This window comes from Burkholderia sp. BCC1996 (assembly GCF_905339955.1).
GTDB lineage: Bacteria > Pseudomonadota > Gammaproteobacteria > Burkholderiales > Burkholderiaceae > Burkholderia.
The window spans coordinates 112,696-163,856 of record NZ_CAJPHM010000020.1 but is presented as its reverse complement, the minus strand read 5'-3'; the positions used below and the strand labels follow the sequence as shown (position 1 = coordinate 163,856).

54 protein-coding genes and 2 tRNA genes (1 of these 56 running past the window's edge) are annotated in these 51,161 nt (G+C 68.0%); 25 read left to right on the top strand and 31 right to left on the bottom strand.

Annotation, left to right across the window (positions count from 1 at the left end):
* The coding region (locus U4Z64_RS26985; protein ID WP_321821548.1) for an electron transfer flavoprotein subunit alpha/FixB family protein at positions 1-283 on the top strand (283 nt) is incomplete at its 5' end.
* 324 nt (positions 284-607) lie between these two features.
* Here the strand turns inward: U4Z64_RS26985 and U4Z64_RS26980 are convergent.
* Positions 608-1,894, bottom strand: coding sequence for a D-amino acid dehydrogenase (locus U4Z64_RS26980; protein WP_321821547.1), 1,287 nt, complete (start codon positions 1,892-1,894; stop codon positions 608-610).
* 145 nt (positions 1,895-2,039) lie between these two features.
* Between U4Z64_RS26980 and U4Z64_RS26975 the strand changes: the two genes are divergently transcribed.
* Together U4Z64_RS26975 and U4Z64_RS26970 are read left to right on the top strand one after the other, a co-directional pair.
* Positions 2,040-2,528, top strand: coding sequence for an Lrp/AsnC ligand binding domain-containing protein (locus tag U4Z64_RS26975; RefSeq protein ID WP_321821546.1), 489 nt, complete (start codon positions 2,040-2,042; stop codon positions 2,526-2,528).
* 91 nt (positions 2,529-2,619) lie between these two features.
* A complete protein-coding gene (locus U4Z64_RS26970; protein ID WP_321821545.1) occupies positions 2,620-3,798 on the top strand; it encodes a PA0069 family radical SAM protein in 1,179 nt (392 codons plus the stop codon).
* Between the two features lie 18 nt (positions 3,799-3,816).
* Here U4Z64_RS26970 and U4Z64_RS26965 read toward each other — a convergent pair whose 3' ends face one another.
* Together U4Z64_RS26965 and U4Z64_RS26960 are read right to left on the bottom strand one after the other, a co-directional pair.
* The gene (locus U4Z64_RS26965) at positions 3,817-4,284 is read right to left on the bottom strand and encodes a TM2 domain-containing protein (protein WP_321821544.1); all 468 of its coding nucleotides are present in this window, start codon (positions 4,282-4,284) and stop codon (positions 3,817-3,819) included.
* A 111-nt stretch (positions 4,285-4,395) separates the two neighbouring features.
* On the bottom strand, positions 4,396-5,535 hold the full coding sequence (locus U4Z64_RS26960; protein ID WP_321821551.1) for a PQQ-dependent sugar dehydrogenase: 1,140 nt from the start codon (positions 5,533-5,535) through the stop codon (positions 4,396-4,398).
* A 153-nt stretch (positions 5,536-5,688) separates the two neighbouring features.
* On the opposite strand from U4Z64_RS26960, the gene rpsP reads away from it, so the two are divergent.
* From rpsP to U4Z64_RS26930, 6 genes are all read left to right on the top strand, one after another.
* Positions 5,689-5,943, top strand: a complete 255-nt coding sequence (gene rpsP, locus U4Z64_RS26955; RefSeq protein ID WP_006476550.1) for a 30S ribosomal protein S16 — start codon at positions 5,689-5,691, stop codon at positions 5,941-5,943.
* 42 nt (positions 5,944-5,985) lie between these two features.
* Positions 5,986-6,663 (top strand): ribosome maturation factor RimM, encoded by a 678-nt coding sequence (gene rimM / locus U4Z64_RS26950; protein WP_124487489.1) that lies wholly within the window; start codon positions 5,986-5,988, stop codon positions 6,661-6,663.
* The gene (gene trmD, locus U4Z64_RS26945) at positions 6,663-7,457 is read left to right on the top strand and encodes a tRNA (guanosine(37)-N1)-methyltransferase TrmD (RefSeq protein ID WP_124487488.1); all 795 of its coding nucleotides are present in this window, start codon (positions 6,663-6,665) and stop codon (positions 7,455-7,457) included. Before rimM ends, trmD begins: the two co-directional genes overlap by 1 nt.
* Positions 7,458-7,590: 133 nt before the next feature.
* Positions 7,591-7,983, top strand: coding sequence for a 50S ribosomal protein L19 (gene rplS / locus U4Z64_RS26940; RefSeq protein ID WP_006486838.1), 393 nt, complete (start codon positions 7,591-7,593; stop codon positions 7,981-7,983).
* An 87-nt stretch (positions 7,984-8,070) separates the two neighbouring features.
* Positions 8,071-8,757, top strand: coding sequence for a CoA pyrophosphatase (locus tag U4Z64_RS26935; protein WP_044844814.1), 687 nt, complete (start codon positions 8,071-8,073; stop codon positions 8,755-8,757).
* 119 nt (positions 8,758-8,876) lie between these two features.
* A complete protein-coding gene (locus tag U4Z64_RS26930; RefSeq protein WP_044844813.1) occupies positions 8,877-9,815 on the top strand; it encodes a CobD/CbiB family protein in 939 nt (312 codons plus the stop codon).
* A 75-nt stretch (positions 9,816-9,890) separates the two neighbouring features.
* Here U4Z64_RS26930 and U4Z64_RS26925 read toward each other — a convergent pair whose 3' ends face one another.
* From U4Z64_RS26925 to U4Z64_RS26915, 3 genes are read right to left on the bottom strand one after another with little or no spacing between them, the layout of a single operon-like run.
* Positions 9,891-10,208 carry a putative signal transducing protein gene (locus tag U4Z64_RS26925; RefSeq protein ID WP_044844812.1) on the bottom strand — a complete coding sequence of 106 codons (318 nt, stop codon included), beginning with the start codon at positions 10,206-10,208 and terminating at the stop codon, positions 9,891-9,893.
* Positions 10,209-10,265: 57 nt separating this feature from the next.
* Positions 10,266-11,207, bottom strand: a complete 942-nt coding sequence (rsgA, locus tag U4Z64_RS26920) for a ribosome small subunit-dependent GTPase A (RefSeq protein WP_040143718.1) — start codon at positions 11,205-11,207, stop codon at positions 10,266-10,268.
* Complete coding sequence (locus tag U4Z64_RS26915; protein WP_124521924.1) at positions 11,204-12,463, bottom strand: M48 family metallopeptidase; 1,260 nt, start codon at positions 12,461-12,463, stop codon at positions 11,204-11,206. The genes rsgA and U4Z64_RS26915 overlap by 4 nt, the downstream gene beginning before the upstream one ends.
* A gap of 117 nt (positions 12,464-12,580) precedes the next feature.
* Here U4Z64_RS26915 and orn point away from each other — a divergent pair, with 117 nt between their 5' ends.
* Positions 12,581-13,201 (top strand): oligoribonuclease, encoded by a 621-nt coding sequence (orn, locus tag U4Z64_RS26910; protein ID WP_044844810.1) that lies wholly within the window; start codon positions 12,581-12,583, stop codon positions 13,199-13,201.
* A 16-nt stretch (positions 13,202-13,217) separates the two neighbouring features.
* Here the strand turns inward: orn and mog are convergent, their stop codons facing one another.
* Positions 13,218-13,835 carry a molybdopterin adenylyltransferase gene (mog, locus tag U4Z64_RS26905; RefSeq protein ID WP_124487483.1) on the bottom strand — a complete coding sequence of 206 codons (618 nt, stop codon included), beginning with the start codon at positions 13,833-13,835 and terminating at the stop codon, positions 13,218-13,220.
* Positions 13,819-14,424, bottom strand: a complete 606-nt coding sequence (yjgA, locus tag U4Z64_RS26900; RefSeq protein WP_311766332.1) for a ribosome biogenesis factor YjgA — start codon at positions 14,422-14,424, stop codon at positions 13,819-13,821. The genes mog and yjgA overlap by 17 nt, the downstream gene beginning before the upstream one ends.
* A gap of 128 nt (positions 14,425-14,552) precedes the next feature.
* On the opposite strand from yjgA, the gene pmbA reads away from it, so the two are divergent.
* On the top strand, positions 14,553-15,923 hold the full coding sequence (gene pmbA, locus U4Z64_RS26895) for a metalloprotease PmbA (protein WP_044844808.1): 1,371 nt from the start codon (positions 14,553-14,555) through the stop codon (positions 15,921-15,923).
* A 90-nt stretch (positions 15,924-16,013) separates the two neighbouring features.
* Here pmbA and U4Z64_RS26890 read toward each other — a convergent pair whose 3' ends face one another.
* The 3 genes from U4Z64_RS26890 to U4Z64_RS26880 form a co-directional block, all read right to left on the bottom strand.
* Positions 16,014-16,514, bottom strand: a complete 501-nt coding sequence (locus tag U4Z64_RS26890) for a dihydrofolate reductase (protein ID WP_321821543.1) — start codon at positions 16,512-16,514, stop codon at positions 16,014-16,016.
* Between the two features lie 255 nt (positions 16,515-16,769).
* The gene (locus U4Z64_RS26885) at positions 16,770-17,096 is read right to left on the bottom strand and encodes a hypothetical protein (RefSeq protein WP_321821542.1); all 327 of its coding nucleotides are present in this window, start codon (positions 17,094-17,096) and stop codon (positions 16,770-16,772) included.
* A 123-nt stretch (positions 17,097-17,219) separates the two neighbouring features.
* The gene (locus tag U4Z64_RS26880) at positions 17,220-17,618 is read right to left on the bottom strand and encodes a hypothetical protein (RefSeq protein WP_321821541.1); all 399 of its coding nucleotides are present in this window, start codon (positions 17,616-17,618) and stop codon (positions 17,220-17,222) included.
* Here U4Z64_RS26880 and U4Z64_RS26875 point away from each other — a divergent pair.
* Together U4Z64_RS26875 and U4Z64_RS26870 are read left to right on the top strand one after the other, a co-directional pair.
* Positions 17,598-18,995 carry a sigma-54 dependent transcriptional regulator gene (locus tag U4Z64_RS26875; protein ID WP_044844805.1) on the top strand — a complete coding sequence of 466 codons (1,398 nt, stop codon included), beginning with the start codon at positions 17,598-17,600 and terminating at the stop codon, positions 18,993-18,995. The two genes, U4Z64_RS26880 and U4Z64_RS26875, sit on opposite strands and share 21 nt — an antisense overlap.
* Before the next feature lie 42 nt (positions 18,996-19,037).
* A complete protein-coding gene (locus U4Z64_RS26870; RefSeq protein WP_044844804.1) occupies positions 19,038-20,009 on the top strand; it encodes a thymidylate synthase in 972 nt (323 codons plus the stop codon).
* A gap of 103 nt (positions 20,010-20,112) precedes the next feature.
* On the opposite strand, the gene U4Z64_RS26865 is transcribed toward U4Z64_RS26870, so the two are convergent.
* Both U4Z64_RS26865 and U4Z64_RS26860 read right to left on the bottom strand, forming a co-directional pair.
* Positions 20,113-22,638 carry a DUF6600 domain-containing protein gene (locus U4Z64_RS26865; protein ID WP_321821540.1) on the bottom strand — a complete coding sequence of 842 codons (2,526 nt, stop codon included), beginning with the start codon at positions 22,636-22,638 and terminating at the stop codon, positions 20,113-20,115.
* 162 nt (positions 22,639-22,800) lie between these two features.
* Complete coding sequence (locus U4Z64_RS26860) at positions 22,801-23,508, bottom strand: ArsR/SmtB family transcription factor (protein ID WP_124892576.1); 708 nt, start codon at positions 23,506-23,508, stop codon at positions 22,801-22,803.
* A gap of 178 nt (positions 23,509-23,686) precedes the next feature.
* On the opposite strand from U4Z64_RS26860, the gene U4Z64_RS26855 reads away from it, so the two are divergent.
* On the top strand, positions 23,687-23,827 hold the full coding sequence (locus U4Z64_RS26855; RefSeq protein ID WP_321821539.1) for a hypothetical protein: 141 nt from the start codon (positions 23,687-23,689) through the stop codon (positions 23,825-23,827).
* Positions 23,828-23,969: 142 nt separating this feature from the next.
* On the top strand, positions 23,970-24,482 hold the full coding sequence (locus U4Z64_RS26850; RefSeq protein ID WP_014897688.1) for an acyl-CoA thioesterase: 513 nt from the start codon (positions 23,970-23,972) through the stop codon (positions 24,480-24,482).
* Positions 24,483-24,539: 57 nt separating this feature from the next.
* On the opposite strand, the gene fumC is transcribed toward U4Z64_RS26850, so the two are convergent.
* The 3 genes from fumC to U4Z64_RS26835 all read right to left on the bottom strand — a co-directional run bounded on the left by fumC (position 24,540) and on the right by U4Z64_RS26835 (position 27,815).
* Positions 24,540-25,934 carry a class II fumarate hydratase gene (gene fumC, locus U4Z64_RS26845; protein WP_044844800.1) on the bottom strand — a complete coding sequence of 465 codons (1,395 nt, stop codon included), beginning with the start codon at positions 25,932-25,934 and terminating at the stop codon, positions 24,540-24,542.
* A 144-nt stretch (positions 25,935-26,078) separates the two neighbouring features.
* On the bottom strand, positions 26,079-27,467 hold the full coding sequence (norM, locus tag U4Z64_RS26840; protein WP_321821538.1) for a multidrug efflux MATE transporter NorM: 1,389 nt from the start codon (positions 27,465-27,467) through the stop codon (positions 26,079-26,081).
* Positions 27,468-27,596: 129 nt separating this feature from the next.
* Positions 27,597-27,815, bottom strand: a complete 219-nt coding sequence (locus U4Z64_RS26835; RefSeq protein ID WP_006753074.1) for an RNA-binding S4 domain-containing protein — start codon at positions 27,813-27,815, stop codon at positions 27,597-27,599.
* 280 nt (positions 27,816-28,095) lie between these two features.
* On the opposite strand from U4Z64_RS26835, the gene U4Z64_RS26830 reads away from it, so the two are divergent.
* Positions 28,096-28,506 (top strand): hypothetical protein, encoded by a 411-nt coding sequence (locus tag U4Z64_RS26830; protein ID WP_124487477.1) that lies wholly within the window; start codon positions 28,096-28,098, stop codon positions 28,504-28,506.
* Positions 28,507-28,623: 117 nt separating this feature from the next.
* Here U4Z64_RS26830 and U4Z64_RS26825 read toward each other — a convergent pair whose 3' ends face one another.
* From U4Z64_RS26825 to fdxA, 8 genes are all read right to left on the bottom strand, one after another.
* Positions 28,624-29,400 carry a DUF4088 family protein gene (locus U4Z64_RS26825; protein WP_044844797.1) on the bottom strand — a complete coding sequence of 259 codons (777 nt, stop codon included), beginning with the start codon at positions 29,398-29,400 and terminating at the stop codon, positions 28,624-28,626.
* A gap of 159 nt (positions 29,401-29,559) precedes the next feature.
* On the bottom strand, positions 29,560-29,898 hold the full coding sequence (locus tag U4Z64_RS26820; RefSeq protein WP_044844796.1) for an AzlD domain-containing protein: 339 nt from the start codon (positions 29,896-29,898) through the stop codon (positions 29,560-29,562).
* The gene (locus U4Z64_RS26815) at positions 29,895-30,668 is read right to left on the bottom strand and encodes an AzlC family ABC transporter permease (protein WP_044844795.1); all 774 of its coding nucleotides are present in this window, start codon (positions 30,666-30,668) and stop codon (positions 29,895-29,897) included. Before U4Z64_RS26815 ends, U4Z64_RS26820 begins: the two co-directional genes overlap by 4 nt.
* Before the next feature lie 117 nt (positions 30,669-30,785).
* Positions 30,786-31,691, bottom strand: a complete 906-nt coding sequence (locus U4Z64_RS26810) for an AraC family transcriptional regulator (protein ID WP_321821537.1) — start codon at positions 31,689-31,691, stop codon at positions 30,786-30,788.
* A gap of 61 nt (positions 31,692-31,752) precedes the next feature.
* Positions 31,753-32,238, bottom strand: coding sequence for a CreA family protein (locus tag U4Z64_RS26805; protein ID WP_044844793.1), 486 nt, complete (start codon positions 32,236-32,238; stop codon positions 31,753-31,755).
* Between the two features lie 107 nt (positions 32,239-32,345).
* Positions 32,346-32,421 (bottom strand) — tRNA-Asn (locus tag U4Z64_RS26800).
* 74 nt (positions 32,422-32,495) lie between these two features.
* A tRNA-Asn gene (locus tag U4Z64_RS26795) sits at positions 32,496-32,571 on the bottom strand.
* A gap of 105 nt (positions 32,572-32,676) precedes the next feature.
* Complete coding sequence (gene fdxA / locus U4Z64_RS26790) at positions 32,677-33,000, bottom strand: ferredoxin FdxA (protein ID WP_011351384.1); 324 nt, start codon at positions 32,998-33,000, stop codon at positions 32,677-32,679.
* A gap of 281 nt (positions 33,001-33,281) precedes the next feature.
* Between fdxA and pncB the strand changes: the two genes are divergently transcribed.
* The 5 genes from pncB to U4Z64_RS26765 all read left to right on the top strand — a co-directional run bounded on the left by pncB (position 33,282) and on the right by U4Z64_RS26765 (position 39,256).
* Positions 33,282-34,478: a nicotinate phosphoribosyltransferase gene (gene pncB, locus U4Z64_RS26785; protein WP_044844792.1), complete on the top strand. Its 1,197-nt coding sequence runs from the start codon at positions 33,282-33,284 to the stop codon at positions 34,476-34,478.
* Positions 34,479-34,564: 86 nt separating this feature from the next.
* Positions 34,565-35,227 (top strand): lactate utilization protein C, encoded by a 663-nt coding sequence (locus U4Z64_RS26780; RefSeq protein WP_321821536.1) that lies wholly within the window; start codon positions 34,565-34,567, stop codon positions 35,225-35,227.
* A 52-nt stretch (positions 35,228-35,279) separates the two neighbouring features.
* Positions 35,280-36,710: a sodium:proton antiporter gene (locus tag U4Z64_RS26775; RefSeq protein ID WP_321821535.1), complete on the top strand. Its 1,431-nt coding sequence runs from the start codon at positions 35,280-35,282 to the stop codon at positions 36,708-36,710.
* 81 nt (positions 36,711-36,791) lie between these two features.
* Positions 36,792-37,781 carry a 2-hydroxyacid dehydrogenase gene (locus U4Z64_RS26770; protein ID WP_124521900.1) on the top strand — a complete coding sequence of 330 codons (990 nt, stop codon included), beginning with the start codon at positions 36,792-36,794 and terminating at the stop codon, positions 37,779-37,781.
* Positions 37,778-39,256 carry a DNA recombination protein RmuC gene (locus U4Z64_RS26765; RefSeq protein WP_044844789.1) on the top strand — a complete coding sequence of 493 codons (1,479 nt, stop codon included), beginning with the start codon at positions 37,778-37,780 and terminating at the stop codon, positions 39,254-39,256. The genes U4Z64_RS26770 and U4Z64_RS26765 overlap by 4 nt, the downstream gene beginning before the upstream one ends.
* A gap of 102 nt (positions 39,257-39,358) precedes the next feature.
* Here U4Z64_RS26765 and U4Z64_RS26760 read toward each other — a convergent pair whose 3' ends face one another.
* The 6 genes from U4Z64_RS26760 to U4Z64_RS26735 all read right to left on the bottom strand — a co-directional run bounded on the left by U4Z64_RS26760 (position 39,359) and on the right by U4Z64_RS26735 (position 46,606).
* A complete protein-coding gene (locus U4Z64_RS26760) occupies positions 39,359-39,844 on the bottom strand; it encodes a GNAT family N-acetyltransferase (RefSeq protein WP_321821534.1) in 486 nt (161 codons plus the stop codon).
* Positions 39,841-40,116 carry a hypothetical protein gene (locus tag U4Z64_RS26755; RefSeq protein ID WP_006476519.1) on the bottom strand — a complete coding sequence of 92 codons (276 nt, stop codon included), beginning with the start codon at positions 40,114-40,116 and terminating at the stop codon, positions 39,841-39,843. The genes U4Z64_RS26760 and U4Z64_RS26755 overlap by 4 nt, the downstream gene beginning before the upstream one ends.
* Before the next feature lie 37 nt (positions 40,117-40,153).
* Positions 40,154-41,443 (bottom strand): gephyrin-like molybdotransferase Glp, encoded by a 1,290-nt coding sequence (gene glp / locus U4Z64_RS26750; protein ID WP_321821533.1) that lies wholly within the window; start codon positions 41,441-41,443, stop codon positions 40,154-40,156.
* A 105-nt stretch (positions 41,444-41,548) separates the two neighbouring features.
* A complete protein-coding gene (gene mobA / locus U4Z64_RS26745) occupies positions 41,549-42,166 on the bottom strand; it encodes a molybdenum cofactor guanylyltransferase MobA (protein ID WP_321821532.1) in 618 nt (205 codons plus the stop codon).
* Between the two features lie 28 nt (positions 42,167-42,194).
* The gene (moaA, locus tag U4Z64_RS26740; protein WP_044844785.1) at positions 42,195-43,307 is read right to left on the bottom strand and encodes a GTP 3',8-cyclase MoaA; all 1,113 of its coding nucleotides are present in this window, start codon (positions 43,305-43,307) and stop codon (positions 42,195-42,197) included.
* 131 nt (positions 43,308-43,438) lie between these two features.
* Positions 43,439-46,606: an Rne/Rng family ribonuclease gene (locus tag U4Z64_RS26735; protein WP_321821531.1), complete on the bottom strand. Its 3,168-nt coding sequence runs from the start codon at positions 46,604-46,606 to the stop codon at positions 43,439-43,441.
* A gap of 724 nt (positions 46,607-47,330) precedes the next feature.
* Here U4Z64_RS26735 and U4Z64_RS26730 point away from each other — a divergent pair.
* Genes U4Z64_RS26730 through U4Z64_RS26715 form a run of 4 tightly spaced genes read left to right on the top strand, consistent with a single transcriptional unit; the run spans position 47,331 to position 50,412 of the window.
* Complete coding sequence (locus tag U4Z64_RS26730; protein ID WP_044844783.1) at positions 47,331-48,335, top strand: RluA family pseudouridine synthase; 1,005 nt, start codon at positions 47,331-47,333, stop codon at positions 48,333-48,335.
* A gap of 5 nt (positions 48,336-48,340) precedes the next feature.
* The gene (locus U4Z64_RS26725; protein WP_044844782.1) at positions 48,341-49,000 is read left to right on the top strand and encodes an HAD-IA family hydrolase; all 660 of its coding nucleotides are present in this window, start codon (positions 48,341-48,343) and stop codon (positions 48,998-49,000) included.
* Positions 48,997-49,407 (top strand): Rieske (2Fe-2S) protein, encoded by a 411-nt coding sequence (locus tag U4Z64_RS26720; protein WP_321821530.1) that lies wholly within the window; start codon positions 48,997-48,999, stop codon positions 49,405-49,407. Before U4Z64_RS26725 ends, U4Z64_RS26720 begins: the two co-directional genes overlap by 4 nt.
* 12 nt (positions 49,408-49,419) lie before the next feature.
* Positions 49,420-50,412, top strand: coding sequence for a S49 family peptidase (locus U4Z64_RS26715; RefSeq protein ID WP_321821529.1), 993 nt, complete (start codon positions 49,420-49,422; stop codon positions 50,410-50,412).
* 63 nt (positions 50,413-50,475) lie between these two features.
* On the opposite strand, the gene U4Z64_RS26710 is transcribed toward U4Z64_RS26715, so the two are convergent.
* Positions 50,476-51,161: the 3' portion of an SAM-dependent methyltransferase gene (locus U4Z64_RS26710; protein ID WP_257767826.1), read on the bottom strand. It continues 37 nt past the right edge of the window; only the last 686 of its 723 coding nucleotides appear in the window; the start codon falls outside the window, past its right edge — the gene reads right to left on this strand; its stop codon occupies positions 50,476-50,478.

Here is a 51,161-nt window from a genome sequence, read left to right as displayed (position 1 = left end):
AGACAAGCTGAGCGCCGCACTCGGCGCATCGCGCGCGGCAGTCGATGCCGGCTACGTGCCGAACGACTATCAAGTCGGCCAGACCGGCAAGATCGTCGCACCGCAGCTGTACATCGCGGTCGGCATCTCGGGTGCGATCCAGCATCTGGCCGGCATGAAGGATTCGAAGGTGATCGTCGCGATCAACAAGGATCCGGAAGCGCCGATCTTCAGCGTGGCCGACTACGGCCTCGTCGGCGATCTGTTCGCGCTCGTGCCGGAGCTCGTGAACGAGCTGGGCTGACGCTGCGTGACTTGATGCTTCGGCGGCAAGTCGTACGAAAGGGGCGCGATGAGCGCCCCTTTTTTTGTGCAATGGCAGAAGGGGCGGGGACGCATCTGTCTTCGATGCAGCGCATCGCCATCGCACCATGCCGTACGGAACAGTTTTTGTGCGAGCAGATGGGACCGAAGCATCGATCGCCGGAGCGAAGGGGCAACGCGCGTGCGCGTTGACGCAAGCCCCCTTTCCGAGCCGGTATCGCATGCGCTGAAACGAAAAAGGCGCCCTGACGGGCGCCTTCTCCATTGATACCGACCGGCCTGCGTCGCCGCGGGCCGTCCCGACTTATGCGTATGCCGGGCGCGTCTGGCCGGCCACGTCCTTCAGGTAGCGATGCACCGACAGGTCGTCGGCCTGGATCGCCGGCTTCTTGCCCGAGATCAGGTCGGCGAGCAACTGGCCCGATCCGCACGACATCGTCCAGCCGAGCGTGCCGTGGCCGGTGTTCAGGAACAGGTTCGAGACCGGCGTGCGGCCGACGATCGGCGTGCCGTCCGGCGTCATCGGGCGCAGGCCCGTCCAGAAGGTTGCCTTCGACGTGTCGCCGCCGCCCGGGAACAGGTCGTTCACGCACATTTCCAGCGTTTCGCGGCGCGCTGCGCGCAGGTTCTTGTCGAAGCCGACGATTTCCGCCATGCCGCCGACACGGATGCGCTTGTCGAAACGCGTGATCGCGATCTTGTAGGTTTCGTCGAGCACCGTCGACACGGGGGCGGCCGCCTCGTCGACGATCGGCGCGGTGATCGAATAGCCCTTCAGCGGATAGACCGGAATCTTCATCAGGTTCGAGACGAAGCGGGTCGAGTACGAGCCGAGCGCGACGACGTACGCATCCGCGCGCACCGTCTCGCTGCCGCACTGCACGCCGGCGATCTTGCCGCCCGCGATCGCGAGCGCGTCGATCGGCGTGTTGTAGCGGAACTTCACGCCGAGCGATTCCGCGAGCGCCGCGAGGCGCGTCGTGAACAGCTGGCAGTCGCCCGTTTCGTCGCCGGGCAGGCGCAGGCCGCCGGTCAGCTTGTGCGACACGGCGGCGAGCGCCGGTTCGGCATTTTTCAGTTCGGCCGGCGACAGCAGTTCGAACGGCACGTTCGCTTCCTGCAGCACCGCGATGTCCTTCGCCGCGCCGTCGAGTTGCTGTTGCGTGCGGAACAGTTGCAGCGTGCCGCCCGTGCGCCCTTCGTACTCGATGCCCGTGTCGGCGCGCAGCGCCTGCAGGCAATCGCGGCTGTATTCGGCGAGGCGGACCATGCGGCCCTTGTTGACCGCATAGCGCTCGGCCGTGCAGTTGCGCAGCATCTGCCACATCCACTGGAGCTGGAAGCGCGTGCCGTCGAGGCGGATCGCGAGCGGCGCGTGCTTCTCGAACATCCACTTGACGGCCTTCAGCGGCACGCCGGGCGCGGCCCACGGCGCCGCATAGCCGGGCGAGATCTGACCTGCGTTTGCGAAGCTCGTCTCGAGCGCCGGGCCGGCTTCCCGGTCGATCACCGTGACTTCATGACCGGCGCGCGCGAGGTAATACGCGCTTGCCACGCCCACCACACCGCTGCCCAGAATGACGACTCGCATAGCTGCTCCAGATGGAAGGGATCAGGTCGAGGCCGGGCGCACCTGCGTCTCCGTGTAACCTCTAGCTGATCTAGTTTTTTGCGCTATGGTATTGTCGAATGTGTAGGTTTTGTTATCGTATTTTTCAGGTTTTCAGCATAAACAAATGAGAACGCAACGCCAGCCAGTACGCTCGCTCGACAAGCTCGACCGGCGCATCCTGAAACTGCTCCAGGAGGACGGCCGGATGGCGATGAAGGACCTCGCGGAACAGGTCGGACTGACCGTGACGCCGTGCATCGAGCGCGTGCGGCGCATGGAGCGCGACGGCGTGATCACCGGCTACCACGCGCGTGTCGATCCTCACCAGCTGGATGCCGCGCTGCTGGTGTTCGTCGAGATCACACTTGGCCACAAGGGCGGCAACATGTTCGAGCAGTTCCGCCGCGAAGTGATGAAGATCGACGAGGTGCTCGAATGTCATCTCGTGTCCGGCGACTTCGACTACCTGATCAAGGCGCGGATCGGCGAAATGGCCGACTATCGCAAGCTGCTCGGCGACATCCTGCTGCAACTTCCCGGCGCGGTGCAGTCGAAGAGCTATGTCGTGATGGAGGAAATCAAGGAGACGCTGACGATTTCGGTCGGCGAATGAGCGCGGCGGGGGCCTGCTGCCGGCCCCGCTATCTCGCCCTTGGCATGCTGCACCCAATACTGTATAAATATACAGTATTGGGTGCAGGCGAATGGGTGAGCACATGGACGGTCGGTCCGACAACGAATTTCCGATAGCGCCGCCGGCGCCCCGCAAGGGGCGCGGTGCGGTCGACAATCTCCAGGGGCGGTACGAAACGGCACTGCGCGAAGCGGTCGACGACGGCTGGACGCACGAATCGGACGACGCCGATCTGCCTGCTCCGCTGCGCACCCAGGTGTTCGAGGAGCGCGCGAAGAGCATCCTGACGCACAACCAGTCGCCGGACATTCCGTTCAGCGTGTCGCTCAATCCGTATCGCGGCTGCGAGCATGGCTGCATCTACTGCTTCGCACGGCCGACCCATAGCTATCTCGGCCTGTCGCCGGGGCTCGATTTCGAGAGTCGCATCTACGCGAAGGTCAACGCGGCCGAACTGCTCGAGCGCGAGATTTCGCGCAAGCGCTACGTGCCGGAGCCGATCGCGCTAGGCGTCAACACCGATGCATACCAGCCGGTCGAGCGCGATCTGCGCATCACGCGCAGCGTGATCCAGGTGATGCACGATCACGGGCTGCCGTTCGCCGCGATCACGAAATCGTCGCTGATCGAGCGCGATCTGGATCTGCTGGCCCCGATGGCCGAGCGCGGGCAGGTGATGGCCGCAGTCACGATCACGACGCTCGACGCCGATCTCGCGCGCACGCTCGAGCCGCGTGCGGCGACACCGGCGCGACGGCTGCGTACGATCCGCGCACTGCGCGACGCGGGCGTGCCGGTGGGTGTGAGCATTGCACCGATGATCCCGTTCGTCACCGAGCCGGACATGGAGCGTGTGCTGGAAGCCTGTGCGGAAGCCGGCGCGACGCACGCGAGCTACATCATCCTGCGGCTGCCGTGGGAGGTCGCGCCACTGTTCAAGAACTGGCTCTCCGCGCATTTCCCCGATCGAGCGGAGCGCGTGATGAATCGCGTGCGCGACATGCGCGGCGGGAAGGACTACGACTCGGATTTCTCGAAACGGATGAAGGGCGAGGGGATCTGGGCCGACCTGTTGCGGCAGCGTTTCCGTCAGGCCGTGAAGCGGCTCGGGTTGAACGAGCGCAGGAACGGCATTCTGGATCTGTCGCAGTTTCGCGGTGCGCCGGCGGCCGGGGCGGCCGCGCCGCGCACGGTGAAGGGCGCAACTGGCGCGAAATCGCGCGACGACTTGCAGATGAGCCTGTTCTGACCGACCCGCGTCGGCAGCTTACTGCGAGATTTGCTTCGCCGCTTCGACTTGCGACTCGAAATACGTCTGGAACGACAGCGCGAGCGCGGTCATCAGCAGGAACGCGCCAATCAGCAGCGAGAAGATCACGATGAAGATCACCGTCCAGCCTGACCGGCTGTGCTTGCCCGTGTCGGCATTGAATTGCGCGTCCCATTTCTCGTCGGGGCGCAGGCCGTAGACGAGCGCGGCGAGGAACGCGCCCAGCAGCGAGATTGCACCCGGCACGGCGAGCCACCAGCCGAGGCCGGCACTGCGCTGGCTCGCGGCGAGCAGCAGGAAACCCGGGATCCCGACGATCGTCGCGAGCAGGTGCGCCCAGCCGTACACGTCGCGCAAGCCGTACAGGTAGAAGCGGTGCGCGCCGAGCGAACCGAACAGGAACGCGAGGGCGGCGGTGAGCGTCTTGGAGCGGAAGCGGCGGGGCGATGCGGTGCTGCTGGACATGGGTGGCGGCGGATTATCGGTGGCATGGGCGGCCGGCAGGCCGGCGCGGGGCGCTCGGGCCCGGCACGCATTCTACGATGCCCGGTCGGGCCCGGTCACCCCTCGGCTGCGTCAAGGTGCCGCATAGGTGACACGGTAGATGGCGCCCGCGTAGTCGTCGCTGACGAGCAGCGAGCCGTCCGGTAGCGGCAGTACGTCGGCCGGGCGTCCCCACACGCTGCCGTCCGCGCGCAGCCAGCCCGTGATGAACGGCGTCTGGCGCGTATGACTGCCGTCGGCCGACACGACAGCGCGCATCACGCGGTAGCCGACCTTCGTGCTGCGATTCCACGAACCGTGCTCGGCAATGAAGATGTTGTTGCGATACGACGCCGGAAACATCGGCCCCGTATAGAAGCGCATGCCGAGCGCCGCGACGTGCGCGCCGAGTTTCAGCGCGGGCGGCGCGTAGCGCCGGCACACGTCGGGGCTCCCGAATTCGGGGTCGGGCGTGTCGCCGCCATGGCAGTACGGAAAGCCGAAATCGAGGCCCGCGCGCGGCGCACGGTTCAGCTTGTCGTCGGGCACGTCGTCGCCCATCATGTCGCGCCCGTTGTCGGTGAACCATAGCTCGCCCGAATCGGGGTGCCACGCGAAGCCGACGGTATTGCGCACGCCGCGGGCAAATACTTCGCGGTTGCTGCCGTCGGCGTGCATGCGTGCGATGATCGCGTATCGGCTGCGATCGGCGAGGCAGACGTTGCACGGTGCGCCGACCGGCACGTAGAGCTTGCCGTCGGGGCCGAACGCGATGAATTTCCAGCCGTGATGATGATCGGTCGGCAGCGCGTCCGTCACGACCGCCGGCGCGGGCGGCCTGGCGAGCCGGTCGTCGATGTGGTCGAGGCGCAGGATGCGCGACACGGCGGAGATATAGAGGGCGCCATCGCGATATGCGACGCCGACGGGCGTGTCGAGCCCCGACGCGATTACATGGCGGGCAGTGATCCGGCCCTCCTGCATCACGAAGGCATGTACGCGGCCTTCCTGCGAGCCGACATACAGGATGCCGCGCGGCGACCACGCCATTTCACGGGCGGTCGGCACGGCGTTGGTCAGCACGTCGACATGGAAGCCGGGTGGCACGACGAGTTCGTCCACCGGTGGTGCGGCGTAAGCCGCGGCGGATGCGAGACAGGTGACGAGGCCGGTCAGCAAGCCTGCGAGGCGGTGCTGCGCGCGGCGCGCCGGGGTGACGCGAAATAGCGGCATGGCGGCGGGGAGCGTCGTGGACACGACGATTGTATGCCCGGCGCACAGGGTGTCTGCGGAATTTTTGCGCGTAAGTGTTTGTTGTGGCTTTGGTTTCCGGCTATAATCGCACGTTTCAGTAGTTTCGAACCCGGTTTTCCCGAAGGATTTCATATGGTTATCATCCGTCTGGCTCGCGGCGGCTCGAAGAAGCGCCCGTTCTACAACATCGTTGCTACCGATTCGCGCAACCGTCGTGACGGCCGCTTCATCGAGCGCGTCGGCTTCTACAACCCGGTCGCCACGAAGGGCGAATCGCTGCGTATCGCTCAGGACCGCCTGACGTACTGGCAAGGCGTTGGCGCGCAACTGTCGCCGACCGTCCAGCGTCTCGTGAAGGAAGCGCAAAAGGCGCAACCGGCTGCCTAACATGGCGCGGTGTGCCGGTCGTGCCGGCTGCAAGGAGCATTGATGTCCGGTCACGATTCCGGTAACGCAAGGCGCGGGCGAGCGTCGTTTGGCGCATTCGTCCGCAAGCCGGTCGAGCGCGACACTGTCGCGAGCGCCGGTACGGCTGCCGAGCAGGGCAGTCTCGAAGCGGTGCAAGCCTGGCCCGACGATGCTGTCGAGGTCGGTGCAGTAGTCGACGCCTACGGCCTGAAAGGCTGGGTCAAGGTGGCGACGCATGCCGACGCCGGTCGCGGTGGCGATGCGCTGCTCACGGCGCGCCGCTGGTGGCTGGAACGGGGTGGGGAGCGGTTGTCCGCCCGCATCCTGCAGTCGAAGACGCACGGCGACACGGTCGTCGCGCATACCGCGGGTGTCAGCGACCGCGATGCCGCACTGGCTTTGCGCGGCTTTCGCGTGTTCGTGCGCCGGGAAGATTTCCCGGCATTGGCCGCGGACGAATTCTATTGGGTCGACCTGATCGGCCTCGAGGTCGTCAACGAGCAATCGGTGGCGCTCGGGACGGTGAGCGGGATGATCGACAACGGCGTGCATTCGATCATGCGCGTCGAGTATCCGGCAGTCGGCAAGGATGGTCGGCCGACCACCGACGAGCGGCTGATTCCGTTCGTCGGCGTCTACGTCAAGACGGTGGATCAGGCGGCACGTCGCATCGTCGTCGACTGGGAAGCCGATTACTAATGAACCAGGTTACGGAGAGCGCGGTGCAGTTCGACGTCGTCACGCTCTTTCCCGAAATGTTCCGCGCGCTGACCGACTGGGGAATCACCAGCCGGGCCGTGAAGCAGGAGCGCTTCGGGCTGCGCACCTGGAATCCGCGTGATTTCACGACGGACAACTACCGCACGGTCGACGATCGTCCGTACGGCGGCGGTCCGGGCATGGTGATGCTGGCCAGGCCGCTCGAGGCCGCGATCGGTGCTGCGAAAGCCGCGCAGGCGGAGCAGGGCGTCGCGAGCACGCGGGTGGTGATGATGTCGCCGCAAGGTGCTCCGTTCACGCACGAACGTGCGGTGCGGATGGCGCAGGAGCCCGGTGTCATCGTGCTGTGCGGTCGCTACGAGGCGATCGATCAGCGTCTGCTCGACCGTTGTGTCGACGAGGAAATCAGCCTCGGCGATTTCGTTCTGTCCGGCGGCGAACTGCCGGCGATGGCGATGATGGATGCCGTCGTGCGCCTGTTGCCCGGCGTGCTGAACGATGCGCAGTCGGCCGTGCAGGACAGCTTCGCCGACGGGCTGCTCGATTGCCCGCACTACACGCGCCCCGAGGAATACGAGGGAATGCGTGTGCCGGACGTGCTGCTCGGCGGGCATCATGCCGAGATCGAGAAGTGGCGGCGGCAGGAAGCATTGAAGAATACGTTGCGGAAGCGGCCGGACCTGATCGTCCGGGCGCGCCGCGAGAAGTTGCTGAGCCGTGCCGACGAGGCGTGGCTTGCGAACCTCGCACGCGAAGCGAAGAACGCCTCCTGAGGCGGCGTCGCGGACGGGAAATGGCGGTGCCGTGCATGTGTGTGCGGTGCCTGATGTGAATCCATCCTCTATCGGGGCCAGGCCTGGAAACGGGCGGGTGCAAACGCCGACAAGATGGCATAAGGAGTCAGTAATGAATCTGATCGCAAAACTTGAGCAGGAAGAGATCGAGCGCGCGCTCGCCGGCAAGACGATCCCCGATTTCGCCCCGGGCGACACGGTGATCGTGAACGTGAACGTGGTTGAAGGTAACCGCAAGCGCGTTCAGGCTTACGAAGGCGTCGTGATCGCGATTCGCAACCGCGGCCTGAACTCGAACTTCATCGTCCGCAAGATCTCGTCGGGCGAAGGCGTCGAGCGTACGTTCCAGACGTACTCGCCGCTGCTGGCGAGCATCGTCGTGAAGCGTCGCGGTGATGTGCGTCGTGCGAAGCTGTACTACCTGCGCGAGCGTTCGGGCAAGTCGGCTCGTATCAAGGAAAAGCTGGTGTCGAAGGATCGCGCCGCAGCAGCTTCCCAAGAGTAAGAGCTGTAAGGAAAAAGCACCCACCCGGGTGCTTTTTTCATTCTGGCGCGACAATATGCTCGTTATGTCACGAACACGAGAGCCCCATTGAATCGCCGCCCCATCATCGATCCCGAAGTGCTGCCGGTTGAAGGCACCGGCGCGGGCCTGCCGTCCATCGAGTCCCGCCTGATGACGCCGCCCGGGCTGCGCGAGCGTTTTGCGCGCACGCTCGAATGGAGCGTCGAGCCCGGCGAGGCGCGGCTGCAGGAGGGCGTCGACCCGCGCAGCGCCGCCGTCCTCATCCCGCTCGTCGTTCGCGAGAGCGGCCTCACCGTGCTGCTGACCCAGCGCGCCGATCACCTGAACGACCATGCCGGGCAGATCAGCTTCCCCGGCGGCCGTCGCGAGCCGTTCGATCGCGATGCGACGGCAACCGCGTTGCGCGAGGCGAAGGAAGAAATCGGACTGGCCGCCGAGCCGGTGGAGATTCTCGGTGCGCTGCCCGACTACCTGACGGGGACCGGTTTCTGCGTGACGCCCGTCGTGGCGCTCGTGCATCCGCCGTTCACCGTGCAGGCCGACACGTTCGAAGTCGCCGAGATTTTCGAGGTGCCGCTCGCGTTCCTGATGAGCCCCGCGAACCACCAGGTGCGCGTGTTCCGCTGGGAAGGCGGCGAGCGTCGTTTTTTTGCGATGCCCTATCCCAGTGGCGAATCAGCCGGGCATTACTTCATCTGGGGCGCAACTGCCGGCATGTTGCGCAATCTCTACCGCTTCTTGGCAGCCGGCTGACTTCCCGCGCTGTGCGGCGCGCGCGGCCGGCCGCCGGGCGATCGCATCGTCAGCCATGCGTCGCTTACGCTGTGCTATCGTTATGCAAAAAATGACATAACTCCGAAGACGGCGCACGCATGACTTTCTTTTCGGTTCTCCTCGCTCTCATCATCGAACAGGTCCGCGCGTTGTCGCCGAGCAATCCGGTGTTTGCGCTGTTCCAGTTTCACGCGGAAACCGTCGCGCATGGCCTCGACGCCGGCAAGCAAAAGCATGGCGTGCTCGCATGGCTCGCGGTCGTGCTGCCGTGGGTGCTGATCGTCGCGCTGATCTACTTCCTGCTGTACAAGGTGAGCTTCGTGCTGGCGTTCATCTGGAACGTCGCCGTCGTGTATTTCACGCTCGGTTTTCGCCAGTTCAGCCACTACTTCACCGATATCCATCTCGCGCTCAACAACGACGACGTGCCGCGCGCGCGTGAAATCCTGCATGAGTGGACGGGCCTCGACACGGTCGACATGCCGGTCGGCGAAATCGTCCGTCATACGCTGATTCATGCGGTCGTTGCGTCGCATCGTCACGTGTTCGGCGTGTTCTTCTGGTACGTGCTGCCGATCGGTCCGGCCGGCGCGGTGCTGTACCGCATCTCCGAATATCTCGCGCGCAGCTGGTCGACGCCGGGCGACGATCGCACGGCCGCGTTCTCGACGTTCGCGCAGCGCGCGTTCTTCGTGATCGACTGGATTCCGTCGCGGCTGACCGCGCTCGGTTTCGCGATCGTCGGCAACTTCGAGGATGCAATCTACGCGTGGCGCAATCACACGCGCCAGTGGCCCGACCCGAACGACGGCGTGCTGCTCGCGGCCGGCAGCGGCGCGCTCGGCGCGCGTCTCGCGGGGCCGCTCGCGGAACCATCGAGCCTCGACGCACTGGCGGTCGGCGACAGCGGTCCGTTGACGGTCGGTGACGATTGCACGCCGCGCACGCTGCAGTCGGCAGTCGGCCTGGTGTGGCGCGCCGTGATCCTGTGGATGATCCTGCTGTTGATGCTGACGCTGGCCGTCTGGGTATCGTGACGCGGCAGCGCAGTGCGCGATGAAACGAAAAGGCCGGCTTCATGCCGGCCTTTTTGCTGTGCGTGACCCATTCGCTCAATCGTCGAGCGGATCGCGTATGGCGCCACATTGCCAGCAGGCGGTGAACTGGGCCTCGAGCGCCTCGCCGCACTGACGGCAGCGCCACGGCGCGGCGCCGGCCGACGGGCCGTGCGACGCGGCATCGAGAAGCCGCCGCGCGAGCGCATCGTCGCGCTCGTCGTCGAGCCACAGCTCGGGCGTGCACGCGTCGGCGGGCAGGCCGCCGAGCGCACCGGTCGCGTAGCAGTTGTGCAACTCGCAGCCGATGCCGGCCACCTGCAGCACGTTCGCCCAATGCTGCGCGGTGGCGAGATCGGGGGCCTTGAAACGCATCGCGGCTCCTGTCGGTGAAGGCCGGGCGGGGCGCCGGCCGCCTTCTGCCCGCCGCGGTCAGCGGACGATCTGGCTTGCCTCGTGCACGAGCTGCGCGTAAAGCGCATGCCGCGACGGTGCAATGCGGCCGTCGGCGACGGCCTCGAGAATCGCGCAGCCCGGCTCGTGCAGATGATGGCAATTATAGAAACGGCAGTCCGCGAGCAGCGGGCGGAATTCCGGGAACGCGCGCTCGAGGCGGCCTTCCGTCAGGTGGTAGAGGCCGAATTCCTGGAAACCCGGCGAATCGATCAGCGCGCCGCCGCCGTCGAGCGGGTAGAGGCGCGTGAACGTCGTCGTGTGGCGGCCGCTGTTGAGCGCGGCCGAGATTTCGCGGGTCGCGGCCTCGGCATCGGGCACGAGCAGGTTCACGAGCGTCGACTTGCCCATTCCGGACTGGCCGAGCAGGATGGTCGAATGGCCGGCCAGATGCGGCATCAGCTGCGCACGCGCATCGTCGGGCGCGCCCTTCACCGACAGCTCGAGCACGTCGTAGCCGAGCGCGCGGTAGGGCGCGAGGCGCTCGCGGGCGACCGGCAGCGCGGCCTCGACGTCGATCTTGTTCAGCACGACGAGCGGCTTCAGTTCGTTCGCTTCGGCCGCGATCAGTGCGCGACCGAGCAGGTCCTCGCTGAAATAGGGCTCGGTCGCGAGCACGATCAGCAGCTGGTCGAGGTTGGCCGCGAACAGCTTCGACTTGAACTGGTCGGAGCGGTACAGCAGGTTGCGCCGCTCGCCGATCTCGACGATCACGCCCTGGTCGGCCGACGCCTGCTCGTACACGACGCGGTCGCCGACCGCGATCTCGCTTTTTTTGCCGCGCGGGAAGCACTGCAGCATCGGGCCGCCGTCGTCGGGCGCGACGATGTAGTGGCGGCCGTGCGCCGCGATCACGCGGCCTTCGACACGCGGCGCGCCCGACGCGCGCGGGGCCGGCTTGCGGGAGGTCGGCCGGCTCATGCGTGCTGCATCAGGCGGTCGATCCGCTGCGACGCGGGCGGATGCGAGTAGTAGAAGGCCGTGTAGACGGGGTCCGGCGTGAGCGTCGACGCGTTGTCCTCATAAAGCTTCACGAGCGCGCTGACGAGATCCTGCGCGTCGGTCTGGCTGGCCGCGAACGCGTCGGCCTCGAATTCGTGCTTGCGCGACGTCAGGCTGCTGAACGGAGTTGCAAAGAACAGGAACACGGGGATCGCGAGGAAGAACAGCACGAGCGCGGCGCCCGCGTTGCTCGTGTCGAGCGACGGCGTGACGCCAAGGCCCGTATAGAACCAGGTGCGCTGTGCGAGCCAGCCGAGGAGCGCGAGCAGCACGAGGCTCAGCACGAACGACACGAGCATCCGCTTCATCACGTGGCGGCGCTTGAAGTGGCCGAGCTCGTGGGCGAGCACGGCCTCGATTTCCTGGCCCGTCAGCCGCGCGAGCAGCGTGTCGAAGAACACGATCCGCTTCGATGCGCCGAAGCCCGTGAAGTACGCGTTGCCGTGCGCGGAACGGCGGCTGCCGTCCATCACGAACAGGCCCTTCGCCGCGAAGCCGCACCGTTTCATCAGCAACTCGATGCGCGTGCGCAGCGCTTCGTCCTTCAGCGGTTCGAACTTGTTGAAGATCGGTGCGATGAAGGTCGGATAGATCAGCAGCACGAGCATCTGGAACGCGACCCAGACGATCCAGGTCCACAGCCACCACAGGCTGCCGGCCTGGTTCATCAGCCACAGCACGACGAACAGCAGCGGCAGGCCGAGCACGGCGCCGAGCAGCGTGTTCTTCAGCATGTCGGTGAAGAACAGGCGCTTGGTCATCCGGTTGAAGCCGAACCGCTGCTCGATCCCGAACTGGCGGTAATACTCGAACGGCACGTCGATCACGCTCGTGATCGCGAGCACGGCGGCGACGAGCGCGACCTGCTGCCCGTAGCCGCGGCCGAACCAGCCCGTCAGCAGCGTGTCGAGGGCGCCGACGCCACCCAGCAGCGTGAGGCCGACCAGCACGGCCGCGCTGACGACGATCTCGAACATCGCCAGCCGGGTGCGCTCGACCGTGTAGTCGGCCGCACGCTGGTGGGCGGTCAATGGAATGGTGGCGCTGAACTGCGCGGGCACGCTGTTGCGATGTGCGGCGACGAAGCGGATCTGCCGCGACGCGAGCCACAGCTTGGTGACGACCATCGCGAGCACGGCGATCGCGAACAGCAGGGTGAACGAAAAGGGTGACATCGAAGGCGCCAAAGGGTTCTATGCGAGAATTATATGTTCTTGCGGACCGGGCCCGCTCACGCGATGCCGGCCGCCCGGGCGGCGCCATGCGCCGTCCGCCATTTTCCAGGATGACTCATGACCGATACCGCCGCTTCCGCCAGCCAGCCCGCGCTCGTGCGCAACGAGTTGAACCTCGTCTGGCTCGACATGGAGATGACCGGCCTCGACCCGGATAACGACCGCATCATCGAAATCGCGGTCGTCGTGACCAACTCGACGCTCGACATCGCGGTGGAAGGCCCCGTGTTCGCGATCCACCAGAGCGACGAAACGCTCGCGAAGATGGACGACTGGAACAAGTCGACGCACGGCCGTTCCGGGCTGATCGACCGCGTGCGCGCGTCGACCGTGACCGAGGCGGACGCCGCCGCGCAGTTGCAGGCGTTCCTCTCGCAGTACGTGTCGCCCGGCAAGTCGCCGATGTGCGGCAACTCGATCTGCCAGGATCGCCGCTTCATGGCGCGCTGGATGCCGGAATTCGAACGATTCTTCCACTACCGCAACCTGGACGTCAGCACGCTCAAGGAGCTGTGCCGCCGCTGGCAGCCGGCGATCTACAAGGGCTTCCAGAAGCGTGCGATGCACACGGCGCTCGCGGACATCCACGAGTCGATCGACGAACTGAAGTACTACCGCGAGCATTTCCTGATTCCGGCCGCGTCGGCGCCGGCAGGCGAGTCCGCGCCGGCCGCCTGAGCGGGCCGGCACGCGCTCAGCGTGGCGCGCGCTGCGCGCTCTTCGGCCGGAACGCCGCGACCACCGCGGCGTCGGTTTCGATGTACGGGCCGCCGATCAGGTCGATGCAGTAGGGCACCGCCGCGAAGATGCCGGGCACGGTCGACTTGCCGTCGGCGTCGCGCAGCCCTTCGAGCGTTTCCCGGATCGACTTCGGCTGGCCGGGCAAGTTGATGATCAGCGCCGCGTGGTCGGCCGTCTCGCGAATCACCGCGACCTGCCGCGACAGGATCGCGGTCGGCACGAAATTCAGGCTGATCTGCCGCATCTGTTCGCCGAATCCCGGCATTTCCTTCGTCGCCACGGCCAGCGTGGCTTCCGGCGTCACGTCGCGCCGCGCCGGGCCGGTGCCGCCCGTCGTCAGCACCAGATCGCAGCCGGCGACGTCGACGAGTTCGGCCAGCGTGGCGGAGATCGTCGGCGCGTCGTCCTGGATCAGCCGGGTTTCGGCGCGCCATGGCGAGCGCAGCGCGCCGGCGAGCCATTCCTGCAGTGCCGGGATGCCCTTGTCCTCGTAGATGCCCGTGCTGGCGCGGTCGCTGATCGACACGAGGCCGACCACGAGTTCGTCCGGGTGGTTACGCTTCGTCGTCATGGTCGTCTCCGGCGTCGTCCGGCGCTTCGTCTGCCTCCGCCTCGTCGGTACCGCTCGCGGTCTTGATCCACTGGAACAGCTCGCGGAAGTAGCGCGGCGGCTTGCCTTGCTGCGCTTCCTTGCGCGCGTTGCGGATCAGCGTGCGGCCTTCCTGGATGTCGGCTTCGGGGTGCTGGCGGAGGAACTCGGTCAGCGCGTCGTCGTTCGCGAGCAGCTGTTCTCGCGTGCGCTCGATCCAGTGCAGGCGGGCGGTCGCGGCCTTGTTCACGCCTCGCTGGGCGTCGAGCGCGGTGCGCAGCGCGGCCGTTTCGTCGTCGGTCAGCGAGCGCATCACGCGGCCGACGTACTGGAGCTGGCGGCGCTTGCCTTCGTGGTCGGTGATCCGGCGTGCCTCGCGCACGGCGTCCGCGAGGTCCTCGGGCATCGGCATGCGCTTGAGCGCGTCCTTCGGCAGGTCGACCAGGGCCTGGCCGAGCTCCTGCAGCGCGTGCATCTCGCGTTTCAACTGGGATTTGCTGGGGCGATCGTAGCCATTGCCGGCGTCGTCGTCGGCGTGCTCGATCGGCTGGATTCGGGTTTTGCGTGTCATGGGCGGCATTGTATCGCGGCGCGGACGCCCCAAGCTTGTCGGTATATGGCCCCGGACCTTGCTATGATCGCGGGATACGCAACATTTTGACCATGCGGGCGGATCGCCCGCCACCGGATAACACGACGATGGCAGCCAATCTCGACGTACAAGCGCGCTATTTCCCGCACACGCAGGACCAGCTCAAAGAAATTGCCTCGGACATCCTTCGCCATGCGAAGGCGCTCGGCGCGACGGACGCCGCGACCGAAATCTCCGAAGGCGACGGCCTGTCGGTGTCGGTGCGCCGCGGCGAGGTCGAGACGATCGAACACAACCGCGACAAGATGGTCGGCGTGACGGTGTTCATCGGCAAGAAGCGCGGCAACGCGAGCACGTCGGATTTCTCGCCGGCCGCGATCAAGGATACCGTCGCCGCCGCGTACAACATCGCGCGCTTCACGGCCGAGGACGACGCGGCCGGCCTCGCCGAGGCCGAACTGCTCGAAACCGACCCGCGCGACCTCGACCTCTATCACCCGTGGGCGCTGACGGCCGACGAGGCCGTCGAGCTCGCCCGCCGCGCGGAGGACGCCGCGTTCGCGGTCAGCCCGCAGATCCGCAACTCGGAAGGCGCGAGCGTGTCGGCGCAGCATTCGCAGTTCGTGCTCGCGACGTCGCGCGGTTTCCTCGCCGGCTACCCGTACTCGCGCCACTACATCGCGTGCGCGCCGATCGCGGGCACCGGCCGCCACATGCAGCGCGACGACTGGTATTCGTCGAAGCGCAGCGCGGTCGATCTCGCGGCGCCGGAAGCCGTCGGGCGCTATGCGGCCGAGCGTGCGCTGGCGCGGATGGGCGCGCGCCGTCTCGACACCCGCAAGGTGCCCGTGCTGTTCGAGGCACCGCTCGCGGCCGGCCTGCTCGGCGCGTTCGTGCAGGCCGTCAGCGGCGGCGCGCTGTACCGCAAGACGTCGTTCCTCGTCGACAGCCTCGGCAAGCCGGTGTTCGCACCGCACGTGCAGGTCGTCGAGGATCCGCACGTGCCGCGCGCGATGGGCAGCGCGCCGTTCGACGAGGAAGGCGTGCGCACGCGTGCGCGCAGCGTCGTCAACGACGGTGTCGTCGAAGGCTACTTCCTGTCGACCTATTCGGCACGCAAGCTCGGCACGCAGACCACCGGCAACGCGGGCGGCTCGCACAACCTCGCGCTGCGCAGCTCGAACACGCAGCCGGGCGACGATTTCGACGCGATGCTGAAGAAGCTCGGCACGGGCCTGCTGCTGACCGAGCTGATGGGGCAGGGCGTGAACTACGTGACCGGCGACTATTCGCGCGGCGCGGCCGGCTTCTGGGTCGAGAACGGCGTGATCCAGTATCCGGTCGAGGAAATCACCGTCGCGAGCACGCTGCAGGAGATGTTCCGGCATATCGTCGCGATCGGCGCGGATTCGATCGTGCGCGGTACGAAGGAAACGGGCTCGGTGCTGATCGAGCAGATGACGATCGCCGGGCAGTAAGCGGCGCGGCATCGGCCGCCAGGAAACGAAAAGCCCGACCGGTGTTCATGAGCCGGTCGGGCTTTTTTGTCGCGTGCCGCGTGCCGAGTGTCAGCCGCGCTTGCGCTCGTACACGACGAACGCATAGCCGAACGTATTGGGCGTGGCGGCCTGGTGCGGGTCGCGCGAGACTTCGCGCCAGTGCGCGGGATCGGGCGCCGGGAACGACGCATCGCCGTCGAAATCGGCATCGATCTCGGTGACGACCAGCTTGTCGGCGAGCGCGAGGCCTTCCGCATAGAGTTGTGCGCCGCCGATCAGGAATGCTTCGGGCGCGCCGTCGCGCGCGGCGAGCGTGAGCGCGTCGGCGAGCGACGTGACCGTGTCGCAGCCGTCGAAGCGGCGCGCTGCGTCGCGCGTGACGACGATATTGCGGCGGCCCGGCAACGGCCGGCCGATCGACTCGTGGGTCTTGCGGCCCATCACGATCGGCGCGCCCATCGTCGTGCGCTTGAAGAACGCGAGGTCCTCGGGAAGTTTCCAGGGCAACTGGTTGTCGCGGCCGATGATGCCGTTGCGGGCGCGCGCGACGATCAGGGTCAACGTCGTCATGAAGATCGGGGGAAGAGGAGAACCGGAATGGCGCCGATTCTACCGGAATGGCGGCACGCGACCGCGCCGGGGCGGATGCGCGGGCGTAGGTGCGGCGTTTGCTCCGTGATGTCCTGAATAAAAAGAGTGCCCGCCGGGGGACGGACGCAAAAAACGGTTCGCGTCGCGAAGTCGACGCTGCAGGAAACGACCTGCGCCGTTCATTTTATTCTGCAATCCTCATCGATCAAGCGGCATGATGGAGTCGTGTGCGGATTATTGATGCATGCGGTTCCCTGCGTGTCCTTCCATAGCATGCTGCACGTTGCCGGGGAGCGCCACAGGAATCGGTATCGGCAGCCGGGCCGGCGGGACGAGTTCGTCCCACAGCGTCACCGACGACTTGTCTGACGAACGCGCTCGCGGCGCGGCGACGGGCACGATGCGGAAGCTGTGGTCCTGTTGCATGCGCGGCGCGTTACCGGCAAGCGGCATCGCGCGTTCGGGCCTCGTGCTTTCTTCCGAGCGTGCCGGCGTGAAGTGGCAGGCGAGTGCGAATGCAATCGTCATCTGCACACAAGACTGCAAAAAAATTGTTCGCATGGCCACCTTCTCCCGATCCGTTACGCGTTCAGCGAAATGCATGCCATCGGGCGAAGCGCATTGCCGCGTCTGCGATTTGCGGGGAAGCGTCGTGACTTGCGATCGAAAACGCCGGGAAATGTTTCAGGCGTGAAACGAGGGGGCTCGGGAATACTGCGGATTCAATCGATACGCTTCAAGGATGAAAATTTGCGCGTGTGTCGATGCAGGTACGCGTCGCTGCGCGTTTCTATTTGCAGACGATTGATCAACGTCGACCACTGAGCGATTCGACCGTTCGCTCATCCGCGCTGCAATCGGTTTGTCGTATTCGGCGCCTATAACTAAGCTGTCTTGATCAAAAAAATAACTGGACGCGAGATGAGCGCCATCATGCGAGGCCTGTCGTCGCCGCGTATCGGCATGGCGAATCGAGCCGCTTCGGCTGACCCGGTTCGATCCTTTTGCACGCGACTTGGCGTGTACGGCAATCGTTAGACGGTTGATGAACGGGGTGAGCATATGGGAGCCGAGCAGCGGCATGTGATCTACTTCTCGCGCGAGCCGAACGACGCGTTGCGCGGGCATTTCGACGAATGCGGGTGGCGCGTCGATCTTGCGGAAAGCGCACGCGACGTGCGGCGTGTCGTGCAGCACGGCGTGGCAACGGCCGGCCTGCTCGATTTCTCGCCGGGTTTTCGACCCGCGGATCTGCGCGAACTCGAAGCGTGTCTGAGCATCCAGCACATCGGCTGGATCGCGGCGACCCGGCGCGGCCAGCTGCAGGACGCCACGCTGCGGCATCTCATTCGTGACTATTGCTTCGACTACGTCACGATGCCGTACGAGGCGGCGCGCATCGTCGAGACCATCGGGCATGCGCACGGCATGATCGCGCTGACCGAGCCGGTAGCCGCACCCGTCGGTGCCGGACGCGCCGAAGGCGAGATGGTCGGCACCTGCGACGCGATACTCGGGCTGTTCAGGACGATCCGGCGCGTGGCGACGACCGATGCGCCGGTGTTCATCTCCGGCGAATCGGGTACCGGCAAGGAACTGACGGCCGTGGCGATCCACGAGCGCTCGGCGCGCGCGCAAGCGCCGTTCGTCGCGATCAATTGCGGTGCGATTCCGTCGACGCTGCTCCAGGCCGAACTGTTCGGCTATGAGCGCGGCGCGTTTACGGGCGCGAACCAGCGCAAGATCGGCAGGGTCGAGGCCGCGAACGGCGGCACGCTGTTTCTCGACGAGATCGGCGACCTGCCGCTCGAGAGCCAGGCGAGCCTGCTGCGGTTCCTGCAGGAAGGCAAGATCGAGCGGCTCGGCGCGCATGTATCGGTGCCGGTCGACGTGCGCGTGATCTGTGCGACGCACGTGGACATGGAAGCGGCGCTGCGCGAAGGGCGGTTCCGCGAGGACCTGTTTCATCGGCTGTGCGTGTTGAAGATCGAGGAGCCGCCGCTGCGCGCACGCGGCAAGGATATCGAACTGCTGGCGCGCCACATGCTCGAGCGTTTCAAGGGGGATGCGCATCGCCGCCTGCGCGGCTTCTCGCCGGACGCGATCGCCGCGCTGTACGGCTATTCGTGGCCGGGCAACGTGCGCGAGCTGATCAATCGCGTGCGCCGCGCGATCGTGATGTCGGAGGGCCGGATGATTACCGCGGCCGATCTCGAACTCAACGAATTCGCGGTGCTGGCGCCCGTCTCGCTCACCGAGGCGCGCGAAGCGGCCGAACGGCAGGTGATCGAGCAGGCGCTGCTGCGTCACCGCGGCCGGTTTGCCGACGCGGCGCGCGAACTCGGCGTGTCGCGCGTCACGCTGTACCGGCTGATGTGCGCGCATGGCATGCGCGATCGCGGCGACCCGCTGGGCGGGTTTTCGGCGCCGTTGCCGGAGGTTCGGCATCACGCTTGCTAGAATTGGCGGGTAACGGTCGCCCTCGCGGCCGAAGGAACCCGCATGAAACAGTACCTCGACCTCGTTCGCACCATCCTCGACACCGGCACCTGGCAGGAGAACCGCACGGGCATCCGCACCATCAGCATGCCCGGTGCGATGCTGCGGTTCGACCTGCAGCAAGGTTTCCCGGCGGTCACGACCAAGAAGCTCGCGTTCAAGTCCGCGATCGGCGAACTGGTCGGTTTCCTGCGCGCATCGCGCAGCGCGGCCGATTTCCGCGCGCTCGGCTGCAAGGTGTGGGACGCGAACGCGAACGACAACGCGCAGTGGCTCGCGAACCCGTACCGCCAGGGCGTCGACGACCTGGGTGACGTGTACGGCGTGCAATGGCGCCAGTGGCCCGGCTACAAGGTGCTCGACGCGGGCGCCGAGGCGCAGATCGCCGACGCGACGCGCCGCGGTTTCCGGATCGTCACGCGTTTCGACGAGGACGGGGTGCCGAAGGTGCTGCTGTACAAGGCAATCGACCAGCTGCGCCAGTGTCTCGACACGATCATGGAGAACCCGGCGGACCGCCGCATCCTGTTTCACGCATGGAATCCGGCCGTACTCGACCAGATCGCGCTGCCCGCCTGCCATCTGCTGTACCAGTTCCTGCCGAACGTCACGAAGCGCGAGATTTCGCTGTGCCTGTACATCCGCAGCAACGATGTCGGGCTCGGCACGCCGTTCAACCTGACGGAAGGGGCCGCGCTGCTGTCGCTCGTCGGCCGGCTGACGGGCTACACGCCGCGCTGGTTCACGTACTTCATCGGTGACGCGCACATCTACGAGAACCAGCTCGACATGCTGCAGCAGCAGCTCACGCGCGAGCCGTACGACAGCCCGCGGCTCGAAATTGCCGAGCGCGTGCCGGACTACGCGAAGACCGGCGTTTATGCGCCCGAATGGCTCGAGCAGATCGAGCCGTCGGATTTCTCGCTTGTCGGCTACCGTCACCATGAGCCGCTGACCGCGCCGATGGCGGTCTGAGCCCGGCCTGCGACGGCGGCGGGTGACGCGATCCGCGCCAGGCAGCATGAAGAAGGCCCGACCGGCACTCGCCGGGTCGGGCCTTGCCGTTTCAACGGTCGGATTATTGGTGGCGCCGCTCGTCGTGGCCGCCGGGCGGCGGATTGCCCGGGTGCGGCGCCTCGACGTGCGGCGCCGGTTGCGGCCGCGGTTCCATGCGCGGCGCGGGCATGGACGGCCGCGGTTCCATGTGCGGCGCGGGCATCGACGGCCGCGGCTCCATGCGCGGGGCCTGCGGCTGCGGTCGCGGCATGTCATGCACGGCGGGCGCGGGCGGACGGTACTCGTTCACGTGCGCCGGCGCGACTTCGCGGCGCGGTGCCGGTTGCGCGAATTCGGGGCGCGGTTGCGGTGCCGGAGCGGTCCGCTCGGGCCGCGGCTGCGCATGCCGGGCCGGTGCCGCGAAATCGGGGCGCGGACGCTGCTGCGGAATCTGCGCGGTCATGTCGAGTCGCGGTTGCGGCAACGCGCGCGGCGTTTCCTGCCGACGGGCGGGCTGCGCACCGGGCGTGGCTTCCGGATGCGGGACGGGCGCCGCGCTGCGCACGGGCGGCAGCGCGTTCTGTCCGGCTGCGTGGAGTGCCGTCGGCGGCGTCGGGCGCTGACGCTCCATCGGCGTGTGCGGCTGCATCCACGCGGGCGCCGCGGCCGCATGCGTGTTGTCGCGCCCGGCCGGCTCGTTGGCGGCCGCCGGCGGATGCGGGACGCCATTTCCGGGGCTCAACGCCTGATGCGGAGCCGGATTGCCCGGCGCCTGGGGCATCGCCCCGTTGGCGAAGCGCGGCGCATTGGGGGCTTCGCCGTTCGTCGGTCGTGCGCCGTCCGCCACGACCGGCATCGGCGCACCAGGCCGTGCGGCCTGTGCCGGCTGGCCGTCGCGTACTGTGTGCGCCGGTTGCACGACCGGACCGTGCGGATTCACGAGCTGCACGTTGCGCATCGCCCACGCACCGGCTTTCGGGTTGCCCGGAACGCGGACCGGGCGCGCCTGGTAGTCGGCCGGCACGCTCGTCCTCGCGACCGGTGCGCCTGCACCCGGCACGTGCTGGCCCTGCCGGGCGAGATGCGCGGCCGCCTGGTCACGATAGGCGGCCGGCACGGCCGGATTGCGCGTCGCGACGAACGTGTGCTGTCCGAGCGCCGCCGGCGGACGGTAGCTGGCCGTGCGCAGTCCGCCGGTCAAGCTCTGGCGTACCGGCGCAATGCCGGGCGTTCCCGGCATCACGTGCGCGTTGCGCCACTGCTGCGGATCGACGCGTTGCGCGAAGTGCGCGACGGGCTGGCCGTGCACGAACGCGGACGCCGGCACGGCCGTGATCGCATGCGGCGCGCGGAAATTCACGTACGTCTTGTTGATGTTCGTGATGTTGGTGATGTTCGTCACGTTCACGGTCTTGTTGACCGTCACGTTGTTGACCACGATGTTCCGGTTCACGCGATCGTAGTAATGCGGGCTCCAGCCACCCCAGCCGGGATGCCAGGGTTCGCCCGGGCCGAGTGCGAACCATGCGCAGCCGGCCGCCGCGACGCCGCCGACCGTCAGCGCGACGCTCCAGTCGGGACCGCCGCCGCCGCCCACGAAGGCGACGAGCGCCGGCGCGTAGACGGGCGGCTGGCTGACGACCATCGGGCCGGGCACCCACGCCCAGCTGTCGTCGACATAGGCCCAGCGGCCGTAGTGATACGGCGCGAAGCCCCACGGCGCATCGTCGACCCAGGTCCAGCCCCACGGCGCCTGCCAGATCCAGTGACCGTCGTGATACGGCGCCCAGTCGGCGGGCGTGTCGTTCGGCACCCAGACCTCGCCGTAATTCGGGGTATCGCGCCACGTGCCGTTCGCGTCGAGATCCTGATAGCCGGGCACGTCGCGCGATACGTAGCGGGCCGACACCGAGCGCTGCTCGGCCGCATCGCGGCCGGCGGCCCACTGGTCGAGCGCATCGGGGGCCGGCGCGGCCGATTGCTGCGCGACCTGCAGGTCGGTGCCGGTGAACACGACCTGCTGTCCGGGCGACAGCGGATACTGCCCGTTGCTGCCGTAGACGGTCGCGCTGCCGCTGCGCACGGTGACCGTCGTGCTTGCGCCATTCGGCGCGACGTCGACGCGATAGTCGCCCGGGCCCGAGATGCCGAGCGCGAGATTGGGCGTGTCGATTTCGTACGACCCGCCGGACGGCAGATCGCGCACGTGCGTCGATACGGTGCCGAGCCCGACCTTCAATTGCGTCGTGGTGTCGTCGAGGTTCAGCACCGACAGGCTCGTCGATTCGCCGAGTCGCACCGCGGTCGAGCCGATGTGCAGTTCCGAGCGCGCGCCGGCATCGTTCCACAACTGGTCGCCGGTGGTCAGCGGGCGGTTCACGGCGGCGTACGACCACGTATCGGTGCCGGCGGGCTCCGTCGTCACGGCACCCGACTTGTAGTTGAGCCGGGCGACGCGGCTCGGCGGATCGCCGCCCGGTTGCCGGGCGGCGGCCGCATACGCGGCGGCCTCGGTCGTTTGCGCGAATGCGGTGGGCACGGTCGCCAGCGCAGCGAACGCGAGCAGCGTGCAGCGGGCGGTTCGCTTGAGCGTGAACAGGGAAGCCATGGTGAGCGTCTTCGTCGTTATCGCGGCGCGTCGATTCGTGCCGTTGAATTCACGATATCCGCTCGGCCTGTTTCAGTGCTCGGTGTTTTGTAAGTCGGATGGCACGCGATGTAACAAAACCTGTCCATCGCGCGCCGTTGTCGTCCCGTCGCAATGTATGCGTCAAGCGGACGTAAGCCAGTCGTCGAAAACCTGCTGTCCGGGCACGGTGACGCGCAGCACGCGCGGCCGTGCGGTGCGCTCGATCCAGCCGTGGGCGCAGAAGCTGTCGAGCAGTGCCGCGCCGAGCGCGCCGCCGAGATGGGGGCGGCGCTCGCTCCAGTCGAGGCAGCCGCATGCGAAGCGGCGGCGGCGCGTGCGCTGCTGCGCGACGTCGATGCCCCAGCGCGCGAGCGCCTGGGTGCCGAGTTCGGTGGCTTCGATCGCGTCGCCGTCCGCCTGCAGCCAGCCGCGTGCGGTGAGCCCGTCGAAGATGCGGACCGCCAGTTCGCCGGCCATGTGGTCGTAGCAGGTGCGCGCGTAGCGCAGTTCGGCCGGCACCGCGCGCGACGGCGGCGGCACCGGACGGTTCGGCGCGGCCGCGCGGGCCACGTTCGCGAGCGCCTCGAGCGACGCCGCGATGTCAGCCGACGCGAGCCGGTAGTAGCGGTGCCGGCCGCGCACGTCGAGCGCGAGCAGGCCGCCTTCGGTCAGGCGCGCGAGGTGCGCGCTCGCCGCGGACGGCGACAGCCCAGCGATCATCGTCAGTTCGCCGGCCGGCCGCGCGCTGCCGTCCATCAGCACCCACAGCATCGCGGCGCGCCCCGGATCGGCGATCAGTGCGCCGATCCGGCTCAGGCCCGGAAAGTGGTGGTCGTCTTGATCGGTCATCGTCGTGTCTCGTCAGGCGGAATGACTGCAGTGTAGGTGCTGCGCACATTCGATGTTTCGGGTTCGGGTGAAATGTCGGATGCGGCGGGGCGGTGCGCGACCCGCGGTCGCCGGCCGCGCACGCGTAGAATGGCCGGACGCGGCGGCAGTGGGCCGCCGGATGCGACACAATGCAACGATGAAGACGATTTTCTGCCTGTTGGTCGCCGCGTTCCTTTGCGCGGCCTGTGCGCAGGGCGGTGCGGGCGCCGCCGGCGAGCGGGGCGGCAGCCTCGAGATGTACGGGACGATCGATCAGGGCATCACGGTGCGCCGCTGACGGACGTCGATTGCCGGTGCCGGTGCCGGTTCGGCGCACGGCCGCGGCCGCGGCCGGCCGTGCGGCGGGCGCTGCGACGTGTTGCCGCAGTGCAACGTATAATGCGCCGATTGCCGTACCCCCGCCGCCTGGAGCTACCACGATGTCCCAACCATCCCCCGTACCGGCCGCCCTCGACCGCACCGAAACCGTATTCCGCTTCCTCGCCGAGCCGTCGTCCGTGAACTTCGGCGGCAAGGTGCATGGCGGCGCGCTGATGAAGTGGATCGACGAGGTCGCGTATGCGTGCGCGGCGGTCTGGTCGAGCCGCTATTGCGTGACGGTCAGCGTCGGCAACATCCGCTTCCAGCGTCCGATCCTCGTCGGCAACCTGGTCGAGCTGAAGGCGCGCGTCGTCGCGACGGGCCGCACCAGCATGCACATCCATGTGTCCGTGCACGCCGGCGATCCGAAGGGCGGCGTGCTGCGCCAGACGACCGACTGCCTCGTCGTGTTCGTCGCGGTCGACGAGAACGGCAACCCGGTGCCGGTGCCGCCGTTCGTGCCCGAGACCGACGAGCAGAAGGTGCTCGCGAAGTATGCGGCCGACGTGCGCGCCGCGCTCGACAAGATCGTCGAGATGAAGCCCGAGGAAGTGGCGAAGGGCACCGTCTGACGACAACGGGCGCGGCGTTCGCGCCGCGCCCGTCGCATCATCGCGTCGCCCCCGCGATTACCGCGATCCGATCATTTCCTCGGGGCGCACCCACGCGTCGAATTCCGCCTCGGTCAGGTAGCCGAGCGCAAGCGCGGCGGCCTTCAGCGTCGTGCCTTCCTTGTGCGCCTTCTTCGCGATCTGCGCGGCCTTGTCGTAGCCGATATGCGGGTTGAGCGCCGTCACGAGCATCAGCGATTCGTTCAGCAGCAGATCGATGCGCGCGCGGTTCGGCTCGATGCCCGCCGCGCAGTGGTCGTTGAAGCTCTGCGCGCCGTCGGCGAGCAGCCGCACCGATTGCAGCACGTTGTGCGCGATCATCGGCCGGAACACGTTCAACTCGAAATTGCCGCTCGCGCCGCCGACGTTCACCGCGACGTCGTTGCCGAACACCTGGCAGCACAGCATCGTCACGGCTTCCGACTGCGTCGGGTTCACCTTGCCCGGCATGATCGAGCTGCCCGGCTCGTTTTCCGGAATCGACAGTTCGCCGAGCCCGCAGCGCGGCCCGCTCGCGAGCCAGCGGACGTCGTTGGCGATCTTCATCAGGCCGGCCGCGACCGTCTTCAGCGCGCCGTGCGCGAACACCAGCGCGTCGGCGGCCGCCATCACCTCGAACTTGCTCGGCGCGGTCACGAACGGCAGCGTCGTCAGCCGGCCGATCTCGTCGGCGACGCGCACCGCGAACTCCGGATGCGCGTTCAGCCCGGTGCCGACGGCAGTGCCGCCGAGCGCGAGTTCGTACAGGTGCGGCAGCGCCGATTCGACGTGCCGAATGCCCTGGTCGAGCTGCGCGACGTAACCGGAAAATTCCTGCCCGAGCGTGAGCGGCGTCGCGTCCTGCAGGTGCGTGCGGCCGATCTTCACGATATCGGCGAAGGCCTTCGACTTCGCGTCGAGCGTCGCGCGCAGCGTGCGCAGCGCGGGCAGCAGATGGTTGACGATCGCGTACGCGGCCGCGACGTGCATCGCGGTCGGGAACACGTCGTTCGACGACTGGCCGCGGTTCACGTCGTCGTTCGGGTGGACCTTGCGTGCTTCGCCGCGCTCGCCGCCGAGCAGTTCGCTCGCCCGGTTCGCGATCACCTCGTTGAGGTTCATGTTGGTCTGCGTGCCGGAGCCCGTCTGCCACACGGCGAGCGGGAATTCGCGCGGATGCTTGCCCGCGATGATCTCGTCGGCCGCGTCGATGATCGCGCGCGCCTTGTCGTCGGCCAGCACGCCGAGCGACTGGTTCACGGCGGCCGCGGCGCGCTTGACGATCGCGAGCGCGTGGATCAGCTCGGGCGACTGCTTCTCCGTCGAGATCCGGAAATTCTGCAGCGAGCGTTCCGTCTGCGCGCCCCAGAGCCGGTTGGCCGGCACGGCGATCTCGCCGAACGTGTCGCGTTCCATCCGAACTGCTTCGTTCATGATGCACTCCTCTTGGGAAGGGGAAAGGCCGCGCGTCGCGCGGCGTCTGGCGTATCGTGAGGCAGTCGCGCCGCTGGCGCGACGTGTTGGGTCTTCAACCGACAAGCATAGCGCCGGCCGCGATTTTGCGTCGTGTCGTCGCGCTCAGCGGCTCGATGCGACGAGCGATGCGCTCTTCATATGGAAGCGCCAGGCCATCAGCGCGGCGACGCTCGCGAGGCCGGCCGCGAGCCCCCACCACAGGCCGCGTGCGCCGAGGCCTGCATGGAATGCCAGCCAGTAACCGGTCGGGAAGCCGATGCCCCAGTAGCCGAGGGTCGCCGCGAGCATCGGGATGCGCGTATCGCGCAGTCCGCGCAACGCGCCCGAGCCGACGGTCTGCATGCCGTCGACGATCTGGAACACCGCGGCAATGCCGAGGAGCGATGCGGCCAGCGACACGGTCGCCGCGTTGGCCGGATCGTCGAGCTGGAGGTACAGGCCGACGATCGCATGCGGCACGACGATCAGCACGAGCCCCGACAGCGACATGAACGCGACGCCGAGGCCGAGCGCGACGAAGCCCGCATGCCGCGCGGCGACCGGCTGGCCGGCGCCGACCCAGTAGCCGACCCGCACGTTGGCGGCCTGGCCGATCGCGAGCGGCACCATGAACGCCACCGACGCGACGTTCAGCGCGATCTGGTGCGCGGCAAGCGACGTCGCGCCGAGCACGCCGATGGTCAGGCCCGTGGCGAGAAACAGCGTCGATTCGACCCCGTACGTGATCGCCACCGGCCAGCCGATGCCGATCAGCTCGCCCATCATCGGCAGTTTCGGGCGGGCGGCGGTCACGAAATGGCGGAACCGCTGGCGGCCGTGCAGCAGCCAGATCAGCGCGAGCGCGGTGAGCCAGATGGTGATGGTCGTCGCGACCGCCGAGCCGAGGAAGCCGAGCCGCGGCAAGCCGAAGGCGCCGTGGATCAGCCCGTAGTTCAGCACGCCGTTCACGCCGACCCCGCCGATCGACACCCACAGCAGCCGCCGTGCGGCGCCGATCGCGGGCAGGAAGGCGCGCATCAGCCCGACGCCGATCAGGCTGCCGAGCGCCGCGAACCGCAGGATGCCGGTGTACTCGCCGACGTGACGCGCGAGCGTGGGCGGCTCGTGGAACATCAGCAGGATCGGTTCGGACAGCGACAGCGCGACGATCGCCGGAATCGCGAGCAGCACGGACAGCACGAAGCCGGTCCAGTAGATGTGCGGCACGCGGTGTTCCGCCTGTGCGCCGCGCGCATGCGCGACGCTCACGCTGACCGACGACAGCACACCCTGCAGCACGGTCACGATGACGAAGAAGAAGTTCGCGCCGAGGCCGCCGGCCGCGAGCGAATCGGGGCCGAGCGAGCCGAGCAGCACCGTGTCGGTGACGCTCATCGCCATTTGCGAGAGTTGTGCGATCGCGAGCGGCGCGGCGAGGCGCGCGGTATCGGCGGCATGACTGGACAGCGACGGCGGCGCGGCGGCCGTCCGCGTAAGACCGGAATGCGACATGGAATGGGCGCTCGCGCGGGTGCGGGCCCGCGCTGTCTGTATTTATTTTGAGAGACGGCTAGCTTACGGCTTTATTCGAACGGTGTCGAACGCGCGCGCCGATGGCCATGTCACGGTCAGGGGGAACCGCTATGCGTCGTGAACCGCGATCCGCGTATCGCCGAACAGCACGACCTGGCCCGCGCGGATCTTGCAGGTCTTGCGCAGTTCGACCACGCCGTCGACTTTCACCGCGCCGGACGCGACGAACATCTTCGCGGTGCCGCCACTGTCGGCGAGGCCGGTGATCTTGAGAAGGTTGTGCAGCTCGACGTATTCGCCGGTCAGCGTGAAATCCAGGTTGGGCATGACGAAGGAGGCGCGCGAGGCGCGGGAGGAATCGCCCCGCATCATACGGCACCGCGGGCCCGCGCGCGAGTGCGGCCGCGCGCGCATGTTTGCGCCCCGTAGCTGTTAAGGACTGTGAGCGATTCGTCAGCAAATGAAACGGTGGGTAACAGTCTGAGAGATTCGAGAACCGGCCGTGCCGCCCGCGGGTCTTTCATCGTACCTGCTGCGTGTCGCGGCAGGGGACGCGACGGAGCGTATCGATGCGCTCCGCGCCCACAACTTCTTGAGGAGGATTGTCATGTCCAAGATTCGTACGATGCTGATCGGTGCCGCGCTGACGGCGTTCGCCACTTCGGCCGCATTCGCGCAGACCGGCGTCGCGGCGCAGGGCACCGCAGGCGCGGGCGTGCAGACGCAGGCGCCGGCAGCGGGGGCAGGCGCAGACGCGGGTATGCAGGGTGGTGCCGGCGCGAATGCGTCGGGCAACGCGGTCGGCGGCGCAACCGATGCGGTTGGCGCGGCAGCGGACGGCGCGAAGGATACGGCGGCGTCGTCGGTCCACTCGACCAAGAAGCACGCGAAGCATGCGGCGAAGTCGGCCAAGCATCACGCCGGCTCGGCGAAGTCGAAGGTGGGCGACGAGGCGGTCGAAGGCAGTGCGTCGGCCGGCGTGCAGGGCGGTGCATCGGCCTCGGGCGCCGCGCAGTAAGCGGCACCCCGACGTCGCACGACGCTCGCCCCGGACGGCGCGTCGTGACGGCGATCGACCGGCGGCCCGGTTCGTTTCGCACGAACCGGGCCGTTCTTCATGCGCGGACGCGGGCCGTCACGGCCGGCGCTGCTCCGGCCCCGGTCCGTGCGCCGGTCGTGCCGCGGACGGGGTAAATACGCTGCGCAGCCACGCGGCGAGCCGCGTGAATACGTCGTATGGCTCGTCGACGAAGATCTCGGGCTTCAGCAGCCGCAGATATTCCATGATCTGCTGCGCTTCCTGTTTCTGGAACGAGCCGTGCGCGAGCCCGAGCCGCAGCAGGCCGCGCAGTTCGCCGAGCTTGTCGCGCGCGGCGCTGCCGACGCTCATCTCGCACGCGAGCTTCGCCTCGTAGATGCGCTGGCGCAGCGATTCCGCGAGCCGCCACGCGGGCGTCTGCATCGATTCCTCGAGCGCCTGGATGTCGTGGACCGCGCTCTTGATCTGCGCCGCGAGCGGATCGACCAGCGACGCATCGCCCTGCGCTTCGGCGACGATCGCCTTGGCCCAGTCGCGGCACGCCTTCGCTAGCTCGTCGGGCGTCCATTCGGAGCGCGACGCGAAGCCGAAGCCGAATTCGCCGGCCTGCCGCATCAGGATCGCGACGACGTCCGGGAATTCCTTGTCGAGCGTGCGCTTCGCCCACGCGTACTGGCCGCCCTCGAGCATCCGCTGCACGGCGTGCTCGGTCAGCGGCACCATGTTGTCGAGCAGCTTGGCGCGCAGGAAATCCTCGAACGACGGCGTCGCGAACTGCGGGTCGAGTTTCAGCGACACGCGCACGAACGCGTCGTAGTCCTTGCGCAGGGACGCAAGCGTGTCGTCCTTGAGGGAAAGGGTGATCTGGCCCATGAATCGTCTCGATGGCGGCCCGCGCGGGCCGGCGGCCGACATCGCGCACCGGTGCGGGCGCGGCGTCGACGGACCGGTTCGCGCCGAGGCCGATGGCGGGTCTTCACTTCCTATATCGGCGCGCCGGACGGAAACTTGAGCGCGGCCGGCGAGGTCCGCTCAGGCCGGCAGCCAGTGCGGCATCACGACCCCTTGCCAGAAGAAGAACACCGCGAGCCCGACCGCGATCGTCACGAGCGGCCGGCGTGTCGTCGCCGACACGAGCACGGCGGCGAGCGCGCCGACCAGCTGCGGATTGCGCCAGGTCAGCTCGGCCGTGCCGCCGTGCGGCGAGACGGTCATCGGCACGATGATCGCGGTCAGCACGGTGACGGGCACGAAGCCGAGCGCGGTCCGCACGAGCGGCGGGAAGGTCAGCCGCTCGCCGAACAGGAACAGCGTCGTCCGGATCGCATAGGTGATCACGGCCATCCCGAGGATCAGCAGCGCGTAGCTCACGATGCGGCCTCCGTACGTGAAGCGGTGCGCGAACGCTCGTGCAGCAGCGTGAGCGCGACGCCGACCACGACGCCGGCGGCGACCGCGCCCAGCAGCCCGAGCTTGTACGGCCAGCCCTGCCAGAAGTACGCGAGCGTGCCGGCCGTCGCGGCGGCCGCCAGATAGCGCAGCGTGCCGAGCTGCGGGACGACGATCGCGATGAAGGTGGCCGCCATCGCGAAATCGAGGCCGAGCGACTGGAGGCCCGGAAAGGCCGCGCCGAAGCCGATGCCCGCGAGCGTCCAGACCTGCCAGTTCAGGTACATCGCGAGGCCCGAGCCGAAGAAGTAGTGGGGGCCGATCGCGCCGGGCGGGAAGTGGCGGTAGTGCGCGTAGGCGACCGCGAACACCTCGTCGGTCATCAGCGCGCCGAGCGTCGCGCGCCAGCGCAGCGGCAGGTGCGCGACGTACGGCGCGAGCGTCGCGCTGTACAGCAGGTGACGCAGGTTCACGATCAGCGTCGTCGCGAGCACGACGACGAAGCTCGCGCTGCCCGCGATCAGGCCGAGCGCGATGAATTGCGCGGAGCCCGCGAACACCGCGAGCGACATCAGCGCGCCGTGCCATGCGGCGAGCGGGCCGCCGCCGACGAGCGTGCCGAAGATCACGCCGAACGGTGCCGCGCCGATCATCATCGGGATCGTGTCGCGTGCGCCGTCGAGCCATTCGTTGAGCGGGCGGCGAGGCGGGGGCGTAGGTGTGGGTGTGGGGTTCAAGGGGCGCGTCTCCATGAAATGGAGGATAGCGGGGCGATGCAGCGGCGGCTTGTATGTTCTTGCGCCCGCACGGGTGCCGACGGCGCTGCGTGCGTGCGGGTTGCCGTCCGTCGTCGAATGCAGGGAGCGGCGTCAGCGCGCCTGCCAGCGTCCGGGCGGTACGCCGAACATTCGTTTGAAATGCCGCGTGAAGTGACTCTGGTCGACGAAGCCGCTGGCCGCGGCGACATCGGCGATCGGCACGCCCGCGCGCAACGGCGCAAGCGCGCGCTGCAGCCGCAGCTGGTTGCGCCACGCATGCGGCGGCATCCCGGTCGTGCGCGTGAACAGGCGCGCCGCGTGAAACGGCGACAGGCCGGCGGCCTGCGCGACGTCGTCGAGCGTGACCGTGCCCGTGAGATCGGCGGCGAGCCGCTCGCGCATCGCGTCGACGCGCGGTTCGTCGGCCGCGAGCGCCGCCGGTTGCAGCCGCGCGTCGGCATGGCGCGCGATCAGTGTCGACAGCGCATCGAGCATCGCCGTTTCGGCGGCGAGCGGATCGTAGACGCGCAGTGCCGCGGCGGCCGGATCATTGGCGGCCGGCTGCTCGTGGGGGTGGAACGGCGGCATGCGTTCGCTGCCGGCCTCCATCATCCGGTGGGCCAGCGCGAGCCGTGCCGCGAGATCGGTGTCGCGGATCACGTCGGACGGGAACCATGGCGCATCCTGCGGCCGCCCCGCGATCGCGCTCGCGAGCGCACGAATGTAGTCGACCGGCACGTAGCTCACGCGATAGCACCAGCCTTCGTCGGTCGCGCGCGAGCCGGTGTGCACTTCGCCGGGATTGATCACGGGCACGGTGCCCGTTTCGGCGACATGGCCGCTGCCGCGACAGGTGTAGCGCTCCGCCCCCTCGAGGATCACGGGGATCGTGTACGCGTCGTGCCAGTGCGGCGCGAACGTGTGGTCGCGATAGGTGGCGGTGAGCAGATCCGCGTCCGGCAGCAGCGGCGTGCGCCAGTAACGTGCGGAGTCCGGAAGAAGGCGGGGGGCGGACATGGTCGGGCGCGAGGGCGGTCGAATCGACAGTGTAGCGCTCGCGCGCCCGGCCGGCGCGGGCTTACTTGACCGGAATCGTCGTGCCGGCCGGCATCGGCACGGCGGTCACGGCGTTCTTCGGGCTGCCGCTGACGATGCGGTCGCTGTAGGTCAGATAGACGAGCGTGTTGCGCTTCTTGTCCACCACGCGCACGACGTGCAGCGTCTTGAAGATGAACGACATCCGTTCGCTGAACACGTCGGTCTGCTGCTTGAGCGGCTCCTTGAAGCTGAGCGGGCCGACTTGCCGGCACGCGATCGACGCTTCGCTCGGATCCTCGGCGACGCCGAGCGTGCCCTTGATCCCGCCGGTGCGCGCCCGCGACACGTAGCAGGTGACGCCCGTCACGAGCGGATCGTCGTACGCTTCGACGACCACGCGGTCGGAGCCTGTCACGCGGAAATGGGTGTTGACGCTGCCGACTTCCTCCGCGTGCGCGAGCGGCGCGGTGGCAAAGGCGGAGAGCAGAAGGGCGAGCGACGCGGCGGAAAGGAGGCGGTGCTTCATCGACGGAACCGGATGCGAATGCGGGACAGAAACTCTAGCATGCGCGGCGGTGACCGGCGGGCGCCGGAAAAACAAAAGGCCCGTCGAATGACGGGCCTTTCGCTGTCTGGCTCCCCGACCTGGGCTCGAACCAGGGACCTACGGATTAACAGTCCGGCGCTCTACCGACTGAGCTATCGGGGAATAAATCGGTACATCTGCTTGCGTGTTCGGTAACCAACAAAAAACCCGTCCACTTTCAACGGGCCTTTGTTTTTTGGCTCCCCGACCTGGGCTCGAACCAGGGACCTACGGATTAACAGTCCGGCGCTCTACCGACTGAGCTATCGGGGAACAAACAACAACAGCAGAGAGACGAAATTGTATGGAGTGTTCGCTAACCTGTCAACACTTTTGAGCGGCGGCGCACCAAAAATTTTTTCCGGCGCCGCTGCGCGATCAGCGCTCGAGCAGGTGCAGCTTGTCCTGCACGTCCTTCCACTCGTCCGCGTCGGCCGGTGCCGGCTTGGTCTTCGTGATCGACGGCCAGTCCTTCGCCAGCTCGGCGTTCAGCGCGGTGAACTGCTGCTGGTCGCCCGGAACGTCTTCTTCGGCATAGATCGCATTGGTCGGGCACTCGGCGACGCACACGGCGCAGTCGATGCACTCGTCCGGATCGATGGCGAGAAAGTTGGGACCTTCACGGAAGCAATCCACCGGGCACACATCCACGCAATCCGTGTATTTGCACTTGATGCAGCCTTCGGTCACAACGTGAGTCATTAAAACGCTCCTGCTTGGCGGTATATATGGGGTGGCGTGTGCGCCAAAAGCGGCATTGTAACTGAAGCGCAAAACCCGCATGGCGTGGTCGGCTTTCCGGCTTATATCGTTTCGTGATTAGTTTATGGGGCTGGCGGCGGGCGCGGCGCGTGCGGCCGCGCGCCCGGCGCGTCGGGCAGGGCGGTTTCACGATGGTCGGGCCCGCATTCGGGTAACATGGCCGACAGACCGGGCGGCGCGCGGTGCGCCGGGCCTGTCACGATATTGGCGGTGCCGCAAACATGATCATCACTTCGCTGCTCGACACGGATCTCTACAAGTTCACGATGATGCAGGTCGTCCTGCATCACTTTCCTGCCGCAAACGTCGAGTACCGGTTCCGGTGTCGCACGCCCGGCGTCGATCTCGTGCCGTACATCGACGAGATCCGCGACGAGGTGCGCGGCCTGTGTGCGCTGCGCTTCACCGACGAAGAACTCGACTACCTGCGGCGCATGCGCTTCATCAAGAGCGACTTCGTCGACTTCCTCGCGCTGTTCCACCTGAACGAGAAGTACATCTCGATCACGCCTTCGCCGAAGGGCAACGGCGAGATCGACATCGTGATCGAAGGGCCGTGGCTGCACACGATCCTGTTCGAGATCCCGGTGCTCGCGATCGTCAACGAGGTCTATTTCCGCAACACGCAGCGCGAGCCCGACTATCGCGAAGGCCGCGAGCGGCTGGGCGAGAAGATCAAGCTGCTCGGCGCGAAGCCCGAGTTCGCCGACTGCAAGATCGCCGACTACGGCACGCGCCGGCGCTTCTCGAAGGTCTGGCACGAAGAGGTCGCGCTGACGCTGCGCGACGGGCTCGGACCGCAGTTCGCGGGCACGAGCAACGTGTTCTACGCGATGAAGCACGGCCTGACGCCGCTCGGCACGATGGCGCACGAATACCTGCAGGCCTGCCAGGCGCTCGGCCCGCGGCTGCGCGATTCGCAGACCTACGGTTTCGAGATGTGGGCGAAGGAGTATCGCGGCGACCTCGGGATCGCGCTGTCGGACGTCTACGGGATGGACGCGTTCCTGAACGACTTCGACATGTACTTCTGCAAGCTGTTCGATGGCGCGCGCCACGATTCGGGCGATCCGTTCGAGTGGGGCGAGCGCATGCTGCGCCACTACGAGGCGAACCGCTGCGATCCGCGTACCAAGGTGCTCGTGTTCTCGGACGCGCTCGACATCCCGAGGGTCATGCAGCTGTACGAACGGTTCCGCGGCCGCTGCAAGCTCGCGTTCGGCGTCGGCACCAACCTCACGAACGATCTCGGCTACGTGCCGCTGCAGATCGTGATCAAGATGGTCCGCTGCAATGGACAGCCGGTCGCGAAGCTGTCGGATACGCCGGGCAAGAGCATGTGCGACGACAAGGCGTATCTCGCGTACCTGCGCCAGGTGTTCGGCATCGCGCAGCCGGCCGACGACGCATCGCAGTAAGCGTCGGCCATGCGGCCAGGTGCGTCGCGGCGGGGGCGGCCGGTATAATCCGACGGTATCGCACGCCAACGTCACGAGGACCGTTCATGGACACTTCCGCTGCCCGTCGCCAGATCCTCGCACGCATTCGCGCGGCGCAAGGACGTGCGCCCGAGCCCGATGCAGCGGAGCGCGACGGCGTCGCCGACTATCTCGCCCGCCATCCCGAGGGGCCGCGCCCGCCGATGCCGGCCGACCTCGTCGCCGCATTCGTCGATGAAGCGGCGCGCCTGTCGACGACGGTCGACGAAGTCGCGACGCTGGCCGACGCGCCCGCCGCCGCTGCCCGCTATCTTTCCGCTCACGGCTTGCCGATGCAGGCCGTCGCATGGCGCACGCTGGCCGAGCTCGACTGGGCCGGCGCCGGCCTGTCGGTCGAATGCCGCAAGCCGCGCGACGGCGACCTCGTCGGCCTCACCGGCTGCTTTTGCGCCACCGCCGAAACGGGCTCGCTGGTGCTGCTGTCCGGCCCCGACACCTATGCATCGGCCGGGCTGCTGCCGGAAACCCACATCGCGATCGTGCCGGCGTCGCGCATCGTCGCGGGCCATGAAGACGCATTCGTGCTGATTCGCGCGGAGCGCGGCGAATTGCCGCGCGCGGTCAATTTCGTATCGGGCCCGTCGCGCACCGGCGATATCGAGCAGACCATCGTGCTGGGCGCACACGGCCCGTACCGCGTTCACGCGATCGTCGTGCGCGGTGCATGACGATCGCGTCCGATCGATCCTCACTCGACTCACTCGCACAAGGAAGTTCTGCATGAAACGACATGCCGCCTGGGCGGGCATGGCGTCGGGAGCCGCGCTTGGCGCCGTTCCCGCGCTCGCATCGGCCGCCACGCTCGACGGTGCCACGCTGTCCGCACTCTGGGGCATTCCGTTCGCCGGGGTCCTGCTGTCCATCGCGGTGTTCCCGCTCGTCGCGCCGGTGTTCTGGCATCGCCACTTCGGCAAGATCGCTGCGGCGTGGGCGATCGCGTTTCTGGTCCCGTTCGCGGTCGCGTTCGGCGCGGGCACGGCGTTCGGAACGCTGGTGCACGCGCTGCTCGAGGAGTACATCCCGTTCATCGTGCTGCTGACCGCGCTGTATACGGTCGCCGGCGGCATTTGCGTCAACGGCAACCTGCACGGCACGCCGAAGCTGAACACCGCGATCCTCGCGCTCGGCACGCTGCTCGCGAGCGTGATGGGCACGACGGGCGCCGCGATGCTGCTGATCCGGCCGCTGCTGCGCGCGAACGACAATCGCAAGCACGTCGTGCACGTCGTGATCTTCTTCATCTTCCTCGTCGCGAACGCGGGCGGCTCGCTGTCGCCGCTCGGCGATCCGCCGCTGTTCCTCGGCTTCCTGAACGGCGTGAGCTTCTTCTGGACGACCACGCATCTCGCGCTGCCGATGCTGTTCATCTGCGCGGTGCTGCTGACGCTGTTCTTCGTGCTCGATACGTACTTCTACCGGAAGGGCGGCGAGGAGCGGCCGGTCGTGCTCGACCCGACACCCGACGATGGCGCGCTGTCGATCGACGGCAAGGTCAACTTCGTGCTGCTCGCGGCCGTGATCGGCCTCGTGCTGATGAGCGGCATCTGGAAGCCGGGCATCGCGTTCGACGTATGGGGCACGCACGTCGCGCTGCAGAATCTCGTGCGCGACGTCGCGCTGGTTGTCGTGGCGCTCGCGTCGCTCGCGCTGACGCCGCGCTCCGCGCGCGAAGGCAACGCGTTCAACTGGGCGCCGATCGAGGAGGTCGCGAAGCTGTTCGCGGGGATCTTCGTGACGATCGCGCCGGTGATCGTGATCCTGCGCGCGGGGGCGGACGGTGCGTTCGCGCAGATCGTCCATCTCGTGACGGGGTCGGACGGCAAGCCGATCGATGCGATGTACTTCTGGGCCACCGGCCTGTTGTCGTCGTTCCTCGACAACGCGCCGACCTACCTCGTGTTCTTCAACCTCGCGGGCGGCGACGCGCAAGCGCTGATGACGGCGGGCGCGACGACGCTCGCCGCGATCTCCGCGGGGGCCGTGTTCATGGGCGCGAACAGCTACATCGGCAACGCGCCGAACTTCATGGTGAAGGCGATCGCGGAATCGCGCGGCGTGAAGATGCCGAGCTTCTTCGCGTATCTCGGTTGGGCGCTCGTGATCCTGGTACCCGTATTCCTGCTGACGTCGTGGATCTTCTTCACGGCGTAGGCTGACGATTTTCAACCAAGCGCGGACGGTTCGGGCGGCGCACGATGCGCCGCGTTCCGGCCGCGGCATGCGGAGATGGCGATGCAGAAGATCCTGGTCGCACGTCCGATCTTTCCGGACGTGATCGAACGGCTCGAGCAGTATTTCGAAGTCGACTGGAACAACGGCGACGCGCTCGCCCCCGATGCGCTCGCCGCGCGTCTCGCGGACAAGGACGGCGCGCTGACGGCGGGCGACCCGGTCGGCGCGGCTGCGCTCGCGGCGGCGCCGCGCCTGCGCGTCGTGTCGAACATGGCGGTCGGCTACAACAACTTCGACATGGCCGCGTTCAATGCGGCGAACGTGCTCGGCACCAACACGCCCGACGTGCTGAACGAATCGACCGCGGATTTCGGCTGGGCGCTGATGATGGCCGCCGCGCGCCGGATCGCCGAATCCGAGCACTGGCTGCGCGCCGGGCACTGGCAGAAGTGGGCGTACGACGGTTTCCTCGGCGGCGACATTTACGGCTCGACGCTGGGCGTCATCGGCATGGGGCGCATCGGCCAGGCGCTCGCGCGCCGCGCGCGCGGCTTCGGGATGCAGGTGATCTATCACAACCGGTCGCGGGTCGCGCCCGAGATCGAGGCCGAGCTGAACGCCGAATACGTGTCGAAGGATGCGCTGCTCACGCGCGCCGATCACGTCGTGCTCGTGCTGCCGTACACGAAGGAGAACCATCACACGATCGGCGCGGCCGAACTCGCGAAGATGAAGCCCACCGCGACGCTGACCAACATCGCGCGCGGCGGCATCGTCGATGACGCGGCGCTGGCCGTCGCGCTGCGCGACGGGACGATCGCCGCGGCCGGCCTCGACGTGTTCGAAGGCGAGCCGAGCGTGCACCCGGCGCTGCTCGAGGTGCCGAACGTCGTGCTGACGCCGCATATCGCGAGCGCGACCGAAAAGACGCGCCGCGCGATGGCGAACCTCGCGGCCGACAACCTGATCGCCGCGCTGGGCGAAGGGCCGCGCGCGGGGCAGCCGCCGAATCCGATCAACCCTGACGTGATCGGGAAGCCGCGCGCATGACGACGATGTTGTTGCTGGCGGCGGTCGTCGTGCTGGCCGTCGCGCTGGCGGTGGCGATCGTCGCGATCGTGCGCGGCGGCGGCCGCCACGACGACGCGGCCGTGCTCGGCGACCAGATCGAGGACGCCGCGCACGCGCAGGCGCTCGCGGTCGAGCGGCTCGAACGCGAGCTGCGCGGCGAGATCGTCGAGAACGCGCGTGGTTCGCGCACCGAGCTGGCCGGCAGTTTCTCGCAGCTTCAGCAGACGCTCGCGACGCAGCTGACGAGCATCGCGACCGTGCAGAACAACCAGATCGACGGTTTCGCGCAACAGCTCGGCAAGCTGGTCGCGGGCAACGCGCAGCAGTTCGACGCGATGCGCGAGAGCGTGCAGCGCCAGGCGCAGCAGGCGCGCGAAGAGCAGACGGTCGCGCTGCGGCTGTTCGGCGACACGCTGAACCGGCAGCTCACGCAACTGACCGAGGCCAACGATCGCCGGATCGGCGAAGTGCGCGCGACGCTCGAACAGCGATTGAAGGAAATCGAGACGAACAACGCGGCGAAGCTCGAGGAGATGCGCCGCACCGTCGACGAGAAGCTGCATGCGACGCTGGAGCAGCGGCTCGGCGAATCGTTCAAGCTCGTGTCGGACCGGCTCGAGCAGGTGCACCGCGGGCTCGGCGAGATGCAGACGCTCGCGGCCGGCGTCGGTGACCTGAAGAAGGTGCTGACCAACGTGAAGACGCGCGGCACCTGGGGCGAGGTGCAGCTCGAAGCGTTGCTCGAACAGATGCTCACGCCCGACCAGTATGCGAAGAACGTCGCGACGGTGCCGAAGAGCAGCGAACGCGTCGAATTCGCGATCCGGCTGCCGGGCCGCGAAGCCGGCACGCGCGACGCGCCGCCGGTGTGGCTGCCGATCGACGCGAAGTTTCCGCGTGAGGACTACGAGCGGCTGATCGATGCGCAGGAGCGTGCCGATTCGGTGGCGGTCGAGGAGGCGGCCCGTGCGCTCGAGGCGCGCGTGCGGATGGAGGCGCGTACGATCGCCGAGAAGTACGTCGCACCCCCGCATACGACCGATTTCGCGCTGCTGTTCCTGCCGACCGAGGGGCTTTATGCGGAGATCCTGCGCCGCCCGGGGCTGACCGACCTGCTGCAGCGCGACTATCGCGTGACGGTGGCGGGGCCGACCACACTGACCGCGTTGCTGAACAGCCTGCAGATGGGCTTCCGCACGCTCGCGATCGAGCAGCGCTCGAGCGAGGTGTGGCAGGTGCTCGGTGCGGTGAAGACCGAATTCGGCAAGTTCGGCGACGTGCTCGCACGCACGAAGGCGCAGCTCGAGACGGTCACGCGTTCGATCGAGGCCGCCGAGCAGCGCACCCGCGTGATGAACCGCAAGCTGAAACAGGTCGAGGCGTTGCCGGGCGAGACGGCGGCCGGGCTGCTCGGCGCGGAAGCCGCCGACGGCGCCGATGCGGACGACGCATGACGCATCCCGCATGATGCACGCAGCCGAAACCGGCTGGAACGAAGACGGGCGCCGCGGCGCCCGTTTTCCTTTGACACGGCGACCGGCGTAGCCGGCGCGCGTTCAGCGTGCGGCGAGCGCGTCCAGTGCGTCGCCGGTGACGCGTACGGTGCGCCACTCCGGCAGCACGGTCGCGCCCATCTTCTCGTAGAAGTCGATCGCCGGCTGGTTCCAGTCGAGCACCGACCATTCGAAGCGAGCGCAGCGGCGCTCGACGGCGAGTGCCGCGAGGTGCTGCAGCATCGCGGTGCCGAGGCCCGTGCCGCGCTGCGATGGCTGCACGTACAGATCCTCGAGATACAGCCCGCGCCGGCCGAGGAACGTCGAATAGTTGTGGAAGAACAGCGCATACGCGACGATCGCGCCGTCGCGCTCGGCCACCAGCGCTTCGGCGGCGGGGCGTTCGCCGAACAGCGCGTCGGCCAGGTCGGCGTCGCTCGCGACGAACAGGTGCGTGAGCTTTTCGAACTCGGCCAGCTCGCGCATCAGCGCGAGGATCGCGCCGACGTCGCGCGTTTCGGCCGCGCGGATCAGCGGTGCGCCGCTCACGCTTCCTCCGGCGGATCGGACAGCACGATCTCGATGCCGCCGAAGCGCGACGCGACCCAGTTGTACGCGTGGCAGGCGATCCACAGCAGCACGAAACCGAGGATCGCGTTCAGCAGCAGCGCGCTCAGGATCGTGCTCAGTTCGACCATCCCGTAACGGATGTACGCGACCAGGATGCCGAGCAGCACGATCGGCACGCTGAACGTCAGGTAGACGAGGATCAGCGCCTTCGCGGTCTGCCCCGCGGCGATCGACGAGATTTGTTTCTTCATGTGCGGATTGCCCCCGTAGAAATATACCGATTGGAATTCAGATCAGGCCGTCGAGCGGCAGGATGTCGACCGGGGCGCCCGCGTCGACTGCCGCGGAATCGTGGCCCAGGACGATGAAACAGTTGGCGGCCGCAAGGCCGCTCAGCGATGCGGAGCTCTGCGAACCGGCCGGCGCGACGTCCCACTGGCCGTCGGCGGCGCGCGTCGCGATCGCACGCAGGTATTCGGTACGGCCCGGACGCTTTTTCAGCGCCTGCGTGCTGCGTGCCGTGTACATCGCCGGCGGCGGCGTGTGCGCGCCGGCCAGCGTCAGCAGCGCGGGGCGCACGATCGCGTAGAACGTCACGGCGGAGGCGACCGGATTGCCGGGCAACCCGAAGAACAGCACATGGCCGTCGCCCGTGCGCGCGAGCGTGCCGCACGCGAGCGGCCGGCCGGGCCGCAGCGCGAGGCTCGCGAAGGTCACGTCGCCGAGCCGCGCCATCACGTCGCGCGTGAAATCGGCTTCGCCGACCGACACGCCGCCGGACGTGATCACCGCGTCGGCCTGTGCGGCGACCGCATCGTGCAATGCGCGTTCGAGCGCGGCGGGATCGTCGCGGACGATCCCGAGATCGAGTGCGTCGATGTGCAGCCTTTCGAGCATCGCGACCAGCATCCCGCGATTGCTGTCGTACAGCGTGCCGCGGCCGAGCGGCTCGCCGGGTTCGCGCAGTTCGTCGCCGGTCGAGAACACGGCGACGCGCACGCGGCGGCGCACCGTGACTTCGCGCAATCCGAACGATGCGAGCAGGCCAAGATCGGACGGGCGCAGGATGCGGCCGGCGGCAAGCGCGCAGGCGCCGCGCGCGAGATCCTCGCCGGCCCGGCGGCAGTTTGCGCCGCGCGCGACCTCGTGTGCGGCGAAGCGGATGACGTCGCCGTCGACGCGCACGCGCTCCTGCGGAATGACCGTGTCGCATCCGGCCGGCATCGCCGCGCCGGTCATGATGCGGATGCACGTGCCGGGCACCACGGCCCCATCGAACGGATGGCCGGCGAGTGCCGTGCCGGCGACCGTCAGCGCGATGTCGGCGGCCGCTGCCAGCGCGACTGCGCTGCCGTCGAATGCGTAGCCGTCCATCGCCGAGTTGTCGTATGCGGGAATGTCGAACGGCGCATTCACGTCGGCCGCGAGCATGCGGTCGAGGGCGTCATGCAGCGGCACCGTTTCGCACGCGTCGACCGGCACCGCGAACCGGCACGCGAGCGCCTGCGCATCGGCGAGCGACAGCGGGGCCGCGGAATCGGGTGCGGTTCGGGAGGCGGGCGAGGATTGCGTGATCATCAGTCGGACTGCGCCGCAAGGCGTATCGGGTTCGTGGCCGGTGGCGCGCGGAGGGCGCCGAAGCGCGAAGGCGCATGCGGCGGGCGGGAACGGATGCCGGTGCCGTCAGCGGCGGGCAAGCGCGGCAAGTTCCTGCCAGGAATTGGCATTGTAAAACGCACGCTCGTCGCGAAACTCGACTTCGACCGTCTTGTGGCGCGCGTACCACGCACGCACCTTGCGCTCGCCGGCCGTGAGCCTGGCCGCGAGATCGTCGGCGAGCGACGCGCGCAGCAGCGCGAAGGTCGGCTGCGGCGAACGCGCGTGGTGCGCGTCGACGGTCACCGCCATCGCGATGTCGGCCTGCCGCGCGTCGAGCGCCGCGTGCAGCCGCGCGACGAGGTCGGCCGGCAAATAGGGCGTATCGCACGGCGAGCACACGACGAGCGGTGCGCGCGCCGCGCGCATGCCGGCGAGCAGGCCCGCGAGCGGGCCGGGGAAATCGGGGGTTTCGTCCGGCACGATGCGCGCATCGAACGGCGCACCGAGTTCGGCGTAGCGCGCGGCGTTGCGATTCGCGCTGATCAGCGTCTCGTCGACCTGCGGCGCGAGCCGGCGCAGCACGTGCAGCGCGAGCGGCGTACCGTCGAGCAGCTGCAGGCCCTTGTCTGCGCCGTCCATGCGCGTCGCGCGCCCGCCCGCGAGCAGCAGGCCGGTGATGGAAGGCGAGGCGGAAGCGGACATCGCGGGAAAGCGGGGCGGGCGGCGCGCGTCAGCCGCCGATGTACGACATTTCGACGCGCTTGCCGGCGCCGTCGGGCGCGGCGTCGGCGGCCGCGCTGCCGCGCAGCTGCGAGTAGCGGTCGGTGCGGGCCTGCCAGATCCGGGCGATCGCGGTCGCGATCTCGGCGTCGCTCGCGCCGCCGCGCACCAGTGCGCGCAGGTCATGGCCGGTCGACGCGAACAGGCACAGGTACAGCTTGCCTTCGGTCGACAGCCGCGCGCGCGTGCAGTCGCCGCAGAATGCCTGCGTCACGCTCGAGATCACGCCGATTTCGCCGCTGCCGTCCGCGTAGCCCCAGCGCTGCGCGGTTTCCGCCGCCGTGTGCGGCTCGAGCGGCACGAGCGGGAACTGCTCGGCGATCCGTGCGACGACGTCCGCGGACGGCAACACTTCGGTCATGTTCCAGCCGTTCGACGTGCCGACGTCCATGTATTCGATGAAGCGCAGGATCACGCCGGTGCCGCGGAAGCGCTCGGCCATCGGCAGGATCTCGCCGTCGTTGGTGCCGCGCTTCACGACCATGTTGACCTTGACCGGCGCGAGGCCCGCGGCCTGCGCGGCGAAGATGCCGTCGAGCACGTCGGCGCTCGCGAAGTCGGCGTCGTTCATGCGCTTGAACAGCGTGTCGTCGAGCGCGTCGAGGCTGACCGTCACGCGTGTGAGGCCGGCATCCTTCAGCGCGCGCGCCTTGCGCGCGAGCAGTGAGCCGTTGGTGGTCAGCGTCAGGTCGAGCGGGCGGCCGTCGTGGGTCGTCAGGCGCGCGAGGCGCTCGATCAGGAATTCGAGGTTCTTGCGCAGCAGCGGCTCGCCGCCGGTGATCCGGATCTTTTCGACGCCGTGTGCGACGAACAGCCGTGCCACGCGCTCGATCTCTTCGTGCGTGAGCAGGGCGCTGTGCGGCAGGAACGGGTAGTCCTTGTCGAACACGTCCCGCGGCATGCAGTACACGCAACGGAAGTTGCAGCGATCCGTCACCGAGATGCGCAGGTCGCGCAGCGGCCTGGCGAACGTGTCGGCCAGGGCGCCGTCAGGGGTATGCGCGACGCCGGAGATATCCGGCATCCCGCTGACGTCGGCGAGGGGAATGATGCGTCGGGACATGTTGAAAGAAGTGCGAGCCAGTCTTCTATTTTAGCCGCAAGCGGCCGGCCGGGCCGGTGGGCGGAAACCCGCAGCGCGAACATGAAAAAGCCCGCCGGAGGCGGGCTTTTCCTGGTCGGGCGATGCGCCGCTTAATGGTGCGACGTCTCGACCTGCTGCATCGGGGTCGTATCGACCGGCGGCAGCGCCTTGCGCTCGCGCGGGACGCGGGCCGGACGCGGCAGGCGCGACGCGGCTTCCTGTGCAGCGCGGAACTTGTCGGCATCCGTGTTCACCCACACGAGGCCGGCTTGTTCCAGCACGACGTCGAGGCTCGCCGAAGCGGGCGCAGCGGCCGGTTGAACCGGCGCCGGCGCGGGCGCGGCAACGGCTTCGACCGGGGCCGGTTCGACCTGAGCCGGTTCGACGGCTGCCGGCGCGACCGGTGCCGGCGCGACCGGTGCCGGAGCGACTTCAACCGCGGCGACCGGTGCCGGTGCGGCTTGCTCGACGGGCGCGGACTGCGGCGCTTCGACGGCAGCCGGCACTTCGAACGCATCGGTCGGCGACACCGCGACCGGTGCCGGGCCGGCTTCCGGAGCAGCGGCCGGCGCGACCGGTACCGATTCGGCGACCGGTGCGACCGGGGCGGACTCGATCGGCGCGACCGGCGTCGCTTCGACGCGAACCGGTGCCGGTTGCGGCTCGACCACGGCCGGCTCGACCGCTTCGGCACGCTGTTCGATTGCGGCCTCGGCTACCACGGCGCCCGCTGCGGCGACCGCTGCCACGGCGACCGGTGCGGCCGTATGGGCCGGCTCGACCGCGCGCGGGGCTTCCGTCGTCACAGCTTGCACGGCTTCGCCGTCCGCGCCTTGCTCGGCGTGGTCGACGACTGCGCCTTCGTCCTCGCGCTCGCGACGACCGCCGCGGCGACCGCGGCGGCGGCGACGACGTTCCTCGCCGTCACGTGCGCCGGCTTCCGCGTCGGCTGCGACATCGGCGCCCGGCAGGGCGACGGCTGCGGCCTGGTCGGCTTCCGCTTCCGGATGGTTCTCGCCACGGGTGACGGTCTCGAGCGTAGCCGCGTGTTGCGTCGGCTTGCGGCGCTCACCGCGCTCGCGACGTTCGCCGCGTTCCTGGCGCTCGCCGCGGCCGGCTGCCTCGACGGCTTCCGGCTGCTCGGTGCGCTCGCGCGGTTCGCGGTTCTCGCGCGGTTCGCGCGGCTCACGGCTTTCACGCGGCTCGCGCGGTTCGCGGCCTTCGCGCGGGCCACGGCCCTCGCGACCTTCGCGGCCCTCACGACCTTCACGGCTTTCGCGCGGCTCGCGGCCTTCACGCGGTTCGCGACCCTCGCGCGGTTCACGCGGCTCGCGCGCTTCCTTGCCTTCGCGCTCCTGGCGTTGCGACTGGCCACGGCCTGCCGCTGCCTGGTCGCGACCACCCTGAGCCTGCTGGGCGCCGCCACGACGATTGCGGTTGCGATCGCCGCCGCGCTGCTCGGTCTTCTCGGTCCGCTCGCGGGCCGGACGGGCAGCCTGTTCCTTGGCCGGTGCCGGTGCGACCGGCGCGGGCGCCGGAGCCGGCGACATGCCGAACAGACCCTTCAGCCAGCCGATGAAGCCGCCGCTTGCCGCGGCGACCGGTGCGGGTGCCGCAACCGGCTCGACCGGGCGCTGCGGTGCCGGGCTCGGCGCCGGACGCTCGGGCGTGATGCCCTTGACCGCCGCTTCCTGCTTCGGCTTCACGTCGGCCGCGCGCTTGCTGTAGCCGGTTTCCGACTCCAGTTCGCGGGCGGCTTCCTCGGCCATCTTCCAGGACGCGCGCGGATCGTCGAGGCGCGCGTCGTCATGGCGCAGGCGCTCGAGCTTGTAGTGCGGCGTATCGAGGTGCTTGTTCGGGATCAGCACGATGCCGACCTTGAAGCGCGACTCGATCTTGTTGATTTCCTGACGCTTTTCGTTGAGCAGGAAGGCGGTCACCTCGACCGGCACCTGGCAATGGATCGCCGCGGTGTTTTCCTTCATCGCTTCTTCCTGAATGATCCGCAGGACTTGCAGCGCGGACGATTCGGTATCGCGGATGTGGCCCGTGCCGTTACAGCGCGGGCACGTCACGTGGCTGCCTTCCGACAGGGCCGGACGCAGGCGCTGGCGCGACAGTTCCATCAGGCCGAAGCGGGAGATCTTGCCCATCTGCACGCGCGCACGGTCGTGCTTGAGCGCGTCCTTCAGGCGTTGCTCGACTTCGCGCTGGCTCTTCGCCGACTCCATGTCGATGAAGTCGATCACGATCAGGCCGCCGAGGTCGCGCAGGCGCAGCTGGCGGGCCACTTCGTCGGCCGCCTCGAGGTTCGTGCGGGTCGCCGTTTCCTCGATGTCCGCGCCCTTGGTCGCACGCGCCGAGTTCACGTCGATCGCGACGAGCGCCTCGGTGTGGTCGATCACGATCGCGCCGCCCGACGGCAGCGGCACCGTGCGCGAGTACGCGGTCTCGATCTGGTGCTCGATCTGGAAGCGGGAGAAGAGCGGCACGTCGTCGTGGTAGCGCTTCACCTTCGACACGTTGTCCGGCATCACGATGTCCATGAACGCACGGGCCTGATCGTAGATCTCGGTCGTGTCGATCAGGATTTCGCCGATATCGGGCTGGAAATAGTCCCGGATCGCGCGGATCACGAGGCTCGATTCCAGATAGATCAGCATCGGCTGGCCGGCATTGCCGCTTTGCGACGCCGCTTCGATCGCGCGCCACAGCTGCAGCAGGTAGTTCAGGTCCCACTGCAGTTCCTCGGCGCTGCGGCCGATGCCCGCGGTGCGGGCAATCATGCTCATGCCGTCCGGAATCTGCAGCTGCGCCATGGTTTCGCGCAGTTCCTGACGCTCGTCGCCTTCGATCCGGCGCGACACGCCGCCGCCGCGCGGATTGTTCGGCATCAGCACGAGGTAGCGGCCGGCGAGCGAGATGAAGGTCGTGAGGGCGGCGCCCTTGTTGCCGCGCTCTTCCTTCTCGACCTGGACGATCAGCTCCTGACCTTCGCGCAGGGCATCCTGGATGCGCGCGGAGCGCATGTCGATGCCTTCCTTGAAGTACTGGCGGGCGACTTCCTTGAACGGCAGGAAGCCGTGGCGGTCTTCGCCGTAGTTGACGAAGCACGCTTCGAGCGACGGCTCGATGCGCGTGATGACACCTTTGTAGATATTGCCTTTGCGCTGTTCGCGCCCGGCTGTCTCGATGTCGATGTCGATGAGCTTCTGCCCATCGACGATGGCGACGCGCAGCTCCTCCTGCTGCGTCGCATTGAACAGCATGCGTTTCATGAACGACTCCAGGCGGCTCTGCTGCCGGCGCCTCGCGGTTGTCAGTCGCGAGGGCGGGAACGACGGCAGGCCGCGCCTTGTTGTGTTGTCACAAGCACGCTGGAGCGGGAAGGATGGCGGGGAGAATTGCCTGAAGAGGCGCTTGGGCCCGAAAGACGGGGCCGGCGGCCATAGGGCACCTGCGAACACGGCTTCAAAGCACGGCGTCCACACACCGCACGCTGCGAAAGCGCGCTAAGCCTGAGACCGGGGCACTGCCACGGGGCGCGCGCAATGCGTCGCGCGCGCCGACGGGCGGCAGATGCTGCGGCTTGGGCCGCAGCGGGGAGTATCGAATCCAGCCCGACTTTCCCGCCTGGGGTGTACTTCCCTGGTTTGACGTCGCCAAGCCCCGCACGCTTCGCGGGGCCAAATCGGGCGCAACGCCGTAATTTTCGCAACCGGCAGCCTGCGGACGCACCTCGCGCCGTCGGGCTGCCGATCAAATTCTTTTCAACCAACTTTCCGTTACCGCGGCGCCTGGTCGACCGAATCCGCCTGTGGGCGCGATCCTTGCCGACGGCCGGCGCCGTGCGTGCAACTTGCTGCATCTCTTTGATTAGGGGCGAGCAGCAGACCCCCGGCGCAAGTAAAATAACGGTTTGCGCTTGCGCCTTGCCCGATTCCGTCGGGACCGGCCTGTCAGGCCACCCTCAACGTCAGGCTGGGCAAAATTATATTCAGTATGAATGAGTTAGGCAAAATATCCCAGAATTCAGTCGCAAGCGGCCAGGTATCGATGATCCAGATCGACGAAAACTCGGCCGGTCAGCGGATCGACAACTTCCTGTTGCGCGTCTGTAAAGGCGTGCCCAAAAGCCATATTTACCGGATCCTGCGCAGCGGCGAAGTCCGCGTGAACAAGGGTCGGGTCGACGCCCAGTACCGTCTCGCGTTCGGCGACCTCGTACGCGTGCCGCCCGTGCGGGTGGCGGCGGCCGACCTCGCGCGTGCCGACACGCCGATCGTGCCGCCCGCGCAGTTCGAGGTGCTGTATGAAGACGACGCGCTGCTCGTCATCAACAAGCCGGCCGGCGTCGCCGTGCACGGCGGCAGCGGCGTCGCGTTCGGCGTGATCGAGCAGATGCGGCAGGCCCGCCCGCGCGCGAAATTCCTCGAACTCGTGCACCGGCTCGACCGCGAGACCTCCGGGATCCTGATGCTCGCGAAGAAGCGCACGGCGCTCGTCGGCCTGCACGAGCAGATCCGCGAGAACCGGATGGACAAGCGCTACTTCGCGTGCGGACACGGCGAATGGCAGCCCGACTGGGGCCGCCGTCGCGTGGTGAAGGTCCCGCTGTTCAAGTATTCGACCCCGGAAGGGGAGCGGCGCGTGCGCGTACAGGACGATGGCCTGCCGTCGCACACGGTGTTCAACCTGATCGAGCGCTGGCCGGACTACGCGCTGGTTGAAGCGGAACTCAAAACGGGTCGGACCCATCAGATCCGGGTGCACCTCGCGCATCTCGGCCTGCCGATCGCCGGCGACGCCAAGTATGGCGATTTCGCACTGAACAAGGCGCTGGCGCGCGCGAACGCGCAACCGTCGCTCAAGCGGATGTTCCTGCATGCGCACCGGCTCAAGCTCGCGCATCCGCTGACCGGCGAGGCGCTGCAGTTCGATGCGCCGCTGCCGGACGAATGCCGGCGCTTCCTCGATCAACTCAGCGCTCTGCGCGATACCGCCTGACTCGCATGGCCCGACAGCAATTTGATCTGATCGTCTTCGACTGGGACGGCACGCTGATGGATTCGACTGCGCACATCGCGCACAGCATCCAGGCCGCCTGCCGCGATCTCGGCCTGCCCACGCCGTCGGACGAGGCGTCCCGCTACGTCATCGGCCTCGGCCTGCGCGATGCACTGCAGATTACTGCTCCGACCCTCGATCCGTCCGACTATCCGCGGCTGGCCGAACGCTACCGCTATCACTACCTGCTGGACGATCAGCGCATCGAGCTGTTCGCCGGCGTGCGCGAACTGCTCGCGGAATTGCGCGATACCGGCTACTTGCTCGCGGTCGCGACCGGCAAGGGCAGGGTCGGGCTGAACCGCGTGCTCGACCAGTCGAAGCTCACGAGCCTGTTCGATGCGACGCGCTGCGCCGACGAAACGTTCTCGAAGCCGCACCCGGCGATGCTGCACGAACTGACCCGTGAATTGGGGCAGGATCTCGCGCGCACCGTGATGATCGGCGACACCACGCACGACCTGCAGATGGCCGCGAGTGCGGGGGCGGCCGGCATCGGCGTCGCGTACGGCGCGCACACGGCCGATGCGCTGGCCGCGCTGACACCGCGCTTCGTCGCGCCGGACGTCGGCGCGCTGGCCGCGTGGCTGCGGGAGCACGCGTGAGCGCGGCGCCGGATGCCGTGCGCGTGTGCGCATCGGACGCGCTGGCCGACGGCGGCGCCGGCGTGCGCGTCGATGCGACGCTGCGCGGCGAGCAGGCGGTCGTGTTCTTCGTGCGCTACGAAGGCCGTGCATACGGCTACCTGAACCGCTGCGCGCACGTGCCGATGGAGCTCGACTGGGCCGAAGGGCAGTTCTTCGAGTCGTCGGGCCTGTACCTGATGTGCGCGACGCACGGCGCGATCTACGCGCCGGATACCGGCAAGTGCGTCGGCGGCCCGTGCCGCGGCGGCCGCCTGCGGCCGGTCGAGGTCGACGAGCGCGACACGCCGGGCGGGCGTGCGGTATTCTGGGTGCCGGATGCCGACCTGGGTCCCGCCGCTCCGCCCCCTCCCGCCACGACCGACTGACGACACCACTGCATGGCCGACCAACCGAACCTTCCTGATTCCTCGTCCCGTCCCGACAGCCGCGAACCGAACTGGGAGCGCGCGGCGCTCGAGCGGATCGCGCTTGCGGCCGTCAAGGAACAGCGCGCCGCGCGGCGCTGGAAGATCTTCTTCCGCTTCGCGTTCCTCGGCGTGTTCGTGCTGCTCGCGTTCGCGCTGATCGATTTCTCGAGCGACTCGAAATTCTCGGCGAGCGGGCGCCACACGGCGCTCGTGACGATCGACGGCGAGATCGCGGCGGGCACCAACGCGAACGCCGACGACATCAACACGGCGCTGGATACCGCTTTCGACGACAGCGGCACGGCCGGCGTCGTGCTGCGGATCAACAGCCCGGGCGGCAGCCCGGTGCAGGCCGGGATGGTCTACGACGAGATCCGCCGGCTGCGCATGAAGTATCCGGACAAGCCGTTGTACGTCGTCGTGACGGACATGTGCGCATCGGGCGGTTATTACATTGCGTCCGCCGCCGACAAGATCTTCGTCGACAAGGCGAGCATCGTCGGCTCGATCGGCGTGCTGATGGACGGGTTCGGCTTCACGGGCCTGATGGGCAAGCTCGGCGTCGATCGCCGCCTGCATACGTCGGGCGAAAACAAGGGCTTCTACGACCCGTTCTCGCCCGAGACGCCGAAGATGGATGCCCACGCGCAGGCGCTGCTCGACCAGGTCCATGCGCAGTTCATCAAGGCCGTGAAGGACGGCCGCGGCAAGCGGCTGCACGAAACGCCCGACATGTTCTCGGGCTTGTTCTGGACCGGCGAAAAGAGCGTCGAGCTCGGGCTCGCCGACGGCTACGGCACGACCGACACGGTCGCGCGCGACGTGCTGAAGGCGCCGGATCTCGTCGACTATACGGTGAAGGAAAGCCTGACGAACCGCGTCGCGCGCAAGTTCGGCGCGGCGGTCGGCGGTGCCGCGATGAAGGCGCTCACCGCGGGCGGCACGTCGTTCAGCCTGCGCTGAGCGGCGGCCAGCCGGCGCCGCGGCGAACGGGGCAGGGCGCCCCGGGTCGCGCGGCCGCCGGCTTCAGTTCGCGAGCAGCAGGAAGATGGCGGGGCGCTTCTGCAGATTCGGCGCAGGCGTCTTTTTCCAGTCCGCCACGGAGCGGCTGGCGATCGTCTCGGTCTCGAGGGTCAGGTCGGCCGCGACGCAGATCTGCGTCGACGGCGCGCAGGTCGCGATCAGCGTATCCAGCATCGCCTGGTTCCGGTACGGCGTCTCGATGAAGATCTGCGTCTGGCGCGCCTTGCGTGACAGTTGCTCAAGTTCGCGCAAGCGCTTCGCACGTGCGGCCGCATCGACCGGCAGGTAGCCGTTGAACGCGAAACTCTGGCCGTTCAGGCCCGACGCCATCAACGCGAGCAGGATCGAACTCGGCCCGACGAGCGGCACGACCTTCACGCCGCGCTCGTGCGCGCGGCGCACCAGCAGCGCGCCCGGATCGGCGACGGCCGGGCAGCCGGCTTCCGACACGAGGCCGGCGTCCGCACCGGCCAGTATCGGCGCGAGCAATCGGTCGATGGCGCCGGCCGGCGTATTGACGTTCAGTTCGCTGATCTCGATTTCCTGGATCGGCCGCGTCGTGCCGATCTTCTTCAGGAACGCGCGGGTCGTTTTCGCGTTTTCGCCGATGTAATAGCCGAGTGTGCCGGCGCGCGCCTGCACGGCGGCGGGCAGCACGGCGGCGAGCATCGATGCGTCGCCCTCGCCGA

Excerpts from the sequence above, each read along its gene's own strand:
- U4Z64_RS26960 (WP_321821551.1), bottom strand. The coding sequence starts at position 5,535 with ATGCCGCTATTTCGCGTCACCCCGGCGCGCCGCGCGCAGCACCGCCTC.
- U4Z64_RS26970 (WP_321821545.1), top strand. The coding sequence starts at position 2,620 with ATGGGTGAGCACATGGACGGTCGGTCCGACAACGAATTTCCGATAGCG.
- rplS (WP_006486838.1), top strand. The coding sequence starts at position 7,591 with ATGAATCTGATCGCAAAACTTGAGCAGGAAGAGATCGAGCGCGCGCTC.
- moaA (WP_044844785.1), bottom strand. The coding sequence starts at position 43,307 with ATGTCCCGACGCATCATTCCCCTCGCCGACGTCAGCGGGATGCCGGAT.
- fumC (WP_044844800.1), bottom strand. The coding sequence starts at position 25,934 with ATGAACGAAGCAGTTCGGATGGAACGCGACACGTTCGGCGAGATCGCC.
- U4Z64_RS26770 (WP_124521900.1), top strand. The coding sequence starts at position 36,792 with ATGCAGAAGATCCTGGTCGCACGTCCGATCTTTCCGGACGTGATCGAA.
- U4Z64_RS26965 (WP_321821544.1), bottom strand. The coding sequence starts at position 4,284 with ATGTCCAGCAGCACCGCATCGCCCCGCCGCTTCCGCTCCAAGACGCTC.
- U4Z64_RS26810 (WP_321821537.1), bottom strand. The coding sequence starts at position 31,691 with ATGTCCGCCCCCCGCCTTCTTCCGGACTCCGCACGTTACTGGCGCACG.
- pncB (WP_044844792.1), top strand. The coding sequence starts at position 33,282 with ATGATCATCACTTCGCTGCTCGACACGGATCTCTACAAGTTCACGATG.
- mog (WP_124487483.1), bottom strand. The coding sequence starts at position 13,835 with ATGACGACGAAGCGTAACCACCCGGACGAACTCGTGGTCGGCCTCGTG.
- U4Z64_RS26775 (WP_321821535.1), top strand. The coding sequence starts at position 35,280 with ATGAAACGACATGCCGCCTGGGCGGGCATGGCGTCGGGAGCCGCGCTT.
- U4Z64_RS26715 (WP_321821529.1), top strand. The coding sequence starts at position 49,420 with ATGGCCGACCAACCGAACCTTCCTGATTCCTCGTCCCGTCCCGACAGC.
- U4Z64_RS26975 (WP_321821546.1), top strand. The coding sequence starts at position 2,040 with ATGAGAACGCAACGCCAGCCAGTACGCTCGCTCGACAAGCTCGACCGG.
- U4Z64_RS26780 (WP_321821536.1), top strand. The coding sequence starts at position 34,565 with ATGGACACTTCCGCTGCCCGTCGCCAGATCCTCGCACGCATTCGCGCG.
- U4Z64_RS26890 (WP_321821543.1), bottom strand. The coding sequence starts at position 16,514 with ATGACGACGTTGACCCTGATCGTCGCGCGCGCCCGCAACGGCATCATC.
- trmD (WP_124487488.1), top strand. The coding sequence starts at position 6,663 with ATGAACCAGGTTACGGAGAGCGCGGTGCAGTTCGACGTCGTCACGCTC.
- U4Z64_RS26925 (WP_044844812.1), bottom strand. The coding sequence starts at position 10,208 with ATGCGTTTCAAGGCCCCCGATCTCGCCACCGCGCAGCATTGGGCGAAC.
- yjgA (WP_311766332.1), bottom strand. The coding sequence starts at position 14,424 with ATGACACGCAAAACCCGAATCCAGCCGATCGAGCACGCCGACGACGAC.
- rsgA (WP_040143718.1), bottom strand. The coding sequence starts at position 11,207 with ATGAGCCGGCCGACCTCCCGCAAGCCGGCCCCGCGCGCGTCGGGCGCG.
- U4Z64_RS26875 (WP_044844805.1), top strand. The coding sequence starts at position 17,598 with ATGGGAGCCGAGCAGCGGCATGTGATCTACTTCTCGCGCGAGCCGAAC.
- U4Z64_RS26835 (WP_006753074.1), bottom strand. The coding sequence starts at position 27,815 with ATGCCCAACCTGGATTTCACGCTGACCGGCGAATACGTCGAGCTGCAC.
- U4Z64_RS26755 (WP_006476519.1), bottom strand. The coding sequence starts at position 40,116 with ATGAAGAAACAAATCTCGTCGATCGCCGCGGGGCAGACCGCGAAGGCG.
- U4Z64_RS26860 (WP_124892576.1), bottom strand. The coding sequence starts at position 23,508 with ATGACCGATCAAGACGACCACCACTTTCCGGGCCTGAGCCGGATCGGC.
- glp (WP_321821533.1), bottom strand. The coding sequence starts at position 41,443 with ATGATCACGCAATCCTCGCCCGCCTCCCGAACCGCACCCGATTCCGCG.
- U4Z64_RS26850 (WP_014897688.1), top strand. The coding sequence starts at position 23,970 with ATGTCCCAACCATCCCCCGTACCGGCCGCCCTCGACCGCACCGAAACC.
- U4Z64_RS26830 (WP_124487477.1), top strand. The coding sequence starts at position 28,096 with ATGTCCAAGATTCGTACGATGCTGATCGGTGCCGCGCTGACGGCGTTC.
- U4Z64_RS26885 (WP_321821542.1), bottom strand. The coding sequence starts at position 17,096 with ATGCGAACAATTTTTTTGCAGTCTTGTGTGCAGATGACGATTGCATTC.
- norM (WP_321821538.1), bottom strand. The coding sequence starts at position 27,467 with ATGTCGCATTCCGGTCTTACGCGGACGGCCGCCGCGCCGCCGTCGCTG.
- rpsP (WP_006476550.1), top strand. The coding sequence starts at position 5,689 with ATGGTTATCATCCGTCTGGCTCGCGGCGGCTCGAAGAAGCGCCCGTTC.
- U4Z64_RS26855 (WP_321821539.1), top strand. The coding sequence starts at position 23,687 with ATGAAGACGATTTTCTGCCTGTTGGTCGCCGCGTTCCTTTGCGCGGCC.
- U4Z64_RS26735 (WP_321821531.1), bottom strand. The coding sequence starts at position 46,606 with ATGAAACGCATGCTGTTCAATGCGACGCAGCAGGAGGAGCTGCGCGTC.
- rimM (WP_124487489.1), top strand. The coding sequence starts at position 5,986 with ATGTCCGGTCACGATTCCGGTAACGCAAGGCGCGGGCGAGCGTCGTTT.
- U4Z64_RS26825 (WP_044844797.1), bottom strand. The coding sequence starts at position 29,400 with ATGGGCCAGATCACCCTTTCCCTCAAGGACGACACGCTTGCGTCCCTG.
- pmbA (WP_044844808.1), top strand. The coding sequence starts at position 14,553 with ATGGCAGCCAATCTCGACGTACAAGCGCGCTATTTCCCGCACACGCAG.
- U4Z64_RS26980 (WP_321821547.1), bottom strand. The coding sequence starts at position 1,894 with ATGCGAGTCGTCATTCTGGGCAGCGGTGTGGTGGGCGTGGCAAGCGCG.
- mobA (WP_321821532.1), bottom strand. The coding sequence starts at position 42,166 with ATGTCCGCTTCCGCCTCGCCTTCCATCACCGGCCTGCTGCTCGCGGGC.
- U4Z64_RS26870 (WP_044844804.1), top strand. The coding sequence starts at position 19,038 with ATGAAACAGTACCTCGACCTCGTTCGCACCATCCTCGACACCGGCACC.
- orn (WP_044844810.1), top strand. The coding sequence starts at position 12,581 with ATGACCGATACCGCCGCTTCCGCCAGCCAGCCCGCGCTCGTGCGCAAC.
- U4Z64_RS26805 (WP_044844793.1), bottom strand. The coding sequence starts at position 32,238 with ATGAAGCACCGCCTCCTTTCCGCCGCGTCGCTCGCCCTTCTGCTCTCC.
- U4Z64_RS26730 (WP_044844783.1), top strand. The coding sequence starts at position 47,331 with ATGAATGAGTTAGGCAAAATATCCCAGAATTCAGTCGCAAGCGGCCAG.
- U4Z64_RS26725 (WP_044844782.1), top strand. The coding sequence starts at position 48,341 with ATGGCCCGACAGCAATTTGATCTGATCGTCTTCGACTGGGACGGCACG.
- fdxA (WP_011351384.1), bottom strand. The coding sequence starts at position 33,000 with ATGACTCACGTTGTGACCGAAGGCTGCATCAAGTGCAAATACACGGAT.
- U4Z64_RS26865 (WP_321821540.1), bottom strand. The coding sequence starts at position 22,638 with ATGGCTTCCCTGTTCACGCTCAAGCGAACCGCCCGCTGCACGCTGCTC.
- U4Z64_RS26815 (WP_044844795.1), bottom strand. The coding sequence starts at position 30,668 with ATGGAGACGCGCCCCTTGAACCCCACACCCACACCTACGCCCCCGCCT.
- U4Z64_RS26765 (WP_044844789.1), top strand. The coding sequence starts at position 37,778 with ATGACGACGATGTTGTTGCTGGCGGCGGTCGTCGTGCTGGCCGTCGCG.
- U4Z64_RS26915 (WP_124521924.1), bottom strand. The coding sequence starts at position 12,463 with ATGTCACCCTTTTCGTTCACCCTGCTGTTCGCGATCGCCGTGCTCGCG.
- U4Z64_RS26930 (WP_044844813.1), top strand. The coding sequence starts at position 8,877 with ATGACTTTCTTTTCGGTTCTCCTCGCTCTCATCATCGAACAGGTCCGC.
- U4Z64_RS26880 (WP_321821541.1), bottom strand. The coding sequence starts at position 17,618 with ATGCCGCTGCTCGGCTCCCATATGCTCACCCCGTTCATCAACCGTCTA.